General features: G+C 50.8%; 54 protein-coding genes and 1 pseudogene (1 of these 55 running past the window's edge). 44 read left to right on the top strand and 11 right to left on the bottom strand.

Annotated elements, in window-relative coordinates; all coding sequences use genetic code 11:
- Both J2Z70_RS29660 and J2Z70_RS29655 read left to right on the top strand, forming a co-directional pair.
- Positions 1–695: the 3' portion of an extracellular solute-binding protein gene (locus tag J2Z70_RS29660; RefSeq protein WP_209878981.1), read on the top strand. 901 nt of this gene lie to the left of the window's left edge; 695 of the gene's 1596 nt are visible here — the last part of the coding sequence; the start codon falls outside the window, past its left edge; its stop codon occupies positions 693–695.
- A gap of 382 nt (positions 696–1077) precedes the next feature.
- Positions 1078–1320: a hypothetical protein gene (locus J2Z70_RS29655; RefSeq protein WP_209878979.1), complete on the top strand. Its 243-nt coding sequence runs from the start codon at positions 1078–1080 to the stop codon at positions 1318–1320.
- Between the two features lie 13 nt (positions 1321–1333).
- Here J2Z70_RS29655 and J2Z70_RS29650 read toward each other — a convergent pair whose 3' ends face one another.
- From J2Z70_RS29650 to J2Z70_RS29640, 3 genes are all read right to left on the bottom strand, one after another.
- The gene (locus tag J2Z70_RS29650) at positions 1334–1723 is read right to left on the bottom strand and encodes a hypothetical protein (RefSeq protein WP_209878977.1); all 390 of its coding nucleotides are present in this window, start codon (positions 1721–1723) and stop codon (positions 1334–1336) included.
- Between the two features lie 185 nt (positions 1724–1908).
- Positions 1909–4149, bottom strand: coding sequence for a helix-turn-helix domain-containing protein (locus tag J2Z70_RS29645; RefSeq protein ID WP_209878975.1), 2241 nt, complete (start codon positions 4147–4149; stop codon positions 1909–1911).
- A gap of 200 nt (positions 4150–4349) precedes the next feature.
- Complete coding sequence (locus tag J2Z70_RS29640; protein ID WP_076085625.1) at positions 4350–5105, bottom strand: AraC family transcriptional regulator; 756 nt, start codon at positions 5103–5105, stop codon at positions 4350–4352.
- A gap of 350 nt (positions 5106–5455) precedes the next feature.
- On the opposite strand from J2Z70_RS29640, the gene J2Z70_RS29635 reads away from it, so the two are divergent.
- The 18 genes and pseudogenes from J2Z70_RS29635 (at position 5456) to J2Z70_RS29550 (ending at position 27515) form a co-directional block, all read left to right on the top strand.
- Positions 5456–6571, top strand: coding sequence for a BMP family ABC transporter substrate-binding protein (locus J2Z70_RS29635; protein ID WP_245368621.1), 1116 nt, complete (start codon positions 5456–5458; stop codon positions 6569–6571).
- Positions 6572–6611: 40 nt separating this feature from the next.
- Positions 6612–8174, top strand: coding sequence for an ABC transporter ATP-binding protein (locus tag J2Z70_RS29630; protein ID WP_209878972.1), 1563 nt, complete (start codon positions 6612–6614; stop codon positions 8172–8174).
- Complete coding sequence (locus J2Z70_RS29625; protein ID WP_209878970.1) at positions 8167–9213, top strand: ABC transporter permease; 1047 nt, start codon at positions 8167–8169, stop codon at positions 9211–9213. The genes J2Z70_RS29630 and J2Z70_RS29625 overlap by 8 nt, the downstream gene beginning before the upstream one ends.
- Complete coding sequence (locus J2Z70_RS29620) at positions 9210–10148, top strand: ABC transporter permease (protein ID WP_209878968.1); 939 nt, start codon at positions 9210–9212, stop codon at positions 10146–10148. The genes J2Z70_RS29625 and J2Z70_RS29620 overlap by 4 nt, the downstream gene beginning before the upstream one ends.
- Positions 10149–10319: 171 nt before the next feature.
- Positions 10320–11276, top strand: coding sequence for a nucleoside hydrolase (locus J2Z70_RS29615; protein WP_076085637.1), 957 nt, complete (start codon positions 10320–10322; stop codon positions 11274–11276).
- A gap of 3 nt (positions 11277–11279) precedes the next feature.
- Positions 11280–12671, top strand: coding sequence for an ADP-ribosylglycohydrolase family protein (locus tag J2Z70_RS29610; RefSeq protein WP_209878966.1), 1392 nt, complete (start codon positions 11280–11282; stop codon positions 12669–12671).
- A 307-nt stretch (positions 12672–12978) separates the two neighbouring features.
- A pseudogene (locus tag J2Z70_RS29605) lies at positions 12979–13121 on the top strand (transposase); the annotation flags it as partial.
- A gap of 297 nt (positions 13122–13418) precedes the next feature.
- Positions 13419–14591 (top strand): hypothetical protein, encoded by a 1173-nt coding sequence (locus tag J2Z70_RS29600; protein WP_209878964.1) that lies wholly within the window; start codon positions 13419–13421, stop codon positions 14589–14591.
- A gap of 116 nt (positions 14592–14707) precedes the next feature.
- A complete protein-coding gene (locus J2Z70_RS29595) occupies positions 14708–15775 on the top strand; it encodes a hypothetical protein (RefSeq protein ID WP_209878962.1) in 1068 nt (355 codons plus the stop codon).
- Positions 15776–15984: 209 nt separating this feature from the next.
- On the top strand, positions 15985–17532 hold the full coding sequence (locus tag J2Z70_RS29590; protein ID WP_209878960.1) for a response regulator transcription factor: 1548 nt from the start codon (positions 15985–15987) through the stop codon (positions 17530–17532).
- A gap of 163 nt (positions 17533–17695) precedes the next feature.
- Entirely contained in the window at positions 17696–19519 is a 1824-nt protein-coding gene (locus J2Z70_RS29585) for a sensor histidine kinase (RefSeq protein ID WP_036731099.1), read from the top strand.
- A 3-nt stretch (positions 19520–19522) separates the two neighbouring features.
- On the top strand, positions 19523–21070 hold the full coding sequence (locus J2Z70_RS29580; RefSeq protein WP_209878958.1) for a response regulator: 1548 nt from the start codon (positions 19523–19525) through the stop codon (positions 21068–21070).
- A gap of 112 nt (positions 21071–21182) precedes the next feature.
- Positions 21183–22883 carry a type 2 periplasmic-binding domain-containing protein gene (locus tag J2Z70_RS29575; protein ID WP_209878956.1) on the top strand — a complete coding sequence of 567 codons (1701 nt, stop codon included), beginning with the start codon at positions 21183–21185 and terminating at the stop codon, positions 22881–22883.
- Between the two features lie 90 nt (positions 22884–22973).
- A complete protein-coding gene (locus J2Z70_RS29570) occupies positions 22974–23948 on the top strand; it encodes an ABC transporter permease (protein ID WP_209878954.1) in 975 nt (324 codons plus the stop codon).
- Positions 23948–24910: a carbohydrate ABC transporter permease gene (locus J2Z70_RS29565; RefSeq protein WP_209878952.1), complete on the top strand. Its 963-nt coding sequence runs from the start codon at positions 23948–23950 to the stop codon at positions 24908–24910. Before J2Z70_RS29570 ends, J2Z70_RS29565 begins: the two co-directional genes overlap by 1 nt.
- Positions 24911–25215: 305 nt before the next feature.
- Positions 25216–25977 (top strand): methionine ABC transporter ATP-binding protein, encoded by a 762-nt coding sequence (locus J2Z70_RS29560; RefSeq protein WP_209879013.1) that lies wholly within the window; start codon positions 25216–25218, stop codon positions 25975–25977.
- Positions 25970–26632 carry a methionine ABC transporter permease gene (locus J2Z70_RS29555; RefSeq protein ID WP_036731110.1) on the top strand — a complete coding sequence of 221 codons (663 nt, stop codon included), beginning with the start codon at positions 25970–25972 and terminating at the stop codon, positions 26630–26632. The genes J2Z70_RS29560 and J2Z70_RS29555 overlap by 8 nt, the downstream gene beginning before the upstream one ends.
- Positions 26633–26687: 55 nt before the next feature.
- Positions 26688–27515 (top strand): MetQ/NlpA family ABC transporter substrate-binding protein, encoded by an 828-nt coding sequence (locus J2Z70_RS29550; protein WP_425355137.1) that lies wholly within the window; start codon positions 26688–26690, stop codon positions 27513–27515.
- A 124-nt stretch (positions 27516–27639) separates the two neighbouring features.
- Here the strand turns inward: J2Z70_RS29550 and J2Z70_RS29545 are convergent, their stop codons facing one another.
- The 6 genes from J2Z70_RS29545 to J2Z70_RS29520 all read right to left on the bottom strand — a co-directional run bounded on the left by J2Z70_RS29545 (position 27640) and on the right by J2Z70_RS29520 (position 33362).
- Positions 27640–28566 carry a metallophosphoesterase family protein gene (locus tag J2Z70_RS29545; protein ID WP_209878948.1) on the bottom strand — a complete coding sequence of 309 codons (927 nt, stop codon included), beginning with the start codon at positions 28564–28566 and terminating at the stop codon, positions 27640–27642.
- Positions 28567–28606: 40 nt separating this feature from the next.
- Positions 28607–28948 (bottom strand): DMT family transporter, encoded by a 342-nt coding sequence (locus J2Z70_RS29540; protein WP_209878946.1) that lies wholly within the window; start codon positions 28946–28948, stop codon positions 28607–28609.
- Complete coding sequence (locus J2Z70_RS29535) at positions 28945–29751, bottom strand: HAD family hydrolase (RefSeq protein WP_209878944.1); 807 nt, start codon at positions 29749–29751, stop codon at positions 28945–28947. Before J2Z70_RS29535 ends, J2Z70_RS29540 begins: the two co-directional genes overlap by 4 nt.
- A gap of 400 nt (positions 29752–30151) precedes the next feature.
- Positions 30152–31567, bottom strand: a complete 1416-nt coding sequence (locus tag J2Z70_RS29530; RefSeq protein ID WP_209878942.1) for an ABC transporter substrate-binding protein — start codon at positions 31565–31567, stop codon at positions 30152–30154.
- 34 nt (positions 31568–31601) lie between these two features.
- Entirely contained in the window at positions 31602–32444 is an 843-nt protein-coding gene (locus tag J2Z70_RS29525; RefSeq protein ID WP_209878940.1) for a carbohydrate ABC transporter permease, read from the bottom strand.
- Positions 32445–32480: 36 nt separating this feature from the next.
- On the bottom strand, positions 32481–33362 hold the full coding sequence (locus J2Z70_RS29520) for a carbohydrate ABC transporter permease (RefSeq protein ID WP_245368620.1): 882 nt from the start codon (positions 33360–33362) through the stop codon (positions 32481–32483).
- Between the two features lie 223 nt (positions 33363–33585).
- On the opposite strand from J2Z70_RS29520, the gene J2Z70_RS29515 reads away from it, so the two are divergent.
- The 18 genes from J2Z70_RS29515 (at position 33586) to J2Z70_RS29430 (ending at position 51300) form a co-directional block, all read left to right on the top strand.
- The gene (locus J2Z70_RS29515; protein ID WP_209878936.1) at positions 33586–34164 is read left to right on the top strand and encodes a GbsR/MarR family transcriptional regulator; all 579 of its coding nucleotides are present in this window, start codon (positions 33586–33588) and stop codon (positions 34162–34164) included.
- A 3-nt stretch (positions 34165–34167) separates the two neighbouring features.
- Complete coding sequence (locus tag J2Z70_RS29510) at positions 34168–34842, top strand: response regulator transcription factor (protein ID WP_209878934.1); 675 nt, start codon at positions 34168–34170, stop codon at positions 34840–34842.
- A gap of 38 nt (positions 34843–34880) precedes the next feature.
- Complete coding sequence (locus tag J2Z70_RS29505) at positions 34881–36017, top strand: HAMP domain-containing sensor histidine kinase (RefSeq protein WP_209878932.1); 1137 nt, start codon at positions 34881–34883, stop codon at positions 36015–36017.
- Positions 36018–36106: 89 nt separating this feature from the next.
- Positions 36107–36781, top strand: coding sequence for an ABC transporter ATP-binding protein (locus J2Z70_RS29500; protein WP_036731124.1), 675 nt, complete (start codon positions 36107–36109; stop codon positions 36779–36781).
- Positions 36778–39207: an ABC transporter permease gene (locus J2Z70_RS29495; protein ID WP_209878930.1), complete on the top strand. Its 2430-nt coding sequence runs from the start codon at positions 36778–36780 to the stop codon at positions 39205–39207. The genes J2Z70_RS29500 and J2Z70_RS29495 overlap by 4 nt, the downstream gene beginning before the upstream one ends.
- A gap of 48 nt (positions 39208–39255) precedes the next feature.
- A complete protein-coding gene (locus J2Z70_RS29490; protein WP_209878928.1) occupies positions 39256–39711 on the top strand; it encodes a hypothetical protein in 456 nt (151 codons plus the stop codon).
- 129 nt (positions 39712–39840) lie between these two features.
- Positions 39841–40794 (top strand): EamA family transporter, encoded by a 954-nt coding sequence (locus tag J2Z70_RS29485; RefSeq protein ID WP_209878926.1) that lies wholly within the window; start codon positions 39841–39843, stop codon positions 40792–40794.
- Positions 40795–40822: 28 nt separating this feature from the next.
- Complete coding sequence (locus J2Z70_RS29480; RefSeq protein WP_209878924.1) at positions 40823–41608, top strand: helix-turn-helix domain-containing protein; 786 nt, start codon at positions 40823–40825, stop codon at positions 41606–41608.
- A gap of 238 nt (positions 41609–41846) precedes the next feature.
- On the top strand, positions 41847–42149 hold the full coding sequence (locus J2Z70_RS29475) for a LiaF transmembrane domain-containing protein (protein WP_036731138.1): 303 nt from the start codon (positions 41847–41849) through the stop codon (positions 42147–42149).
- 47 nt (positions 42150–42196) lie between these two features.
- On the top strand, positions 42197–42874 hold the full coding sequence (locus J2Z70_RS29470; RefSeq protein WP_036731140.1) for a PspA/IM30 family protein: 678 nt from the start codon (positions 42197–42199) through the stop codon (positions 42872–42874).
- A gap of 4 nt (positions 42875–42878) precedes the next feature.
- Entirely contained in the window at positions 42879–43355 is a 477-nt protein-coding gene (locus tag J2Z70_RS29465) for a PspC domain-containing protein (protein WP_209878922.1), read from the top strand.
- 3 nt (positions 43356–43358) lie between these two features.
- A complete protein-coding gene (locus J2Z70_RS29460) occupies positions 43359–44066 on the top strand; it encodes a PspA/IM30 family protein (protein WP_036731144.1) in 708 nt (235 codons plus the stop codon).
- 197 nt (positions 44067–44263) lie between these two features.
- Entirely contained in the window at positions 44264–44911 is a 648-nt protein-coding gene (gene liaF, locus J2Z70_RS29455) for a cell wall-active antibiotics response protein LiaF (protein WP_209878920.1), read from the top strand.
- A 39-nt stretch (positions 44912–44950) separates the two neighbouring features.
- Positions 44951–45985 carry a sensor histidine kinase gene (locus J2Z70_RS29450; RefSeq protein WP_036731150.1) on the top strand — a complete coding sequence of 345 codons (1035 nt, stop codon included), beginning with the start codon at positions 44951–44953 and terminating at the stop codon, positions 45983–45985.
- 15 nt (positions 45986–46000) lie between these two features.
- Complete coding sequence (locus J2Z70_RS29445) at positions 46001–46660, top strand: response regulator (protein WP_036731152.1); 660 nt, start codon at positions 46001–46003, stop codon at positions 46658–46660.
- Positions 46661–46806: 146 nt separating this feature from the next.
- A complete protein-coding gene (locus tag J2Z70_RS29440; protein WP_209878918.1) occupies positions 46807–47610 on the top strand; it encodes a hypothetical protein in 804 nt (267 codons plus the stop codon).
- Positions 47611–47819: 209 nt separating this feature from the next.
- Entirely contained in the window at positions 47820–49370 is a 1551-nt protein-coding gene (gene zwf, locus J2Z70_RS29435) for a glucose-6-phosphate dehydrogenase (protein WP_209878916.1), read from the top strand.
- A 343-nt stretch (positions 49371–49713) separates the two neighbouring features.
- Positions 49714–51300 carry a peptide chain release factor 3 gene (locus tag J2Z70_RS29430; RefSeq protein ID WP_076082003.1) on the top strand — a complete coding sequence of 529 codons (1587 nt, stop codon included), beginning with the start codon at positions 49714–49716 and terminating at the stop codon, positions 51298–51300.
- Between the two features lie 123 nt (positions 51301–51423).
- Here the strand turns inward: J2Z70_RS29430 and J2Z70_RS29425 are convergent, their stop codons facing one another.
- Positions 51424–51660 (bottom strand): small acid-soluble spore protein SspI, encoded by a 237-nt coding sequence (locus J2Z70_RS29425; RefSeq protein WP_036700271.1) that lies wholly within the window; start codon positions 51658–51660, stop codon positions 51424–51426.
- 194 nt (positions 51661–51854) lie between these two features.
- Here J2Z70_RS29425 and J2Z70_RS29420 point away from each other — a divergent pair, with 194 nt between their 5' ends.
- From J2Z70_RS29420 to J2Z70_RS29410, 3 genes are all read left to right on the top strand, one after another.
- Entirely contained in the window at positions 51855–52514 is a 660-nt protein-coding gene (locus J2Z70_RS29420) for a potassium channel family protein (protein WP_036700269.1), read from the top strand.
- A 31-nt stretch (positions 52515–52545) separates the two neighbouring features.
- On the top strand, positions 52546–53352 hold the full coding sequence (locus J2Z70_RS29415) for a TrmH family RNA methyltransferase (RefSeq protein WP_209878913.1): 807 nt from the start codon (positions 52546–52548) through the stop codon (positions 53350–53352).
- Between the two features lie 105 nt (positions 53353–53457).
- Positions 53458–54186 carry a Type 1 glutamine amidotransferase-like domain-containing protein gene (locus tag J2Z70_RS29410; RefSeq protein ID WP_209878911.1) on the top strand — a complete coding sequence of 243 codons (729 nt, stop codon included), beginning with the start codon at positions 53458–53460 and terminating at the stop codon, positions 54184–54186.
- 50 nt (positions 54187–54236) lie between these two features.
- Here J2Z70_RS29410 and J2Z70_RS29405 read toward each other — a convergent pair whose 3' ends face one another.
- Positions 54237–54788, bottom strand: coding sequence for a helix-turn-helix domain-containing protein (locus J2Z70_RS29405; protein ID WP_209878909.1), 552 nt, complete (start codon positions 54786–54788; stop codon positions 54237–54239).
- A gap of 160 nt (positions 54789–54948) precedes the next feature.
- Here J2Z70_RS29405 and J2Z70_RS29400 point away from each other — a divergent pair, with 160 nt between their 5' ends.
- The 3 genes from J2Z70_RS29400 to J2Z70_RS29390 all read left to right on the top strand — a co-directional run bounded on the left by J2Z70_RS29400 (position 54949) and on the right by J2Z70_RS29390 (position 57426).
- Positions 54949–55608 carry an alpha/beta hydrolase gene (locus tag J2Z70_RS29400; RefSeq protein WP_209878907.1) on the top strand — a complete coding sequence of 220 codons (660 nt, stop codon included), beginning with the start codon at positions 54949–54951 and terminating at the stop codon, positions 55606–55608.
- Between the two features lie 6 nt (positions 55609–55614).
- Complete coding sequence (locus J2Z70_RS29395) at positions 55615–56385, top strand: dioxygenase family protein (RefSeq protein ID WP_209878905.1); 771 nt, start codon at positions 55615–55617, stop codon at positions 56383–56385.
- A 156-nt stretch (positions 56386–56541) separates the two neighbouring features.
- Positions 56542–57426, top strand: a complete 885-nt coding sequence (locus J2Z70_RS29390) for a hypothetical protein (protein ID WP_209878903.1) — start codon at positions 56542–56544, stop codon at positions 57424–57426.
- The last annotated feature ends 245 nt before the right edge of the window (positions 57427–57671 follow it).

The raw sequence follows: 57671 nt of genomic DNA, 5'->3' as shown, positions 1-57671 counted from the left end.
ATACGATGCAGGACCCGGTCACTTCAGGTAAAGCGGCCAGCATGTTCGGGGACAATCCTAACCGGTTCAATGATATGAAGATGAAGATCAGCACAACTCATCCGGATTGGGAGCTGGCGTATTCTCCTTTCGGCTTAACCACCGGCTATGCGACCCCTGTACATCCGATTCACAACGGGTTCGCTATCCCGAAGAGCAGCAAGAACCCGGAGCGGGCGCTTGCCTTCTATCAGAAGATGGTGCTCGACAAACGGTATAATCAGCTGACGCAATACGGCATTGAAGGCAAGAACTACACAGTAGAAGACGGCTATTACAAGCTGGTCGGCACCAGTACCTCCAATGGCTTCACCCGTGAGGGCATGAATGGCTGGGCGTGGAGAAATCCGGAGTTCATGCTGTTTGACAAGGGCTTCGACGGGGTCAAGGCGATCTTTGATGAGCTGGATAAAATCCAGAAGCCGGACCTGTTCCTGGGCTTCGCCGAGGACTACACCTCTTATCAGGCAGAGAAGGCTGCGCTTGAGCAGGTAGAGAAGCAGTACCTGTTCCCGCTGGAGGCCGGACTGGTGGATGATGTGGATAAGGGCCTGGAGACCTTCATGCAGAAGGCTAAGCAGGCGGGCCTGGAGAAGATTCAGGCGGAGTGGACGAAGCAGTGGGAGGCTTATGTGGCTGAGAAAGGTCTAAAATAATGAGGGGAGCCCCGGGAGCCGAATGGCTTTTGGGGCTTTTTGTGCCCGGGGGTGCTGGGGTGGGACTGGAGCCGAAGTTGGTGCTGGAGTGGCGATGGCGCTTGGGTGGACGCTCCGAAAACGGAACGATGTTCCGATCGCTGTTGTGTCCGGATTTTTATTTATTCTACCTTAGCGGTGAAAATCCGGACACAAAGGCGAACGCTCCGCTTCTCCACATTCATTCCGTTTTCTCCGCTGTTTAAGCGCTGGGCACACCTGCGTCAACCCCGGCCCTCTTGCCGCGTCAGCCCCAGGCTTCCGGGGCAGGTGGGGAGAGCAGAAGAGCCCGTCTCCACGAATCTGGAGACGGGCTTGAGGTGAAGCGTACCCTAGCTTCTCCGTGCACACGGAGAAGGGCTTGGTGTTCCACCAAAGCGAACAAAAGAAGGCATGGTGTCCCACCAAAGCGAACAAAAGAAGGCTTGGTGTTCCACCAAAGCGAACAAAAGAAGGCTTGGTGTTCCACCAAAGCGAACAAAAGAAGGCTTGGTGTTCCACCAAAGCGAACAAAAGAAAGTTTGGTGTTCCACCAAAGCGATTAAAAGAAGGCTTGGTGTTCCACCAAAGCGTTACTGTACCATGAATGATAAAGTGTGCTATCTAGTCAATTCTATGAAAAATTGCTGTAAGTCCAGTTCTGATTTTATATTTTCAATTACGTTTTTCAGTCCAGGAACCCACAGCAGAGTGTCCTGCCGAATATAGTTTAATACTATGGCACAACTCCGTTCAAACTTTTCAATATGCGGACTGTGTTCATTGGTCAAAACATTTCTGACCTCTTCTGCTAATTTCATATAATCTGAGTTAATGTGATCCTGTTTACTAATTTCAGCAGGTTTTAATTTGGACCACACATAAGCTCCTCCTTCAACAACTGCTTCTGATCCCTCTAAATATTCCAGGAATGAATCCTCATTAATAAATTCATCGATCCGCTCCTCCAGACCTTTGAAAGCTTGAACAAAATTAATAACGTCTTCCAAAAAAGACACCTCCCGGATAAATAAGAAGATATGATTTTTGCTTGCTGCACAATTTCCTCAGTTAGCAAACCAATCTTATGTGATTTTAGTATATCGTGTTTGTTAACATTTTCAATTGTGAAAATGTTAACAAGTTGAATCTAAACTGAAGCCACGGCCCCAGATCGAAAACTTACAAATACGATTTATATAGTCCGCACGCTCTTCAAACGCCGGTAGTCGGTAGGTGTCGTACCGAAGCTGCGCTTGAACATCCGGTGCAGGTAGGAGCTGCTGGTGAAGCCGCAGCGCTCGGCGATCGCGGTGACGGGCAGGTCGGTATTCTCCAGCAGGGCGCACACTTCGCGCATCCGCACCTCCAGGATGACATCGACGATGCTGTTCATGGTCTGCTGCTTATAGAGGCGGCTGATATAGATGGGTGACATGTCCAGTTCATCGGCGATCTGGTTCAGGCTCAGATGAGGCTTCATGTAATCCTCATTGATCTTGGCGTTGATCTGGCAGATGAGGTCGTGCTGCTTGGTGTTCTTTTTGCCGGCCAGCTGCTCCTGCAGGGTATGGAAGAGGGCGGTGAAGGCCTCCTCGAGCTCCTCTATCGTCTCAATAGCGTCCAGGCTCGGCAGCTCGGCCATTCCATCAATTTGTAAGCGGTTACGCTTCTGGATAGTGTTCACGATTTCTCTGATGGTGACGCTGAGCCTGGACACGGTTAGCTGCGCGGTCTGGTAAGGGAAGGCCCCGGTCTCGCGGATCATCGCGCTGAACTGCTCGGCGGCGTCCGTCAGCTTGCCGCTCAGCAGCGCATCCGCTAGTCTCTTCTCCTTGTCCGCCGGATAATGATAAGTGCTGGACTCCAGCGCACAGATGTCCCGGGCATTCAGGATACTGCCATGCCCATAGAACAGGCGGTGATTCGACGCCTCGCGGACCTGCTGATAGAGCTGATGCAGATGGCTGGCATTACGGTCGATATGGCTGTAGGTCAGGGTAAGACTGATCTTCAGATAGTCGGAGCAGGCCTGCTGAATCTGCCGGAGCAGGGCTTCGATTAGGCCGGTATCCGTATATTCCACGGGATCGATAATGTTCAGCAGCACCAGAATCCCGTCATCGTTCATATCTACGGTCTCCACGCGGTAGGTCTGGCCGCAGATCTCGGAGGCGATGTTCATAATGGCAAACTTGGAGGCCAGCAGATAAGAGGAGCGGGCTTCCCGGAACTCCCGGTAACGGTCAATCCGCAGCAGGATCAGCCGGTAATCATCATTGAAGGTGAAATGAATGCCGAGCTGGCGCAGCTTCTCTACCTGCTGCATGGACTGCAAGGGCTTCAGGCCGAGGATCAGGTCCCGCAGTGTATTTTGCCGGATCATGAACATGCTGTCGCGCTTCTCGGTCTCCAGAATATGCATCTCGCTGACAATCCGGTTCATCGGCAGGTAGAGGCTTCTGGACATGATCCAGGAGAGGCCGATGCCGGCCACCAGCACCAGACCTGCGATCAGCAAGGTGGTGTTGCGGATGTTGTTGGTCTGCTTCGTAATGATCTCATACGGCGTAATTCGTACATACTGCCAGCTTAAATCATCCGGTGCCGTATAAGAGATCAGCGAGTTCACGCCCCCGAAGGGAGCGATGAAATACCCGGCCTCCCGGCCCTTGATCCGCTGCTCGATGAATCCTGCTTCCTCCGGGGTCAGCTCCTGCTGCTTCAGGCTGTTGCTGGAGCGGAAGGCGCCCTGATCATCCAGAATATAGGTCGCGCTGGTGGAATCCGCCGGGCTGGCGATCTCTTTGTTGATCCACGGAGCCGAAATATTCACAATCACCGCCGAATTAATGGCCCGGTCCCAGCCGATCGCATCCAGACACAGGAAGGTGTAGGCACGGACCTGATCGTTCTCCAGTGCGCCGTTGGAATAGACTCTGGGAATGGGAGTGAACGCCTTATAGTTCTGATAGTGGCTCAGGATATCCAGAATGGAGGTATCGACCAGCTCCTTCTCGGTATACACACCGTTCTGACCATGGGAGGAGGCAACATACAGCTGACCGCCCTTGGGATTATATACATAGATGGATTCAATATAAGGCATGGAGCTTAGATAGTTGCCCAGCTCGGACATGGCGGCGGTGACATCGTAGATGTCCGGCTTATCGTAGAACACGATTTTGGAGATGGTGCTGTTGCGGTAGATTTGAAAAGAAAGCGATTGCGCAGCATCCGTCATGTTCACGACCTCGCGGCTGGTCTGTGTGAGGTTGCCGAGGTCGGACTGGAAGGTCTGTTTCTTTTCTACGCCGATATAGTAGTTGTAATAAATGATGGTGGAGACCAGAAAGGTTAAGGAGACGCAAAGCGTAATGCTGACTAGCAGTCTGCTGTACAATGCCCGTTGATTGCCGATCTTGTTCAGTCTCATCCAAAGTAGCCCCCTGACTCACTGTGTATTCTTGCGGGTACCGTCCTTGTCGTAAATGTTCATAGTACGATTATAAGCTCCAGCCTATGAACAGGACAGTAGAACAAGCTTATAACTGTGAACAGGCTGGACCCCTGCGCAGTGAACAAATGCAAGATTCGTGTACAAAAGCTACTTGTGACAGGGGAGGGGACTATTCCCTATATGACTCTGCTCTGAATGCGGAAGGTGCGCGGGGAGAGGCCGATCTCCCGTTTGAACATATTGCAGAACTGGGCGTCGTTGACGAATCCGGCTGCAGCCGAGACCTCGGAAATATGCATTTGGCTGTGCAGGAGGAGCGACTTGGCATAATCCAGGCGTTTTAGTAAAAGATAACGGTGGGGAGAGTGCATGAACCGCTCCTTGAACAAATGCCGGAAGCGGTCGTAGCTGTAGCCGGACATCTCTGCCAGCGAGGCCACCGAGAGCTTGTGGCGGTAATGCTCGTTCATATAATTGAGCACGTACTGCATCTGATCCTCCGCCGGGGAATGGAAATCGGAGGCGCTGAGCAGCCGCTGGAGATAGACGGTAATTTCACTCATCTGCAGATTCAGCAGCTCGCTGAACCCGTCGCGCTTGCGCTTGAACTCAGCGCTCATCCGCTGCAGGGTCTGTAGCACTGTGTGCTCTTTATCATCGTCAAACACACCGGACAGCGAATTGATCACCGGATTGCCGCAGTGGAAGCCGACGAACAGCACCTCCGGGCTGGGCTGATGATTCTCATCATGCTTGAAGCCAGCCGGAATGAGGGCGAAGGTAGAGGGCCGGAAGTGATAGCTGCGCTGGCCGATGCTGCAGGTGCCCTGACCGTGGATGTAATAGACAAGCTCGAAGCACTCATGCTGGTGCGGAGGGATATAGGTACCTGCTTCATGTTCTGCATTTACAATATATAGGACACGATCCATGATGAGCCTCCCTTGATCGTCATTTAGCCGAATCGTACAAAAACATGACCGAAAATATATAAATATTTATGTTTTCATTTGATATGATCTTATCAATAAAACCGAAGATTCTCAACTGGACTGGCCATCTTGTTCGGATATTTTACGGTTTTTTAGCGAAATGTAACATGAAATGTTTGGTTTTCAGAGTAAATTGCTTATTTTCAGAATTTCAACAGTCGCTTATTCATGCTGCCCGATTCGATGGGACCAACAAAACGTGTAATTGGGATTTTATGCTATTCAGCAGGGTGGATCTATTACAAATAGGGGTGTGAACTTAGAACATGAAAAAGAAAATGCTCACTTTAATGTTGCTGGCAGTTATGGTACTGGTCGCTGCGTGCGGAAACAACAAGTCCGGGAACGGGAATGGTGCGACAGCAACTCCGGGAACGAATGAGGAAGGCGGCGCGGCTGCGGGGGACAAGCTCAAGGTGGTGCTGCTGATTCCGGGGACGCTGGGAGATAAGTCGTTTTTTGATGCGGCGAACAATGGTCTGCAGAAGGTGAAAAGCGAGCTTGGCGCAGAAACGAAGGTCGTGGAAATGGGCGCTGACAAGACGAAATGGGAGCCGACTTTTAATGATATCGCTGCTGAGGATTGGGATGTTGTCATCTCCGGCGGCTCGGAAATTACAGAAATGTTCAATGCAACGGCAGAAGCAAATCCCGATAAAAAATTCATCAACTATGACACTGACATCGAGGAAGCACCTGCCAATATGTACAATATGTCTTACTCGACCAATGAGGTCTCCTTCCTGGCCGGAGCGGCTGCGGCGCTTGCAACCCAGTCCGATATGCCTAATGCCAACAAGGACAATGTGATCGGATTCCTGGGCGGAATGGACATTCCCGGCATCAATGCTTTCCTGGTTGGTTACATTCAGGGAGCGCAGTATGTTGATCCGGAAGTGAAGGTAGCCGTATCCTATGCCGGAGATTTCGTGAACCCTGCCAAGGGCAAGGAATTGTCGCTGATCCAGTACAACTCGGGCGTGGATATTATCTTCAACGTGGCGGGCGGTACGGGCCTTGGCATTTTCGATGCAGCGAAGGAAAAGAATAAATATGCCATCGGGGTCGATTCTGACCAGGCGATGCTGCTCAAGGATACCGATAGTGCGAAGGCGAACCTGATTGTTACTTCTGCAATTAAAAAAATTGATTCGGCTATCCTTGGTGCAGTGAAGAGACTGCAGGACGGCACGCTTGAAATGGGTAAACGCGATGTGCTTGGCTTCGTTGAAGACGGCGTGGGCATTGCTGAGAACGAGATCTACAAGGCGGCATTCCCGGCGGAATTGCAGACCAAGATTGAAGAAGTGAAGCAGAAGCTGATCAATAAGGAAATTAAGGTGGATAACGCAATGGGTATGGAGACTTCTGAAGTGGAAGCAATCCGTAATGCCGTTAAACCTTAAGGACATGAATAAAACTTTGGTTGAAAGGCGTTGATGACCCATGGCAAATGCTCTGCTGGAAATGCGGGGAATCACCAAAGTGTATCCGAACGGTGTGGTTGCCAACAAGGACGTTGAGTTCTCCCTGCGCGAAGGCGAGATCCATGCGATTGCGGGTGAGAACGGAGCCGGTAAATCGACTCTGATGAAAATTATGTTCGGAATGGAGAGCCCAAGCGAAGGCGGGCTCTACATCCGGGGAGAACAAGTGAAGCTGCAGTCCCCGCAGGACGCGATTGACCGCGGTATCGGGATGGTGCATCAGCATTTCATGCTGGTGCCTTCTTTTACGGTGGCGGAGAATATGGTGCTCGGTATGGAGCCGAAGAAGGGCGTTGGCTTCAATTATGCAGAGGCCGTACGCCTGACAGAGGCAACTGCACGTAAATATAATCTATCAGTGAATGCCAAGGCGAAGGTGGAGGACCTAAGTGTCGGCATGAAGCAGAAGGTGGAAATTCTGAAGGCGCTGGTGCGCGGGGCCAAGATTCTCATTCTCGATGAGCCAACGGCAGTGCTGACTCCGCAGGAGACGGAGGAGCTGTTCCATGAGCTGCAGCAGCTTAAGGAGCAGGGACACACGATTGTGTTCATCTCGCACAAGCTGAAGGAGGTCAAAGCTATCTGTGACCGGATTACCATCATGCGCGGCGGCCGGAGTGAAGGCGTCTTCGATACTAAGGAAGTAACAGAGCAGGAGATCTCGCGGCTGATGGTTGGACGGGATGTGGTGCTGAAGTATGACAAAAGCGATCTTCCCTACGGCAAGCCGGTGCTTGCGGTGGAAGGGCTGAGCGTCTCAGACGGCCAGGGAAAAGCGCTGCTCTCCGGGATCAGCTTCTCGGTCCGTGAAGGCCAGATTGTCGGCATCGCCGGCGTTGAAGGGAACGGACAGACGCAGCTGATCGAGGCGCTGACCGGCGGCCTGCGCGGGGTTGGAGGCAGCGGGTCGGTACAGGTGAAGGGGAAGGACATCCGTGAGCTGGATATTCTGGACATCCGCAACCTGGGAGTATCCTATATCCCTGAGGACCGGATGCGCCAGGGCTCTGCCGGAGAAGCCAGCATTGCCGACAATCTGATCTCCACGCGCTATCGTCAGAAGGATATGAATAAAGGGCCTTTCCTGCACGGATCAAGAATTGCTGCGCTGGCCTCTGCGCTGGTGGAGGAATTCAAGGTGCGCTGCTCCGGCCCGCAGCAGCCGATCGGCATGCTGTCCGGCGGTAACATGCAGAAGGTAGTCGTAGCCAGGGAATGTTCCACGAATCCGCAGCTGCTGATCGCCGAGCAGCCGACCCGGGGCGTTGATATCGGGGCTGCCCAGTTCATTCACCAGAAGCTGCTGGAGCTGCGCTCGGCGAACTGTGCCACGCTGCTGGTATCAGCGGATTTGAATGAAATTCTGGAGCTGAGCGACAGTCTTCTCGTGATGTATGAGGGCCAGATTGTTGCCTATTTCGATAATCCGTCAGCAGTCGGTGAGGAAGAGCTGGGGCTCTACATGCTGGGAATTAACCGGCAGGACAAAGAGCAGACCGGGAGGGCCGCATATCATGTTTAAAGTCAAATATTTCGAGGCGATCCGCACAGCGGCGGTCATCGTCATTGCACTTATTATCGCGTTCCTGATTATCTCGCTGGTCAGTGATCACCCGGTGAAGACGATCGGAATCTTCCTCTGGGAGCCATTGTCCACGAAGGGTCATATCGGCAATGTCATTGAGATGGCGATTCCGCTGATGTTCACTGGTCTTGCGGTCTCCCTGCTGTTCCGGGCCAATATGTTCAACCTGGGAGCGGAGGGGATCTTCTATTTCTCCGGTGTCGTGACTACTGCGCTGGCGATTCATCTCAGCCTGAACAGCTGGTTCCATCCGGTAGTGGCGATTCTTGCGGGCTCGATCGTAGGGGCACTGCTCTCAGCCATCCCCGGTATTCTTAAAGCGAAGTGGAATGCCAATGAGCTGGTAACCTCGCTGATGTTCAATAACATCCTGTTTGGGGTTGGGCTGTACCTGCTAAACTATTATCTGCGGGATGCCAAGGCCTTTGCCAATGTTTCTTTTAAATTCGAGAAAACGGCCCAGCTCAGCAAGCTGTTTGCAGGGACGCGGATTCACACCGGACTTATTATTGTGCTGGTGCTTATTGTGCTGGCCCACCTGTTCCTGTACCGGACCAAATGGGGCTATGAGCTGCGGATGACCGGGGTTAACCGCGACTTCGCCCGTTATTCAGGCATGAAGACGGCCAAGGTGATCATTCTGGTCCATCTGATCGCCGGGTTCATTGCCGGTATGGGCGGCTCGGTGGAAGTGCTCGGGATGTACAGCCGGTTTCAGTGGACCTCCTTGCCGGGCTACGGTATGGATGGTGCTCTGGTGGCCATGCTGGCCAAGAATAATCCGTTCTCCGTCATTGTCTCGGCGCTCTTCCTGGCCTATATCCGCATTGGCGCCGATATGATGTCGCGCCTCTCCGATGTGCCGTCCGAGATGATCTCGATCATTCAGGCTGTCATTATTCTGCTGATATCCGCTGAGCAGTTCCTTAAGTTCTGGAAGAACCGCATGCTGCTGAAGGAGGCGAAGGAAGCATGAACAGTCTGCTGAATGTCATTCTGACGACGGATTTTGCCTTCTCTGTCCTGCGTGTAACCACGCCGATTCTGTTCGCTGCACTGGGGGCGCTGATCTCGAACCGTGCCGGAATCATCAACATCGGGATGGAAGGGATCATGCTGGTCTCGGCGCTGGCCGGGGTTATTGTGAGCGCCTATACGCAGAGCGCCTGGGTGGGATTGCTTGGGGCGGTGCTGTCGGGAACGCTGATTGCGGGCATTCTGGCTTTTTTCACTTTAAAGTTCAAGACCCACATTATTCTCGGCGGGGTGGCGATCAATATGTTCGCCTCTGGTGGTACGGTATTCATTCTGTATCTGCTGAGCGGTGACAAAGGCTCTTCCACCTCCCTGGCGAGTAAAGTGCTGCCGAGTATTGATATTCCGCTCCTGCAGGATATTCCGGTGCTGGGCCCGATTCTGTCGGGGCACCACATTCTGACGTATTTCTCTATACTGTCGGTACTCGTAGTCTATTATCTGCTCAACCGTACACCGCTGGGGCTGCGTATCCGCTCTGTAGGCGAGAATCCGCATGCGGCCCAGTCGGTGGGTGTCAGTGTAGTCCGTATCCAGTATAGTGCGCTGTTGCTCAGCGGCTTCTTCGCCAGCCTGGGCGGAGCCTATATGTCGATGGGCTACCTGTCGCTGTTCACCCGCGATATGATCGCCGGCCGGGGCTGGATTGCCATCGCTGCTGAATCCATGGGCCGGAGCACCACCGTGGGCACAGCGCTGACCTCGCTGCTCTTCGGCGCAGCTGACGCGTTATCCAATGCCCTGCAGGTGCTGAAGATTCCGGCGGAGCTGATCGCTACGCTGCCTTATGTGGCAACGGTGATCGGTCTGATTATCTATGCGGTCTCGGAGACACGGAAGAAGAATAAGAAGCTGAAGGCTACTATTACGAAATAAACCAGGTAGATAAGACGCACGAAAGAAATTAACGAAAAGCAAAAAGAAGCGGTCTGGTGACAACAGCGGCCGGAAGTCCAAATGTTCACCGCAGTGACGACCAAGCTTGGAGTTCAACTCTTAAGTGCGTCTTATCTAGCCACTCACAACTAATACAAGGGAGTGACAACGATGCCAACACCTATCATTATTGACTGCGATCCGGGGCATGACGACGCGATTGCCATTCTGCTTGCGCTGGCACATCCGGGAGAGCTGGATATCCGGGGGATTACAACCGTTGGCGGAAACCAGATTTTGGATAAAATTACCGATAATGCCCTCAAGATTCTCAGCTTTGTAAATGCAGATATTCCGGTAGCCAAGGGCGCTGCGGCGCCGCTGCTGGGCAAGCTTGTTACCGGAGAGGAAGCCCACGGGGAGTCCGGCATGGATGGCCCGGCGCTGCCGGCGAGCAAGTTCAAGCCCGTAGAGCAGGGGGCAGTAGAATTCATGCTAGAGATTATCCGCGCCTCGGAAGAGAAGATCACTCTGGTGCCTACCGCCCCGCTGACGAATATCGCCCTGCTGATTACGGCGTACCCGGAAGTGAAGGAGCGGATCGAGAAGATCTCCCTGATGGGCGGCGGACTGGCTTACGGCAATGTGACCCGGACAGCGGAGTTCAATATTTATGTAGACCCGGAGGCGGCGCGGATCGTTTTCGAATCCGGCATTCCGATTGTCATGAGCGGATTGGATGTGACAGATAAAGCGGCGATCTTCGAAGAGGAGATTCAGGAGCTTAAGACGCGCGGTCCCGTGTCCGTCATGGTCGGTGAGCTGCTGGATTTCTATTCGATCTACGGGAAGAAAATGGGCTTTGTCGGCAATGCGCTGCATGACCCTTGCGCCATTGCCTGGCTGCTGCACCCGGAGCTGTTCGAATCCGAGCACCTGTATGTAACCGTAGAGACCGAAGGCAAGCTTACCCGCGGCATGACTGTGGCGGACCGCCGCAAGAAGCCGGACCAGCCTGCGAATACGGAGGTACTGCTTGGTGTAGACCGCGAAGCCTTCATCAAGCTGCTGTTCGATTCGTTGGAACGGTTAGACCGGCAGCTGGGGTCTCCGGCAGGAGAATCCTAGCGGATGGCGGGCTGGGAACGTCTGCAGGAGACGGTAAGGTTCGAGCTGCAGCAGCGGATCGAGGAAGGCTGCCAGCCGGGTAATTTGGCGGAGAAGCTGGATGCGGCCGGGAGCGATGAGGACAAGCTGATGGAGGTCTACCATGAGCTGATGGCACTTCCTGTATCCGCTGATTTCCCTTATAAGGAGCCTTCGGATCTGGCGGGGATCAGGCAGCTCCGTCCGGAAGGTCCGCGCAAGCTAGCGGTGGACTGGACGCCGGACCAGTGGCGAGACAGGTTCTACGGGGCCTGGCTCGGGCGGAGTGTAGGCTGCGCGCTGGGCAAGCCGCTGGAATATTGGGATTACTTGTACGGGAAGGATGGCCGGACCGGCTGGGAGAATATCGAGCTGTGGTTCCGCGGTGCGGATGCCTGGCCGATTACAGGTTATACTCCTGAGCATTCCACGGCAAGGGAGGAATATGGCCTCGGCTTAAGCGACTGGTCATTCACCAGCACGCGTGAGAAGATCAGCTACATGGAGAGCGATGATGATATCCGTTATACCGTGCTTGGCCTGATACTGCTGGAGCAAAAAGGGCTGAACTGGGACTCCTGGGATATCGGCAAGCTGTGGCACGGGCACCTGACCTACAGTCAGGTCTGCACGGCGGAAACGCAGAGCTATATGAACTTTGCTCAGGAGACCTCCCATCTGCACGGGGAGAAGCCGGCGGATTGGCCGCTGCGGCAGGAACGGGTACGGATGCATCTGAATCCGTACCGGGAATGGATTGGTGCGGCGATCCGTGCGGATGCCCTGGCTTATGGAGCGGCCGGACATCCCGAGCTGGCTGCGGAGCTGGGCTGGCGGGATGCGTCGTTCTCGCATGTGAAGAACGGAATCTATGGCGAGATGTTCAATGCAGCGATGATCTCAGCGGCGTTCGCAGGTCTCAGCAACCAAGAGATTGTGCAGATCGGCCTTAGTGAGATTCCGCAGACGAGCAGACTGGCTAAGGATGTGCTGCGGGGAGTTGAAATTGCACAGAAGGCAGGCAGTGAGCGTGAGCTGGTCAGCACCCTCTGGAACGAGTTCAGCCATTACGACCCGGTGCATACGAACAACAACGCTGCCATTGTAGCCGCCTCGCTGATCTACGGCGGCGATGATTTCGAGAAAGCGGTGGTTACCTCCGTATCGGCCGGAATGGATACCGACTGCAACGGGGCCACTGTCGGCTCCATTATGGGAGCGAAGCTGGGGGCTGCTAAGCTGCCGGTCCAATGGACCGCACCGCTGAACGATCTGCTGTATGCGGATCTGCCGGGCTTCCACCCGATCGCCATTTCTGAGGTTGCGGAGCGGAGCTATCAGGTGTTCCTGAAGCTGCGGGCGGAGCTTGTGAAATAAACTTCTATTTTATTGAATTCCCATATATGGAAATAAACGTTGTTTCAAATTAGGTGAGGTTTAATATAGGCTGCTTAATCCAACAAAAAACACTTCGCTCTACCACAATATTATTTAAGTTAACCAGCAGGTACAAAAAATTTTAAAAGCGGTGTCATCTAAAAGATGGCCCGCTTTTTTCTTATGGCTTTAGCCAGTTGAGCGCGTGAAACGCGGGAAAAAACACCCGCTATGCGGGTGGAGGGAACGAAGGTTAGACCACTAAGCCATTCCGGTAGAATTGAGATGTGCAGGCTCAAGCGAATGGATGTGCGAATATCATATCGTGTTCACCTCGAAGTATAGACGCGAAGAATTCTATAATCAAGTGAGGAAAGATCTAATCGAAATTTTCAGATATCTATGTAGTATAAGGGAGTCCAAATTCTAGAAGGTCACATAATGCCCGATCAAAAAGAAAATCTTCCCTCTGGAGCAGTCATTCAGACTCCGATCTCCATAGTGGAGGTATCTCTATACGATGAGAATTTATTTTGTAGTTTTTGTAAGTTTTGTGTAGTGGAAAAATGATTTTTTTGTGAAAATAAATCGTTTATTGAAGAAAACTTACATGGTTCATCTTAATGTGATCTTTTCCTTCTAAATTCAACAATTTGTGACATTGATTAAAATGAAGTTACTATATGAAAAAAAATCCATTTATGATATAACATTCTTGCAGTCAAATTTTAGTAAGGAGTGATTCTATTGTTCAAGAAAATTTTGAAGATTTCAGTAACGGCAGCTTTACTAGTATCTGTATCACCTGTTAATGCATTTGCAACTGAAAGAGTTTCAAATGAATTCGATTACTACAGATCAGATGTTATTAATCAAGAATTGTTACAAAAGGGTTATTCTGCTTTAGACTATGCACGGTCTTCACTACCGAAAACAATTGATAACATTACTAGTCAACATATTAAAGAGCTTCAAAATGCAGAAATAGTTATTATGAACTTTGATGAACAAGGAGCATTATCTACTGCAGAAAGTTCTGAAAGTGGTGAGGCAACTAAACGTTTTGTTAAAGAGATACGAGAAAATGTGATCGATGAACAAGAGCTACAGATTGAATCAGAGGGGGCTGCTGGAAATAAGGGAATCGTCGGAGAAACCTCGCTGGCAACCAGCTCTAATATTTCAATTCAATCTGTACTACCCAATTCTCCTTCAGCTCCACCTGGAGCAGACACCGGCGCTTTTCATAGATTAAAAACTCCAGCGAGTAATAGTACATTAAATTACTCTGGTGCAGTAGCTGATGATGTGAGGTTGCCGGGATTTGCTGTAGCTAACACTGACGGTGAGGCTGGATATTTGTATACTGGAATTGACCAAGGCGAAGTAGGAATAGGAGAAGTTGGATTTGGCACGTACAGTGGATCAGGAGGCCAGGGATGGTTCCCGCTTTTTCATGCTAGAGCTACCCATACAGTAACCACTCAACCAGGGTCAGTAGGTAATAATGCAGAGTATTATTATGATTATGCTAAAAATTATGGGACTGGGAATGTAACTATTACTGGCTATAAAGTTTATTATAAAACTACTGATAGCATTTTAACTGTTACTTATCAAATAGGCTATAATACGATTTATGTTGTTAAGTTTAATGGATATAACTCAGCGAATAAATCTGTAAAACGAGTCACTGCCATTGCTATGCCAAGTGGTACCTCGGGAAAGTTTAAAAATGGTTATTCCTCGTATGCTAACTGGGGAAACTATAGATTTTTAACACAAAATGGATCTGATATAGCCTATCCTGGTAATGTAAGCGGTTTGGTAGAACATGTATGGAACCATGGTGGTGTAATAGATTACATTAAAACTATTATAAACAATGATGATAGGGATGAGCAGTATAGAATATATTAATCGCAGATAAATATTTGTAATTACGTTGCAGAAAATATTTACTTTTCTGCAACTTTTTCTTTATTGTAGCGTCATATGAATAAGGATTTAAAATTGTATAACGGGAGGGTTATTTTGTGATAAAAAAAATTATTGTTATTTCTACTATGACTCTTGGGTTAATGGTATCTGCCGATCAGTCTTATGCCAGTTCATCTCAGCAACAGCCAAGTAATGACCAAACAGATGTATTATATGTTAAAGAAGATGTAGTAACACTTGTTGACCATGTTAATAATAAAGCTGATATCGTTAATTTAAAGACAAACACAACTACCACGATTTCGTCCGATGTAAATCCTATCTTGGATGTAAAGGTTTTGAACAATCCTCAAAAAATAGTGCTGCTTAAAAAAGGAAAGGGAACTAAAATTTCAAAGTTGGTATTCTCATTTGATGGGAAAGTTACCAGCAAAACCGAGATAGCTCTTAAAAATGCGGGCGATAAAATTAAATGGGTAGCTCCCACAGGCAAAGTAAACGAACGAATAATGGTTCAGTCTAATAATACCTTTAACCTTTATCAATACCCATGGACTAAACCAAGTGTTAGTTACAACGCCAAGATAAGTGATAAAGGATATGAAAGTGTATCCGTCATGGATTGGGAATTCGATGGATATCCTAATTTAGCTATTAAGTACCGTGCACAGGGAGTCATGAGTGATGAGTATTTTTTAAAAATGGTTAATCTTTACTCGAAGAATGAAACATTACTTAAGGATTTCAATACCGATTTTTCAATTAATTCCAATAGTAATTACGTTACTGCATTCTCTTCTTATACCTATCAGGCTGTACCAGGGAATGTAACACGTCCCTCAGCTAAGGATGTGCAAAAGGTATTCCGGTTAATCGATAAAACAACTAGAAAAGAAACTGCTTCCATAAAACAAACTTTTAAAGAAGAGGGGGACATTTCTGGGTGGATCACCGAATCCATTAACGGTCAAGTCTTCGTAGGAAATTTATTGGAACAGAGTTGGTCATTGTTTTCTCAAGAAGGGTCTATTATATTAAAGCAACAAGATTGGCCTAAAGATGGTGCTGCGAAATTTTTGTACTATAACACAAATTCGCAAACAGCCTACTTTCTAGATTATTCATCTGGTAAGATCTCAGTAATTGCGAATAAAATCAAGTAATGCGACATTCGAAAATACTTTAAAGGACAGGGAAGACCACAGCCATACTAGTATGGCTGTGGTCTTCCCTGTTTGTGCTGAACCAGTAATGCTAGGTATGGGTCAGATAGCCGCTTAACTTAACATTCACAGGATTAAACTTGTATGTTAGCATTACATGTAATTCTATTACTTACCAAATTTAGATTATTGAGAGGGGAGCGGAGCTCATGCTGAAAGTCATGATTGTGGACGATGAACCCTGGGTTCTGGAAGGACTCCGGACGATGGTGAACTGGGAGAAAGCCGGATTCGAGGTATGCGCTGAAGCGCTTAGTGCCGGGGAGGCCCTGCGGCTGATCCGGGAGCACAGGCCGGATCTGCTGCTGACGGATATCAATCTTCCGGTGATGAGCGGCTTGGAGCTGATTGCGGCGGTGAAGGAAACGGTAGACCCGCCGCCCCGGTTCGTGATCCTGAGCGGATATGACGATTTCAACTATGCCCGGACTGCGCTGCGCCACAAGGTAGACGGCTACCTGCTGAAGCCGGTGGATGATGAGGAGATCGAGGAACTGCTCGGGAAGATCCGAGCTATTATCCATTATGAAACCGCTTCCAGACTAGAGGAACGGAAGAAGCATAATATTCTGGTGCATAATCTGATCAGCCGTTGTGTCCAGGGGGATTGGAGTCAGGAGCTGGAACACGCCGCCTACGGTCTGCTGGGGCTTCAGCCTGATACAGAGCTGCAATGCATTCTTGCTGCTGCCATTTCAGGTTCAGGTACGGTGAGCCTGAATGAAGGGGATACCGAAGGCTTCCCGGATCACCTGGGCTATGTGTTCCAGGACCCGGCCGGAAGGGCCGGGCTTCTGATTCGCTCAGCCGGACTATCCACGGAAGCGCTGGAGGCAGCAGCTGCTCAGGTGCAGAAGGTGCAGTCAGCGAAGCTGGGGGTACCGGTGGCTGTAATGATCAGCGGCCGGGGGAACGGTCTGCGCGCCATCCAGGAGCTGTACACCCAGACGCTTGAGGTGTGGGGGCTCAAGTACCGGAAGGAGCGGGGCGGGATTTTCTACTACAACGACCTGCGTACGGCCCGCTTGACTTCCGAATTCACTGACGGGCATTTTACGCGTGTGCTGGATGAGGTGAAGGAAGGCGTGCATGAAAGAATTCGGGCTGCTGCCAGGGAAGCCTTCGCAGCCATGACCGCCAAGAGGGTGAGTATTGACGCTGCACAGGCTGAGGTAGCCCATCTGGAGATGACCTTATGCCGGAGTATTGCTGAGATGCAGGGAGACCCCGACCAGATTATGTGTGCGATGCACAAGGAGTACGGCAACATGGGCGGGCTCAGGGACTATTACAAGCTCAGCCTGTATGTGGACCGGCTCTGCCTGGAGACCGCAGCGTACCTCACCGAGCTGCGGGCCCATAACGAGGGGAACACCATCTATAATGTTATTCAATATGTAGATCTGGAATTCCGCAGCAAGCTGCAGCTCCAGGATCTCGCCAGGCAGTTCCACATGAATTCTGCCTATCTGGGCCAGTTGTTCCGCAAGGAGACAGGGCGCAGCTTCAGCGATTATCTGAATGAGAAGCGGATCGAAGCGGCCAAAAGCCTGCTCAAGCGCACCCAGCTCAAGATATCGGATATCGCGGTGCAGGTGGGCTTTTCCAATACCGATTATTTCATCGACAAGTTCAAGAATAAGGTGGGTTCATCACCTTCGGTGTACAAGAATGCCCACAACAATAAACAGCTCTAAAATAACCCCACAAAGTGGGGCTATGGCTTCGAAGGTTACTCAGGTACTTTGCGGGGACCCCGAAATCTAAAGTAACCCCACAAAGTGAGGCGTTGGCTTCGAAGGTTACTCAGATACTTTGCGGGGACCCCGAAATCTTAAGAAAGCCGGGTGTGTGTGAGGGATGGCGACAAAACGGTTTAAATTCGGCACCATCGTCAATGATATTCCGCTAAGCTACAAGTTCTATCTCATCTACATTGTGGGTGTGCTCCTGCCGATCATGGTGCTGAATCTGGTATTCCTGGAGCGGATTACAGATCTCATCAAATCGAGGGAGCAGCAGAATCTGGAGATTTCCATGGAGCGGGCGCGGAAGGACATTCATGATTTTATTGAAGGGGGAGTCTCTGTCGGCTACACGCTGGCTGCGGATAAGAATCTGTACGAGATGCTGGACCGGACTTATACGGACTCTATCGAATTCTACAGTATGTTCAACGAACAATTGAGAGACCGGATGAACAGCTATATGCCTGTCAATAACCAGCTGGAACGAATCAGTATATTCACGAACAACCAGACGGTTGTATCCGGGGGGAATTATCAGGTAATGAACGATAAAGTATGGTTCAGTGACTGGTACCGGCAGGCCAAGAAGGCCACTACCCAGGTCTATGTTGCTGCTTACCGGATCATGGAGAACAAGAATCTGGCTTCATCCACCCCGACGCTCAGCATTATTGAGACCATGGACAATTACCGAAATCTGAACAACTATGAGAAGGTGCTGCGGATCGATCTGGACCTTAGTGAGATCTATGACATTATCGTCCGGGAACGGGATTACCTGAGCCTCTATCTGATCAATGGGGAGAACAAGATCGTGATGTCAGCGGACAGCGGCTATCAGCATATTACGGATGATCCCTATCCGGTATTCGATCAGTGGGGGGACAGCCAGGACGAGAGCGAGGGGGTTCGGGTAATGGCTGTAGGGACGGCTAATTATCTCAAAGGGTGGCGGATTGTCGGAATTACGCAGGGGGAGCGGATCTCCCAGGCGGTTCTCGATATCCGGCTGTACGCAGCGGGCCTAGCCACCACGCTTACTCTTTTGACCAGCATATTCATATATATCATGCTGCGCTCCTACAACTACCGGGTGAAACGCCTGTCCCGGCATATGCAGAAGGTGACGAACGAGAAGTTCGAGCTGATCGCCATCGATGAGGGCCGGGATGAGATTGGCGGGCTAATCCACAATTTTAACCGGATGACCTCCAGAATCCACTCCCTGATCAACGATGTGTACAAGCTGGAGATCCAGAGCAAGAACCTGGAGATGGAGCGCGTCAGGGCGGAGCTGAATTTCCTGCAGAGCCAGATGAACCCCCACTTCCTGTTCAACACGCTGAATGCGATACTGGTGGTCTGCACCAAGAACAAATATAACGATGTCACCGATATTATAAAAAGCTTGTCGAAGCTGCTGCGCAGACTATTGAGCTGGAAGGAGGATCTGGTGCCGGTGCGCGAGGAGATCGCATTTATCGACATGTATCTGAGGATTGAGAAATTCAGGTTCAGGGATAAATTCGATTATACCTTTGAGATCGATGAGCAGTCCCTGGATTATAAAATACCTAAGCTGAGTATGCAGCCGCTGGTCGAGAATTCCTGCAAGCATGGCCTGCAGACGATTGAGGGGCTGGGCGTAATCAAAGTGGCTGCGGTCGTGCTGGATAACAGGCTGCAGATTACAGTATCCGACAATGGTAAGGGCATGGAGCCGGAGAAGCTGAAGGAGCTGATGTTCGCGGTCCGCAAGGAGGATTACTCGGGCACCCACATCGGGATTCGCAATGTATACCGCAGACTGGAGCTGAATTACGCAGATCAGGTGCGCTTCGAGATATCCAGTACGCCGGATCAGGGAACCGTAGTGACCTTTGGCATTCCCCTGAAGCTGCTTGAGAAGAATTATTCCCTGGAAAGAGAGGTATAGACGATGAAATACAAAGTGCTATTAATCGATGACGAGCCTAGCGCTCTTGAAGGTATGGAGATGTGGATCGACTGGCAGGAGCTGGGCTTCGAGCTCTGCGGAACCTGCGGCAACGGCCGGGAGGGGCTGCAGATGATGAAGCAGCTTCAGCCGGATCTGGTCATTACCGACATCCATATGCCGCTGATGAATGGTCTGGAGATGATCGGGGAGTGGCGGCAGGAGGGGACGGATTCGACGAAGTTCGTCATTCTGAGCGGCTACAGTGAGTTTGAATACGCCCGTAAGGCAATCAGCTACGGAATCAATCATTATCTGCTGAAGCCGGTTTTCCCGGAGGAGGCTACCGAGGAGCTGCGGGAGATCCGCCTGGAGCTGGAGCAGGAGGCGAACCGCAGAAGAATCCATGAGACCGCTTCCGGGGAAGAGGCGGCAACCTTAATCAAGGGGCTGTTATATGGCAAAAAGGGAGAACCCGAGCTTATGGAATGGCTGGAGACTCTGCCCGGCTTCAAGGAAAGCAATTCCTGGAACATCTGCCTGATCCGGACAGTCCCGGAGCTGTATTCAGAGGTGAGGAACCGCACAGTCTCCCTGCTGACCGGATATAAAGCATTGGTAACGATCGATCTGGAGGCGGGATTGCTCGGGATCGTGTACGGGATGACGGAAGGCAGCGGGGACGCTGCCGGAATAGCTGAAGTGCTGGTTACCCTGCTGCGCGAGTACGGGGGAGAGAATATCCACATCGCTCTGGGAACCCCCGAAGACTCCTTAGAGTCCATAGAGGGCAGTTATGGCCGGGCCAAAGAGACTCTTTTACATTTCTTTTACGAGCCGGAGCAGGCAGGGGTGCTGGCTTACAGCGAGGTGCAGGACAAGCCCTTCAGTTATCACTATGACCATATCGGGCTGATGGATGCTCTGCTGGACTGCGTGAATCTCCTGGACACGGATGGCTACCGCGAGGCACTGGAGGCAGCGGCCCGCAGCTTCCGGGAACAGCAGGTGGCGCCGGAGGTGGTGCGCAAATTCGTAATCCACCTCATGTACCGGATATTCGCACTCGCACCCGGGGCAGAAGCCGCAGGCGAGGAGGGCGGAGTGGCCTCGGGTGTTGAGGTATCAGAGGTTCAGCAGGCGATGACCCCGCTGAGCGGGCTGCTCAGCCGCTTATTGTCCTACGGCGGGAAGGCCATAGATCTGCTGGTGCAAGAGCAGAATTATAAGTCGCATGGGATTGTCCGGGAGATCAACCAGTACATCGGGGAGCATTATCAGGAGAGCCTGAGCATTCAGAAGCTGGCCGAGATCTTCTTCCTGCATCCGGTATACCTGGGGCAATTATTGATTAAGAAGAACGGGATGACCTTCAATGAGCAGCTGCATCATCTCCGGATTCAGGCTGCGGCTGAGCTCCTGCGCGGGAGCAGGCTGAAGCTCTCAGAGATTGCCGAACGTGTCGGTTATGCCAATTACGGACAGTTTCTGAAGCGGTTCGAGAAGGAGCTGCACATGGGCCCGAATGAGTACCGGCATGCCAAGTTCTAAAATTTTCGGGGGTACACCTTTAGTTCGGTCGTATTTTAGCGGATAGTTCACCTCTATAATTTACTTGTGTAAGTGCTTACAAATTAAAGACAAACACTATGGAGGTGCTTTAATGGGGGGCAAGTCGAAAATGACGTTTAAGTATTCCCTGGTTGCGCTATTAACCCTTAGCTTCGCACTGTCAGGCTGCGGCGGGGGCAACGACAAGAATGCTGCTACAACTGACAAAGCAAAGGCGACTACAGCGGCGGATTCTGCTTCAGCTAACACGGGAGGAAAGATTGAACCATTCAAGGTTAGCGCATTTATCGGAGTAGCCGGGCAACAGCCGACACCGGACAACAAGATCTACAAGAAGATCAAAGAGGAGACCGGTGCCAGCTTCGATATGGAATTCCTGGCAGGTGACATTAATCAGAAGCTGGGCGTTATGATTGCCGGCCAGGATTATCCGGACCTTATGACCGGGAGCACCAAGCTTACAGCAGCAGGGGCATATATCCCGCTTGAAGACCTGATCGAAGAGCATGCGCCGAATTTGAAAGCGCATTATGCAGAATATTGGAACATGATGAAGGACCCGAATGACGGACATATTTATATTTTGCCTAACTACGGTGTATATAACGGTAAGGTCAACAGCTCATGGTATTCAGGACCGGCCTTCTGGATTCAAAAAGCAGTGCTTAAGGAATTCAACTATCCGAAGGTTAAGACACTGGATCAGTACTTTGACCTGATTGAGCAATATAAAGCAAAGTATCCCAAAATCGACGGAAGCCCGACCATCGGGTTCGAAATTCTGAACTATGACTGGAAAAACTGGGGTCTGTTCAACGCACCTCAGCATCTGATCGGACATCCGAATGATGGCGGCGTAGTCGTGAAGGACGGCGTGGCCGAGGTATTTGCCAATAAGGATTATGCCAAGAAGTACTATCAGAAGCTGAATGAGATGAACGAGAAGGGCATTATCGACAAAGAAACCTTTGTGCAGAACTACGACCAGTATATGGCAAAGCTGTCCAGCGGAACCGTTCTGGGGATGTTCGACCAGCACTGGAACTTCAACGCTGCTGAGGATTCACTGACGACTCAGAATAAAATTGAACGCACTTATGTAGGTCTTCCGCTGGTATACGATGAGTCGACCAAAGACCACTACCGCGATCTTGCGGTGCTCAATCTTAACAATGGCTTCGGCATCAGCATTAATGCCAAAGATCCGGTGAAGATTATCAAGCTGCTCGACACCCTGATGGATGAGAAGTGGCAGAAGCTGTTCTCCTGGGGTGTAGAAGGCGAGGATTATATTGTTGAGAACGGCAGATTCATGAGAACCCAGAAGCAGCGTGATGATGCAGCCGATGCAACCTGGCAGCTGGCCAACAAGGCCAAATCATTGTTCGAATATCTGCCTAAGACCGAAGGAAGCTACAGCGACGGCAACTCCACGGATGCCGCTGCACAGCCGGAAGAGTATAAAGCAGGCCTGAAGCCGTACGATAAGGAAGTTCTGGATGCCTATGGCTTCAATTCCTACGTGGACTTCTTCAGCGATCCGCCGCCAAACCCTGTCTATTATCCTGCCTGGTCCATCGACCTGATTGAAGGCTCGGATGCCAAAATCGCCAGTACCAAGCTAAATGAGCTGCAGACCAAGTTCCTGCCGAAAGCCATTCTTGCCAAGCCGGCTGAATTCGATTCCGTATGGACCGACTATACGGAACAGATCGAGAAAGCCAATGTAAAGGCTTACGAAGACAAGATCAATGAGCAGATTAAGTGGAGAATTGAGAACTGGAGTAAATAACGTAAGGTCTGGTACCGGGTTTTAGAAGGTGGAAGGCCGTCAACCGGCCTTCCGCCTTACATTAATTTGATGGAGTAGGAGACAACGAATATGGATGAGACCTTAGAAATAGATACTGGCGTCCGGCGTCCGAAGAAGAACAAGAAGAAAAAGCAGCCGATTACCTGGCGCGTGATTAAGAATCAACAACAGCTGATCTGGATGTCCGTGCCTTTAATGCTCTACATTATCCTTTTTGCCTACGTTCCTGTGTGGGGCTGGACCATGGCGTTCCAGAACTACAGACCGGCCAAGTCCTTCGGCGAGCAGGAATGGGTGGGACTGAAGCAGTTCAAGTTTTTGTTCACCGATGATAATTTCATTCGTGTCCTGCGCAATACGCTGGCTATGGGGGTTATCAATCTGATCCTCGGCTTCGTCACAGCCATCGTGCTGGCGTTGCTGCTTAACGAGATTAAGAAAGTATTCTGGAAAAGAACCGTGCAGACGATCTCTTATCTGCCCCATTTCCTATCGTGGATTATCGTTACCGGTATTGTGGCGACCTCGCTGTCCATCAATGACGGGATCGTAAATATCGTTCTGATGAAGCTGCATCTGATTAAAGAGCCGATTTTGTGGCTCAGTGAAGGCAAGTATTTCTGGGGAATTGTAGGGGCTTCACATGTGTGGAAGGAAGTGGGCTGGAATACCATTATTTATCTGGCAGCCATCGCTTCCATTGACCCTGCCCTGTATGAGGCTGCAGAGATTGACGGTGCGAACCGTTACAAGAAAATGATGCACGTAACCCTGCCTGGCATCAAGGCAACCATTGTTATTCTGATGATTATGTCCATAGGACATGTGCTGGAAGCAGGCTTTGAAGTGCAGTACCTGCTCGGCAACGGACTGGTTGTAGACTGGGCCGAAACGATAGACATTTTCGTGCTTAAATACGGACTTGCACAAGGGAATTATTCACTCGCAACCGCTGGCGGGATTTTCAAAACGGTGGTCAGCGTGACATTGCTGCTTATGGCTAACGGGATTTCCAAGCGGCTTGGGGAAGAGAGGTTGTTATAATGGCGGATAACCGGCAGATTAGCCCTGGGCATAAAGCAGGCTTTACGGCGAAAAGAAACTTAGGCACCGGCAGACTTGAACCGTTTTTGTTCACTTCCTTCAATACGGTCTTCATGGTCTGTCTGGTGGTTGTGACTTTATATCCATTTATCAATACGATTGCTGTTTCATTTAATGAAGGGAATGATACGATCCGCGGCGGCATTTATTTATGGCCCCGGCATTGGACCGTGCAGAATTACAAGGCGATCTTTGCCACCGGAACGATTTTTGATGCTTTCCTGATTTCTGTGGCACGTACAGTGATTTCTACATTGCTTAATATTTTTCTGACTACCATGCTGGCGTATACCTTAAGCCGCAGGGAGTACGTATTCCGTAAGTTTATTACTGTAGTATTCGTGCTGACGATGTATTTCAGCGCAGGTCTGATCCCGAACTACTTCCTGATTAAGGACCTGGGCCTGCTGAACAGCTTCTGGGTCTATGTTATTCCATCGATGATCAGCGCGTTCAACATGATCGTCATCCGCACTTACATCGGGACTATACCGGAGAGTCTGATGGAATCGGCCAGAATCGACGGCGCCGGAGATTTCAAAATCTTCATGCGGGTCGTCTTCCCGCTCTGTAAGCCGGTACTCGCGACCATTGCGCTGTTCGTGGCGGTCGGAGCCTGGAATGCCTGGTTCGATGCTTTCATCTACACCTCCTCCAAGCAGCATCTGAGTACACTGCAGTATGAGCTGATGAAGCTGCTGTCTTCAACGATGAACTCTAACGGTAACCCTACCGTTACCAACGGGGTGGGGATGGATCAGAATTCAGCACGGGCGATGGTCACGCCGATTTCGATCCGGGCAGCTATCACAGTGGTCGCCTCCGTACCTATACTGCTGGTGTATCCGTTCATGCAGAAGTATTTCGTAGTGGGTCTTAATGTCGGCAGTGTGAAAGAATAAGCGTTCAGAGCGAATAGACTGATGTATGCAAAATAGCAAAACGGGTGCAGTCCTACCAGGGACTGCACCCGTTTTTGTGCTACTATCCTGCTTCCCTTGAATAATCCCATAGAGCGGCGAGCATCCTTATAATGCTCTGCTCTTCCAAGGGCTTAGCAATCATTTTGAAAAAAATGATGACACAGCGGAAGAAATACCTTATTATTTAAAGAGATTTTTAATGAAACAGATTTTAAATAATTATAGTACAATAAGTCCTAAGGTTCAGGGAACATGTCCAGGCAGTCTGTAGGGGAGGGCTTCATATTCTTTCGCTGAGTCAGGTTAGCAAGAGCTTCACTCTGAAGGACGGCCCTTATACGGCTGTCGATCAGGTATCACTTGAAGTACAGGCGGGTGCCATTCACGGTATTATTGGCGCCAGCGGGGCGGGGAAGTCCACGCTCCTGCGGCTGATCAATCTGCTGGAGCGGCCCGATGCAGGAACGGTTACGGTTGACGGGCAGCGGCTTACGGAGCTGCCGGACAAGGAGCTGCGCCGGCAGCGGCAGAGAATCGGTATGATCTTTCAGCATTTTAACCTGATCGGCAATGCCACTGTCAGCCGGAATGTGGCGATCTCCCTGGAGCTTGCCGGAGTGCCGCGTGCAGGGCGGATGAAGCGGGTGGAGGAATGTCTGCAATTCGTAGGCCTTGCAGACAAAGCCGGGCAATATCCGGCCCAGCTCAGCGGCGGACAGCGCCAGCGGGTAGCGATTGCCCGCGCACTGGCGAACAATCCGAAGCTGCTGCTGTGCGATGAACCGACCTCTGCGCTGGATCCGGGCACCACGGCGGACATTCTGGAGGTGCTGCGCCATATTAATGCTTCCCTGGGCGTAACGATTGTAATCGTTACACATGAACTGGATGTCGTGCGGAGCATCTGTTCTGAGGTATCCGTCATGGAGGGCGGACGAATCGTAGATTCCTTCTCCCGTGGCGAGGGCGGCTTCCTCCCGCCGGGAACTCATTCAGGCTCTTTCCGGGAGAGAATCACCGGCAGAACGGGGGCATCCGATGTTTGAGAGTATGCTGAAATACCAGGATCAGATGTGGCAGTCTATCGGCGAGACCTTTGTCATGGTCGGCATTGCCATAGGCGCTGCGCTGCTGGTGGGTCTTCCGCTGGGGACACTGCTGTATTTTTGCCGCAAAGGCCAGTTGTATGAGAATAGAGGGCTGTCTCTGGTGCTGAACAGCATCGTCAATGTCATCCGTTCGTTTCCGTTCCTGCTGCTGGTGGTGGCGCTGATTCCGTTCACGCGGCTGGTCGTAGGTACGTCGATTGGCACACTGGCGGCCACGGTGCCGCTGTCCATCGTTGCCATTGCTTATTACTCACGGCTGGTAGAGCAATCACTGCTGGAGGTTCCGCGGGGAACGATTGAAGCGGCATTGTCGATGGGAGCATCCAAGCTGGGAATCATCTTCAAATTTCTGTATGTAGAGGCCCGTTCAGGGCTGGTGCTGGGACTCACGGCGTCTACGATCAGCTTCATTTCTTTTTCAACCGTAATGGGGGTTGTCGGCGGCGGCGGGGTGGGTGATTTCGCCATCCGTTACGGGTATCAGCGCTTCGAGACTGAGGTGATGATCTACGCCATTCTCGTGATGATTGTGCTGGTGCAGCTCATCCAGTTCACGGGAAGCACGATAGCCAGACTGCTGGACAAACGCTAGAATACTATACAATAATGGGGGCTTGAGAGATATCATGAAGAGAACAGGAAGAAGAATGACCACCACGTTTGCACTGGTACTGCTTGTATTGACGCTTGCACTTGCAGGCTGCGGCAACAGCAAAGAAGCGGAAGAGATACCGGCGGCAACCAGCACCGGACCTGTGAAGATCAAAGTAGCCTCGCTGATTCCGCCAATGACGGATATCCTCGACATCGTGAAGCCGATTCTGAAGGAAGAAGGCGTAGATATGGAGGTTGTCGTGCTGTCTGATAATGTGCAGCCGAACGAAGCACTGGCGAATAAAGAGGTGGATGCGAACTTCTTCCAGCATGTCCCGTACATGGAACAGTTCAATGCCAGCAAAGGGGCAAAGCTGGTGCCGGTTCAGCCTGTATATGATGCCATCTACGGCGGGTACTCCAAACGCTTCAAGAATATTGCTGATCTGCCCGAGGGAGCAACGCTCGTGATGGCGAATGATCCTTCCAATATTGGACGCTCCCTGCAAATGTTCGCAGATGCCGGGTTGATCACGCTGAAGGATGGGGTAGGAATTCAGGCTACCCAAGCTGACATTACTGCCAATCCGAAGAACTATAAGTTCGAGGAGGTCGATCTGCTGATGCTGGCCCGGATGCTGGATGATGCGGATCTGGTAGCGATGACGCCGGCCTATGCCAGCCCGCTGGGCCTGACTCCGAAGAAGGATGCGCTGATCACCGAGCGTGAAGATTCCGCCTTCACCATCACCCTCGTTGCCCGTGAGGACAACAAGGATTCCGAAGCCATCCAGAAGCTGGCGAAGGCGATCAGCGGCCCGGAAGTGAAGAAGTTCCTGGAGGATAATTACGCGGACATCGCGCTGCCTGCTTTTAAATAGAAGATACGCGGGTTACATCCTATACCGAAGTAAACGAAAGACGGCCTTCTCTTGGGAGAGAGGGCCGTCTTTTGTTGCGCAGGAAGCACATTGCTCCTGCTTGATACATCAATGATTCCCTAATTTACCGTAGAGCGTTAACGGGATACGCCACCTCATATTGCGCCGCTTCAATCCAGGTTCCGGTAGTAAAATCCCGTCCCCGTACAAGCACTTTATCAGCATAGACTTCTATATAATAGCCCTGGCTGCCGCTCTTGTGTTCATCTGCATCCGTCCAGAGGTAGGCCACCGAAGCAGCATTGAACATTGTAGCCGTCTGCCCGTTGCCGGGAAACATCGTGTTGCTGACCTCCAGCTCCCAGTGGGTATGTCCGGTGAACAGCAAGGTCTGCGGGTGCCGCGACAGAATAGTACGCAGCTCCTGATCCTGTGTTACCCCGTACCATTCCTGAGATTCCAGTGAACCGGCTACCGTATCCTTCAGCGGCTGGTGCAGGAAGAGGAAGACGGGCTGATCCGGCAGGTGAGTCTGTTCCAGGTCCTTCTGCAGTTGCCCGTTAGACTTGGCTTTGTCCGGTGCGTGTTCACCAAGCTTGCGGTCCAGCCACTGCAGCTGTTCAGCGGATAGACTGCAGAACGTAGGCAGCCCTTCCTCTGTGCCGAGAAAGATGAAATGATACCCGCCGATCCAGTGATCATGATAAGGACCTGGCATCCCCATACGGGAAGTATACATCGCAAGGCGGGATTCCCAATGCCCGAGGCCGACATCATGGTTGCCCAAGGTGTAATGAAGCTGCGGCAAGGACGCCTGATGCAGCTCAAGAATACGCTGGACCTCCTCATACTCCTCCGGGAAGCCATTGTTTGTTATATCTCCAATGTGCATGATTCCGCTGCTGCCTTGAGTATGTCCCGCTATATCCTCAAGCGCCCGTCCGAAGTTCTGATTGTACTCATGCTCGGGATCGGCCGTGACATGGGTGTCTGTAATAATCTGGAACGTCAGCAGCGGTTCAGTAACGCCCGGTGTGGAAGATGAATTCATAGCAAGCGAAGCCTCCTTGAAATATTTTATAATCGTTAGGCTAATGCCCCTTGGTACTAATGTTCAAACCAATAATTCCGGCTACAATCACAGTCACCCATAGGAGAGAGGAGCCCGTCAGCCGCTCTTCGAACAACAATGCCCCTGCCAGAGAAATCAGGAGGATACCCGCCCCGGACCATACGGCATAAGCGACTCCAACCTTAATGGAGGTGAGGGCGACACTCAGTGAGGTGAAGCTGATTCCGTAGAATACGAACATCAGCACAGAGGGCAAGGGCCGGGTGAGGCCATGCGACAGCTTCATGGAGACCGTTCCGGACAGCTCGAAGACAATAGCTAAGGCAAGAAATACCCAGGCCATGGCTCCTTCGGCCTTCATCGTACCATCCTTCGTACGCCAAGCTCCGCATAAGAGGACACGATACAATCTGCATCCGGCAAAAGAGTCCCGTCAGCCCGCGTGTCTGCCGCCAGCCCGGCGGTGATTCCGCCGGCAATCCCAATGGCTACGGCAGTGCCCGCAGCCTTCGCCATCCGCATATCTCCGTTCGTATCGCCGATCACGGCGGCTTCAGCCGGAGATACCCCCAGCCGCCCGCAGGCAAGCAGCGCCATGTCGGGGAAGGGCTTGCCCCGCTCCACCTGATCTGTGCCGATCACGGCGGTGAAATACTGGTGGATGCCCAGCCAGCGCAGATGACTCTCGGCTGCCGCCGTTTCATCGGCAGTCACTACGGCCATAGGTATGCCCTGGGCTGCGCACGCGTCCAGAAAGGGCACCAGCCCGGGAAGAGGACGGACCGGACGGCTCTGCTCCAGCATCGCATCCGCTGCATTCCGGCAGGAGTCCACCAGTTCGACCGCTTCGGCCCAGGATAGGCCGAGAGAATACCCCTGCCAGGACGCAATGGCGTACAGATCGCTCATCGTGCCCATGGCGAGCGGACCGTTGCGGTCGTAATCGGTGATCTTCCCTGCGGCATCATGAACCGTTCCCAGGAGGGAGGCCCGGTGCTGCTCAGGGAAGCTCAGTCCGCGCTGCTCAAGCTTGCGGGCGAACTGGTCCAGGAAGCACTCGCCCCAGCTTCCCCAGAGGGATACGAACTGTAGTAAGGTTCCATCCTTGTCGAACAGGATGGCCGATACGGGATAGTTTCCTTGCGGAGTGTTAAGCTCAATCACGCAGCGTCCCCCTTCATAATTTGAATAGTCAAGATGCTCTCACATTCAGATAGAAACCGCCGCCTTCATCAGACGGCAGTATATTTGTTCTTCTTTAGGAAATTATGATTTTCTTTTGTTGTGGATAAGTGCTCTTTAATTGTGCCAGCAAATGTATGCGGAAAACAGCATACATTGTGCTGGCACGCAGGCAAGTGGCCCGATGTATGCGGAAAACAGCATACATTGTGCTGGCACGCAGGCAAGTGGCCTGAATGTATGCGGAAAACAGCATACATTGTGCTGGCACACAGGCATGTGGCCCGAATGTATGCGGAAAATAGCATACATTTGCTGGCACACAGGTAATCTCATTCATCCGGTAGGATGATTTTGTTTCGCCATGCGTAGTTGAACCGTTCTATTTCAGCTTATCCAGTGCCGCCTGAGCCGTCTGCTGCGCTTCCTTCAGCGCCTCGGCTGCCGGAATATTCTCAATCTGCACCTTATCCGCTGCGATGGTCAGGGCATCATTAATTTTGCCGCCTGTCGGGTCCTGGAACGGAGGGGAAGCGTGAGCCGCCTGCTGCAATGGAATCTTGATCTGCGGATTGCTCTCACTGAAGGCGACGAATGCCGGATCTTCCAGCGCAGACTGGCGGACGCTAATATAGCCGGTGTGGATGGACCAGAAGGCCGTATTCTCGGAGCTTGTGAAGTAGGTCAGCCATTTCATCGCTGCCTGCTTCTCGGCGTCTCCGGCTTTGGCAGGAATACCGGCCATACTCGCCCCGGCGACAGGTTTGCCTTCGCCGGCTCCGGCCCAGCCCGGTTGCTCCATAGCGGAGACGACGCTGAAATCGAGGTCGCCCTGGTCGCCGCTGGAGCCGGTGTATCCGGCCGCCTGGCCTTTCATCACATCGTCAATCGTCTTGTACCAGTACTCCCAGCCTTGCCCGCCCGAATGAATGCGCATCGTCTTGTCCTCATGAATTGCTTTGCGGAAGAACTCCCAGGTGTCGATCCACTCCTGGGAATCAATCGTGACCTTGGTGCCGTCCTCACTAAGAATACTGCCTCCTTTGCTGAGAGCGGCATCAACCATATTGCCGGAGCCCCACATCGGTTCCCAGCCGTAGAAGGTGGTTTTGCCGCCTTCGGAGACGGTCATCTTTTTCGCTGCTGCAGCGAGGTCTTCCCAGGTCTTAATCTGGCTGGCGTCTATGCCGCTTTTCGCAAAAGCATCCTTACGGTAGTACATCACCTGGGTCGATCCATACATCGGGAGGAAATACTGCTTGCCGTCAACCTGGCCCTGGTTCAGGAAGGTCTGGACGAAATCCTCTTTATTGAAGTCCGGCTGCTCGGCAATCAGCTCATCCATCGCGGCGTAATAACCCTTGCGCGCCCAATCGATATTGGAGGAGAGGACCGCCGCCGGGACCTGCCCGGCAGCAATCGCTGCCTGAAGCTTCTGTTCGGTCTCTGTATAATCCCCCTGCACGATTCCCTTGACGATGACCTCCTGCTGGGAGGCGTTGAATTTCTGAATGAGCGATTCCATATTTTCACCCAGCTTGCCGCCGAGCCCATACCAGAATTCAATCGTGACCGGTGCGCCTCCAGCCGGAGCGGCATTGGCAGCAGGGACTGCGGCGGCTGCTCCGTCCGCTGTGACTGCATTGCCGGGAGCGGCATTTCCGCCGCAAGCGGTGAGCACGGAGAGTCCGGCGATCAGGGATACTGCAGACAACCTTTTGAAAATAGAAGAATTTCTCGCTGGAACGGTACTGTCCTTTAAAAGGACGGCGAAGCTGTTTCCACTTGATACGTTCATCATCATTCTCCTCTTGGGTATTGAAGTTTAGGGTTTAGCCTTTACTTGAGCCTGCGGTCATGTTGACACTTTGCATTATCGTTTTCTGCGCCAGCAGGAAGACTAGCAGCAGCGGGGCAATCGTGAAGGCGCTGGCGGCCATGATGAGCGGCCATTTCAGTCCGTAAGCACCTCCTTCCACGAAAAAGCTGCGCAGACCGGCCGAGACCAGCTGCAGGCTGGGGTCCTTCGTAATGAGCATCGGCCAGAAGTAATTGTTGTACTGGTCAATGAAGGTAATCAGCGCCAGTACAGCGAATGAGGATCTTGTGACCGGCACAAGGATCGTCCATAGAATCCGCATATGCGAGGCACCGTCCACTTCACCGGCCTCCACCAGCTCATGCGAGACTTGAAGGAAGGCCTGCCTAATAAGGAAGATCGAGAAGATACTCACACAGTTGGAGAGAATCAGGCCCGCATAGGAGTTCAGCAAGTGTAACTCGGAGAGGACCAGGTATCCGGGCAGGTAGACTGCCGTTGCAGGAACCATATAACCGAACAGAATCACTCCGGCAAAAACGCCCTTCAGGCGGAATTTCATATGCGTCAGCGCATAAGCCATCATCCCGGAATTGATTGTCTGCAGGAGGACAATGGAGACAGCGACGAAGATACTGTTACCCATATATCTGGCGAACGGCGCCTCGTTCCAGGCAGCGGCGAAGTTGCCCCACAGCGGCACCTCAGGCCAGAGTGTGGGCGGGGAGCGCCAGATCTCATCATTGGTCTTGAGGGCACTCGTAACCATCCAATAGAACGGGAAGGCCATCAGAAGAGCAAGCGTGGCGAAAAAAATCTGGCGAACCAGCCCGCTGATACGTGTGAATATAGGCAAGCGGTGAGACCTCCTTAGGAGTGGATGGGATAGCTTCTATTGATAATGAGTGGTCCGCTTGCTGATCCCGAAGGAGAGGACCGACAGCAGCATGCAGATCAAGACCAGAACGACAGCTACGGAAGAAGCCTCTCCGATCTGGAACGATTCGAAGGCGGACTGATAATACAGATAGAGCAGAGTGCGGGTGGAGCCGGACGGGCCGCCCTGGGTTAGGACATTAATCTGGTCATAGGCCTGAAGTGCCGAGACTAACTGCACCACGAATAAGAAAAGAGTAGTCGGCGAGATCAGCGGCCATGTAATCCGCAGAAACTTCTGCACCGGGCTTGCCCCGTCCAGCTCCCCGGCTTCCAGCAGGTCGGAAGGTACATTGCGCAGCGCCACCAGATAGAAGATCATTGCCCAGCCGACCGACTTCCAAATCGTGACCAGCAGGACGCCGGTTAATGCCCATTTGGGGTCCTGCAGCCAGCCGATGGAATCCAGGCCGAAGAAGTTCAGCACCGCATTGGCAAGCCCGGCTTCAGGCTGATAAATCCAGGACCAGACGATAGACACAGCGACGGTCGGCGTCACCCAAGGCGAGAACAGCAGGATCTGGTAGAGGGCTGAGCCCTTCAGCTTTCTGTTCATGAGGAGGGCCAGACCCAGTCCGAGCAGGATCACCGGCAGCACACTGCCGAGGCAGAAGAGAACGGTCACCCTCAGCGCTTTGTAAAAAGCGGGGTTACTGAGCAGATCGGTATAATTCTGCCAGCCGACAAAGGTTTTCTCCGGGCTCATGAAATCCCATTCCGTGAAGCTGAGATACAGCACATACAGCAGCGGCGCGAGCCAGAATACGGCGAAAGGGATCATGGCCGGCAGAGTGAACAGCACGGGCTTCAAGCCGCTGAATAATTTTGAATGTGTCATTTTCGTCCATATTCTCCATTTCATTCATAATGGTTGATGCGGTATAATGCAGAGGACAGCTCCTCTGTTCAAAAAAAATTGTACACTCATGAGGCAGGCTTGTGGTCAAGCGGGGGTAAAGCCCGGTCGGATTTTGTGTAAAATTTGTAGGATGATTGCGGTAAAGCTGCGGTATTGTGTAAGGTAGAGAGAACGATTCTATGTGAAAATGAGGTGCCACCTGATGAAGCAGGCCGCATTCGGCGAGGAACATCCGCACCGTTCGCCCCGGGAGCAGCTGCTTGGCCCGGTGATCGATGCCATAGCCCAGACCATGGATTTATATGGAGCGAATTATTCCTTCGGGCAGCTGTATGGGGTGATGTTCTTCGAGGACAAGCCGATGACGCTTGAGGAAATGAAGCAGGTCATGAATATGAGTAAAAGCAATATGAGCTACGGAGTCCGCTCTCTGATCGCCTCCCGGATGGTCACGAAGCTTCCGGAGAAGCGTGAGCGGAAGGAGCTGTACGCAGCGGAGACGGACTTCTTCGAGGCCTTCCGGAACTTCTTCACCCTGAAGCTTCAGCGGGAGATCGATGTCATGCAGGAAGCGATGGGAGCTGCGGTCCCCGACCTCCAGGCACTGGCCTATGCAGCAGACACACCCGAAGAGGAGCGGCAGGCCTGCCTCAGAGACTTGGAGAAGCTGGAGCACGCGGCCGAGTACTATGCCTGGCTGCAGCGGTTCGTGTCGGGGCTTGCGGAAGGAGCGATATTCGGCGGGGAACGGGGAAGTACCGGCGAGGAAGGCGGATTATGAGCTATGAATAATCAAATTCTTATTGTTGATGATGAGGCGGATATAGTTAATCTGCTGAAAGATTATTTTGAGATAAATGGTTATAAGGTCTTAACTGCGCGGAGCGGCGGGGAGGCATTACGCAAAGTAGCGTATAATCCAGGCATTATTATACTGGATATTAATATGCCGGAGATTGATGGTCTTGAGGTGTGCACTCGTATACGGGATTTCGTATCCTGCCCTATTATATTCCTGACTGCGCAAGTGGAAGAGTCAGATAAAATTAATGGCTTTCGAGTGGGCGGGGATGATTATATTGTCAAGCCGTTCAGCATTGATGAGCTTGGAGCTAGGGTAGAGGCACATCTGCGCCGTGAACGAAGACATTCTGTTAAGACACAAACCAGATTTTCAGATGATTTAGTGATCGACTACTCCGCCAGAGGGGTGTATTACAAAGGACGCGCACTTTCTTTTGCCAAGAAAGAATTTGGTATTATTGAGTTGTTGTCCATGAACAGCGGTCAAGTCTTTGATAAAGAACATATCTATGAAAAAGTCTGGGGTCTGGATCATGAAGGGGATAGCATCGTTGTTGCAGAGCATATCAGAAGAATTCGGTCTAAATTTAATGAGGTTAGTGATCACATATACATTTCAACAGTATGGGGTGTGGGCTATAAATGGGTAGGGTAATAAAAGGTTGGCGTAACTTATCCATTAGGGTGACATTTATGATCTATATGCTTGTATTTGTCCTTATTGCCGGACTCCTTAGTGTGATTACTATTACTGGGGCAGGCCAGATACGTAATAATATGTTTCTGAAGTATAACGACTCTTACACCTCAGCGGACATTGAGAATCCAGCCATTATCTATAACATGAAGGACTTTAATACAGATTATTCTTATACAGATGAACAGATTATTAAGTTATGCAGTTTTCTGGACTCCTGGTCCATTTTGATATTTTTTGGGCTAGCTACCCTGGCGGCTTCTTTGTTGTTTTACCACAATAAGCTCAAACAACCGATTGAGATTTTGCGCGAAGCTTCTGCTAAAATATCCAATAATGACTTGGATTTTCATATTCCGCAATATAACGAAGATGAAATGGGGCAGCTGTGCAGGTCTTTTGAGAGCATGAGAGCTGCTTTGGAGGATAACAACCGTCAGATGTGGCGTTCTATAGAGGACAGAAAACAGTTGAATGCAGCTTTTTCACATGATCTCCGGACACCGCTGACAGTATTAAGAGGTTACGCGGATTTTTTAAATAGATATCTGCCAGAAGATAAAATAAGCAAGGAGAAGCTACTGGATACCATAACAACCATGAGTATACATATATTACGGCTGGAGAATTATGTGCAAATTATGGGCGAGGCCCAAAAACTCGAAGATATCTCGGTAGCATGGACCCAAGTAGAGGTTTCCGTTTTTTTGAAACAACTAAGCAGTTTGGCTGAATTTCTGGCACGGGAACATTCATTGGAATTATCATTTGAAAATCAAATCGCTGAACAATCGTTGAACATTGATACAGGAATGGTTACCAGGATATACGAAAATATGATTGCCAATTCGCTTCGTTATGCAAGTCAGACGATTTCTGTACGTTTTGAATTTGTTAAAGGATTTTTTTCGATTACAGTTAATGATGATGGCAAAGGGTTCTCAAGCCAGGATCTGAAGCTTGCTACCACGCCATTTTATACAAGCAAGGCGGAAGCTGAGGAGAGCCATTATGGCATGGGGTTGAATATTTGCAAGGTACTGGCTGAGAAGCAAGGGGGCAGTATTCAGCTAACGAACAATAAGTCAGGTGGCGCCTGTGTGAAAGTTTCGATTTTGCTGCACCAAAGTTGATAAATAATAGATAACTATTGGATATCCTTTCCTAGAGAACCACTTAGGGGAGGATATTTTTGTATCCACGTATAAAGGGAGGCGCCGATATGATTCTGGAAGGAAAGAAGTTATGTAAATATTATGGCAGTGGAGAAGGTCAAGTGAAGGCAATCCACAATGTTGATTTCTCAGTGGCGAAAGGTGAGTTTATTTCTATTGTTGGGCAGTCTGGTGCAGGAAAAAGCACATTAATGCACATCATTGGGGGGTTGGATGCGCCTACAAGCGGTGAGGTCATCATAAATGGGACTTCCATTTATACATTGCCAATGAGTCAACTAGCCGTGTTTCGCCGTCGCCAGATTGGATTTGTGTTTCAGGCTTTTAATTTGGTGCCCTCACTTAATGTGTGGGAGAACATCATTTTACCCATTGGGCTGGATGGGAAGAAAGCAGATGTTAGCTATATTGAAGATATTTTAAATACTTTGGGGATCTATGAAAAGCGGGCCAGTCTGCCCACAGTATTGTCTGGCGGCCAGCAGCAAAGGGTGGCAATTGCCCGTGCATTGGCAGCTAGACCAGCTATTGTGCTCGCAGATGAACCCACAGGAAATCTCGATAGCCGTTCTAGCAACAACGTTTTGGATTTGCTGCGTTTATCCGTAGAGAAATATAACCAGACTTTGATTGTTGTAACGCATAATGACGAAGTGGCTAAGCTTGCAGGTCGGACTGTTCGAGTGGTGGACGGTTCCATTGCAGTAGAGGTAGAAGGATGAAAAATACAATTACTGTTCACAGTGTATCCCTGAAAAATCTACGTCATCACAAAAGCCGGACATTATTGACTGTAGGTACAGTCGCTTTAGCCGTAGCCTTAATTTTTGTGGTGCTGACTTATTTTTACTCTGACGACCAGAGGAGCAAGCGAGAAGCGATTAATGAGTTAGGTGCCTATCATGTGCAGTATGAGCATTTGTTGCCGGAGCAGCAACAAGCTATTGAGAATAATCCGAAGATAAAAAAGCACTATGTCTCCTATATCAGTAAAAATGTTAAGTCGGACACGTTTGAAAAATTGAATATTAATATGGCTATAAGTTATATAGAGGGAATTAATGAAGGACTGATTCAATTAATGCAAGGGAGGGCTCCGGTCGCTGACGACGAAATTGTATTGGATAAATGGGTAATTGAGGAACTTGGCTTTTCTCCTAACATAGGAGTAGTAATTCCATTGAATTTGCAAGTTATGAATGCAGGGGAAACAGAACATATAACAAAAAAATTTAAGCTAGTTGGCATTATTGATGATATCGCCGTACGTAAAACGGTTAGAGCTGGTCTAATGTTTATTTCTCAAAACCTTTCCAGGCAATATAGTCCTAACCCGGATGTTGTTTTATTTGCTCTTTTGAATTCAGACTTTAATGCTTCATCTACGGCTCACAAAATTGGTGAGGGCTCTCAGCTAAAAGATGATCAAATACAAATAAATGAACGTTACAATGGCGCATATGAGCAGAATCCGTTATCTATTCTGAAAGTAACCATTGTTGTGTTTGTAATTATAATTAGTGCAGCCATGGTTATTTATAACATATTCAATATATATATATCAGAACAGATCCGTTTATTTGGGATGATGAAAGCAATAGGAATGACTCCTAATCAACTGCGAAAGATGATTCTTACGGAAGGACTTATGATTTCGCTGGTTGGGAGTTTTATGGGGCTTTTGCTGGGGGTAGGGGGAAGTGCAGCATTTATTCCCTTCTTAGGAAATACGGCTAGTGGTAGCTCCGAATTATATGTTCAACTGTCTCCTAACATTGCTTGTATTGCTTTAATTACAGGTCTGATTCTCGTTGTATTTTCTGTTTATATTCCTGCTAAAAAAGTAGGAGGAATTACGGAGATTGCAGCTATTCGTTACAATCCCGCTGAAGATTTAGGAAAGAAAAGGCATAAGACCAAAAAAAAATTCAAAAATTCATTTAGCGGGTTCACCTTGGTATTGGCACAATTGATCCGATACCGTAAACGCACTTGGGTTACCATAACATCGATTACCCTGACAGGACTTATTTTCGTGGTCACTGGGAGTATTCTTAGTAGTATTAATATTAATAATATGGCTGGAAGTATGGTGCCTGGGGATTATAAATTAAGTACTGCTGCTTACCGTGGAACTGATGTAAACCTAGATCTGTTAAATAACAAAGTTATAAACCAAGTAGATGCTATTACTGGTGTCAAGACAGTATTAACAGAAATGTATGATGTCTTGATCTATAACAAACAAGATGCAAACCTTCATCTCAAGGACATGGCGAGTATGAAAAACCCGGAAATTCGAACGGATATTTATGCTTACGATGATGCCTTAATGAAAAATACACTCAAGATGCTCGGGAAAGATGATTCTATGCTTACAGAACTGAGAAATGGTGATAATCTCATTGCGGTCGCGGAAGATGGAAGGTACAAAGTGGGTGATAAAATTCGGATGGCTCAGTACGGAGAAGGAAAGAAAGAACGTGAATTCACTATTGTCGGTGTTTTGCCTAACTATGTTACTTATAAAGGTGATTCTTCAGAAGGGGGAGTTCTTATTGCTCATCAGGATTTGTTCAAACGATTGGGTTTAGATCAACGTATTAAGCAGATTAGTGTTTTAGTCGATCAAGGCCAACAAGGGAAGGTAGAGCAAACTCTCAAAGGGATTGCAAATGCCGATCGAAGAATAACATTCACTTCTTTTCAAGAAATATATCAAGAGTTCAATGGAATGAAGAAAGTGCTTCAATTGGCGGCTAATGGTCTTATTTCAGCATTAATGATTATTAGCATATTTAATTTAATAAATTCCAATTTAACGAGTATGAATTCTAGAAAGCGGGAAATTAGCTTAATTGAAGCTATTGGACTGTCGCGGAGTCAGCTGATTTTACAATTAGGCAGTGAAGGCTTAATGGTGATCCTAATCAGTCTGTTGTTCACTTTTTCACTGGGTATACCAGTAGGATATTATAGTGTTGAAATTTTCAAGCAATCCGCCGCCTATGTCCAATATCAACTGCCAATGACAGCCATGCTAACCCTATTATTCGCCTATTTCACAGTTCAAATAGGGACTACCTTCTACATGCAGTGGCGCTTAAGCAAGGAGAGCTTGATGGAACGAATCCGGTTTAGTGAATGAGCGAGGGACAGCAAATAGTTTAATATAATCTTGGAGGGGGAAATAATAGTGTTTCAACCTAAAGTGAATTCTACAAAAACCGTTTACAGTATATTAGTTGTGGTAATGGTTATTGCATTATCGTTAACAGCATGCGGAAGTAAAAAGGGGGATGGGATTTCTCCTGAGTATCATGGCGTAAAATACACAGGTCAAGGAGATGTGGAAACAAAAGTTAATGTAGTCATTTATAATGAAGATGATATTTTGTTTCTTCAAACCGTTAAGATTATTGATGATAACCCCACAGTCTGGAAAGCACTTCAGGCCATTTCAGACAATGCTGAACAGGGGATGCTAATCGAAAAAGATCAGAAAGGACAAATAATTAAGGTAGGTGATATTAAAAATGATAAAGAGAAGCACTGGAAACTTTTTATTAATAATACTATTGAAGAGGGAGATGTTGAGAAAGTAGGGCTTGACGAGAACCAGCCGCTAACATTGAGATACTCTAACGATTAGTCAATGTACGGGGAGAGATCATGCTATAATGTTGCCCAGGGGATGTTCTTATAAATGATAGAACGGGAGACCCCTCATAAACCTGTTTTTAGGGAAAAGGGATGACGCGGCTTGAAGCATAAGGGGAAAATGAATCAGTTATATGTGGTGGGAATAGCACTCTTATTTGTTTATTTATTTTGGGGAGGCACCTATGTAGGCATGAAGATTGCCATCGAGACGATGCCGCCCTTTCTGATGGCAGGGGTCCGCTTTTTCACGGCAGGTGTGGTCCTGTACCTCATTGCCAGAGTAAGCGGAGCGAAGCGTCCGGCCGGGCGTGAATGGCGATCCTCCGCGATTGTAGGTGCCTTGCTGCTGCTTGGGGGCAACGGGGTAGTAGCCTGGTCAGAGCAAAGAGTCTCTTCCTCCATCGCTTCGCTCATCGTAGCGGCGGTGCCTGTCTGGATGATGCTGATGGGCTGGCTTGGACGCGGCGGCAAACGGCCGAATACCGGAGTCATCGCAGGAATTGTTCTTGGACTGCTCGGCATCGCCGTGCTGGTCTTCCAGCCGGGGAAGGGAGAGGGCGGTACCGCTACCGATATGATTGGCATTATTACCTTGCTGGCAGCTTCCATAAGCTGGGCGGCAGGGTCTATGTACTCCCGAAGCGCAACCATGCCAGGTTCACCCTTGATGTCGACAGCTGCGCAGATGCTAACGGGAGGCGCGCTGCTGGTGATATTCTCTTATTTTACCGGCGACTGGTCCAGGATTGAACTCTCCGGCATTTCTATGCGCTCGTACCTGGCTCTGGCCTACCTGATCACCTTCGGCTCCATTGTCGGCTACACAGCCTATATCTGGCTGCTTAAGAATGCTGACGCTACCCTCGTCTCCACGTATGCCTTCGTTAATCCGGTAGTCGCTGTGCTGCTTGGCTGGCTGCTGGTAGGCGAACAGCTTACCTTGAACACCCTGATCGCTGCCGTGATCATTATCGGGGCTGTGGTTTTGGTGACTCTTTTCCGAAGTAAGCCACAGCCGGCGGCTACTCAAGCAGCGCTTGATATACAACCGCAGCAGCAGTCGGTACACTGAGAGCATCTTAGCCGAAGGAGTGGTAAGTATGTTTGATATGTTAAAGGTAGGCCGGAATATCGTTAGATTGAGAGGTCTAGCCAGTTTGACTCAAATGGGGCTCGCGGACAAGCTGGGCATCAGTTATCAGGCGGTGAGTAATTGGGAGAGAGGCAACAGTATGCCGGATATCTCCAAGCTTCCGCAGCTGGCAGAAATCTTTGATGTGGGAATCGACGAGATCCTCGGAGAAGGACAAGGACAGGGCTCCTGCATGATCGAGAGCGTACTGGGGCATGGCGGCACAGATTATTTTCAACGGGGGGAAGGAACGGCTCGAGAGCTTTCGGACCTTGCGCCATTACTGCAAAATGAACAGATCGGCGAAGCATTTGAGCATGTGAAGGAGGAGGCGGCAGTAGACGATCTGTTGGCACTGGCTCCATTCTTAAGCGAAGAGACCCTGGATAAGTGCGCCAAGCAGGTATTTGAAAGGGAAGGGGTGGAGCCCCTGCTGAAGCTGGCCCCTTTTGTCAGTGATGAAGCATTGGACAAACTGGGCAAGCTCGTATATGCCGCAGAAGGTCTGAAGGCACTGGTGGAGCTTGCCCCATTTGTCAGCGACGAAGCAATGGACGAGCTGGCTAAGCTGGTATATGCCACGGATGGTCTGCATGCACTGGTGGAGCTCGCTCCATATATAAGCGACGAACAACTAGACCAACTAGCTGTAGCTATTTCTACAAAAGAAGGCGTTAAAGCGCTCCTGCCCCTCGCCCCGTTCCTCAGTGAGGAGATTCTGGATAGCCTTGCTGCGCAAGCCTTCAACAAATAATGACCTTATCCTATACTCATCAACAGCCGGTACTCTGACAGAGCATCCGGCTTTTTGGTCTTTATCCCATGTGCATGCAGCCTTTCCACGGACGGGCATCACCCAGCCGCCCCCAGTCCTGCAACCATCCCCGACTAAGGTCCAGTACATAAAACCGTCCACAGTCTGTTTTGAAAGATGCGGGATTGCCCTAGAATAAGGGTATAAGAAAGAGAGCAGCGAAAGGCGGTGATAACAAATGCAAAGAAACAAAGGTAACGGACTTGCGATTGCGCTGATTGTAATCGGAGCGGTAATGCTGCTTGGCATTCTGCCTCACTTGATTTCAGGAATCTTCGGTATCCTGTTCCCGGCAGTGCTGGTTGTGCTCGGATACTATGGAATTAAGAGCGGCCGCAAGATTATCGGCTGGGTGGTGCTGTTCATCGGTGTCATGTCCCTGATCTCCAAGCTTTCCTGGATTATCGGTCCGCTGCTGGGTATTGCTCTGGTAGTGTGGGGCATCTCGGTACTCAGGGGCAAACAAAGCAGAACATACTAATACACACTGTCCATACTTATTAAGAAGCAGGGAGGGAGCAGGAAATCATGAGTGTTTTTCGCAGAATGAGGGACATCACCGTAGCCAACTTGAATGAACGACTGGAGCAGAGCCAAGATCCGGTGAAGCTGATTGATCAATTTCTACATTCAACCCGTGAAGAGATCGGGGAGGCCGAACGGCTGTACCAGCAGTACGCTTCTCATACGAAGCAATTGCAGCAGCAGGTGAATCAGGCCACCGCCATGAGGAACAAACGTGAAGAGCAGGCGCTCCTCGCACTCAAGGCAGGCGAAGATCATCTGGCCAAGCTGGCATTGCAGGAGAAAATTATCCACGAGGAAAAGCTGGAGCAATACAGCGGGCTGCTGGAGACGAGCCAGCAATCACTTTTCGAACTGGAATCCCAGCTGAACGAGCTCAAAATGGAGTATCAGACGGTATACAGCAAACGCCAGTTCTATGCAGCACGGATGGAGTCGCTGCGGCTGCAGCAGCGCATGAATCAAAGAGCCGGTGCTTATGGCGGCGGAGATGTTCCCAAAATGTTCGGCCGTCTGGAAGACAAGATGAACGACTGGGAGCTAGAAGCCAAAAGCCTGAGCGACTTGCGCCGGATGGGACAGGAATATGCGGTGCAGGCCGGAGAGACCGTGGCAACCGTACTCGAAAGAGAAATGGCCCGTCTAAAGGAGAAGCTGAACAATGATGGCAGAAAGGAGTAGTAGTATGACCCGATTGTATCGTTCAACAAGAGACAAAGTAATGACTGGGCTGGCAGGCGGATTGTCCGAGACTCTCGGCATTGACTCTACCCTGTTCCGGATTCTGCTGGTGATCAGTATTCCATTTAGCGGTGGAGCTACAATCCTCGTATACTTTATCGCAGCAATGGTGATTGCCAAGGAGCCTAACCAGTACAATCCCTTCGGTCCCGGACCTGGCCCGGGCGGCCCGTACGGCGGACCCTACTCCGGCGGACCTGAATATGGCCGCGGACCACAGGCTCCTCACCAAGAACCTCAGGGATATGGCCCCTATGGCGGACAGCCGGGCTACAATCCCGGTTATGAGAAGGCAGGCGCTCATGCGGCTCCTGATTCCGGCCTGGATGCCATGATGAAGGATATCGAGAAGAAGGCACTGCAAAAAGAAGTGGAAGAGCTCAAACAAAAACTTGCTAAATACGAGAAGGGAGAAGTGTAAATTATGGGAGTATTCAAACGGATTAAAGATATGACTAAGGCGTCGGTAAATGATATGTTGGATAAGGTAGAGGACCCGATTGTGATGCTGAATCAGTATCTGCGTGATATGGAGGCTGAGATTCATGAGGCTGAAGTAACGGTAGCGAAGCAGATGGCTAATGAACGCCGTATGAAACAGCGTGTGGACGAAGCTGCCAAGGTTGCCGGACAACGTGCTGCACAGGCTGAGCTTGCGCTGAAGAACGGGCAAGAGGAAGTTACCCGCAAGCTGCTGGAAGAGAAAATCTACTTCGACCAGAAGTTTACCGAGTATGGCGAGCTTCACGCACAGGCTGAAGTACAGGCCAAGGAACTGGTGCAGCAGCTTCATGATATGAAGGATGAGTTCTACAAAATGCGCAACAAACGCAATGAACTGGTATCCCGCGCTCAGATGGCTAAGGCCAAGAAGCAAATGTCCCAGATCAGCAGCGTACATTCCATCGAAAGCGGAAGTGCCTCCCTTGGCTTCCACCGCATGGAAGAAAAGATCATGCAGCTCGAAGCGGAAGCAGATGTGATGCGCGCTCCGTATAGCCCTTCGGCAACCGCATATGCTAAGCCGGTAGATCCTGAGAAGGAACTGAAAGTGGAGGAGCAGCTTGCCGCACTCAAGAACAAGCTGAACTCAACTCCTGCAGCCCCTCCTTTGAATAAAAAAGAACAATAATCCCTGTTCCTAAAGAGCAGCCGGATATGATATGCTGATCAAGGTAAAGCCATACGGTATGGATTCTCCATACCGGTATGGCTTTTGTAGCGGATGCAGTATGTTGAAGATGTAGCTTCGCGATACTTCAGCTAATGCTTACGAGGTCAGTTTTGCTTCAAATATAAGAATTGATATGCTGTGCAGGAGGTGCGGAAATGGATAAACGGAACCGTTTGATTGCCATCGGATTGATTGGTGTAGGCTGCTTGATGATATTTGGCAAATGGATCGGCTTCTTCTCCATTGTCGCACTCCTGTTCCTGCTGCTGGGAATCTACCAGACGACGTCGGGCAAGGTCAAGCAAGGTTATAAGCTAATGGGAGTCGGAGCAGTCCTGCTGTTGCTGGATCATTTGCTGCTGGTGCTTGGCATCTGCCTGCTTTCGCTGGGGATGTTCTTTGTCAAATCGAAAAGAATGCAGCGCAAGGCGGGGTTTGTGCAGAAGCAAAGCTTTTCTTCCAGATTCGACTGGGATCTCTCGCCGTGGGTGATGCGCAGTCTGAGCGCCTGGCATGTGCTGGGCGAGGTGGATGTGGATCTTTCACTGGCCATGGCGGAAGAGCAGGAGACGATTATGCTGTATCAGGGGATTTTTGGCGATGTGGACATTCTGCTGTCTGAGGATTACGGAGTGGAGATTGAGGCATTCGTACTGTTCGGCTCGATTGAGTCCGGCAGTAACCGCGATACGGGGATGCTGAACCGGCTGAACTGGAAGTCACCTAACTATGACAGCTGCGAGCATAAAGTGAAGTTTAACATTTCTTATCTGATGGGGGATCTGGACATACGCTTCCCCTAAGAGTATGTTAGGGCCAAGAGAGAAGGGAGAGCTCCCGGCATGGACAAAAAAAGCAGTAATATGGTAACGCGCAGTATGGGTGAGGGAGCTCTGTTCTCTTTGTTCATGCTGCTCGTTATTACATATATTATGTATACATATGGGCTACTACGGCCGTTCGAGGATTGGCGGATTGGCATAAGGACAGGATTGACGCTGATTCTGCTGCCGATGGCTTTCGGAATCGGGTACGGCTTCTATCAGGGCTTCCGCAGCAAGCGCAAGCTGGAATTACTGCGGGCTACCTTGGTCGCCTGGGAGAAAGGCAATCTGACCCCGGCTATGCCGGACCTGGGCAACGATGAGCTGGGGCGGCTCGGGGAACAGCTAGGGCGGATCAGTGGCAAGTGGGAGAATCAGGTGAATACGCTGCAACGGCTCTCCACCAATAACGCGAAGCTTGCCGAGCAGGCCCGGGTCACGGCAATCATCGAGGAACGGCAGCGGCTGGCACGGGAGCTGCATGATGCGGTATCGCAGCAGCTGTTCGCCATCTCGATGACGGCAACGGCAGTAGGTCGGACGCTGGAGAAGGACTTCGACAAGGCACAGCGGCAAATCGCGCTGATCGAGGAGATGTCTGCAGTAGCCCAGTCCGAGATGAGGGCGCTGCTGCTGCACCTGAGACCGGTGTACCTGGAAGGTAAGGGGCTGGAAGAAGGTCTGCAGGAGCTGATTAAGGAACTGAAGATCAAGGTGCCGATTGATATTCTGTTCGAGATGGATCAGGGAGTAGAGCTGCTGAAGGGCGTGGAGAATCATTTGTTCCGTATTGTGCAGGAGGCTATCTCCAATACGCTCCGCCATGCCAAAGCGGAGAAGATGGAGATCCGCCTGCACCGCCGGGGTGATACCGTCCGGCTCACGCTGCGCGATGATGGAATCGGGTTCGAGATGGATGACAGCAAGCAGACCTCTTACGGTCTGTCGAATATGCAGGAGCGGATTACAGAGATCGGGGGCTCGATCCAGTTCATCACTGCTCCCGGCAAAGGCATGCGGATTGATATTACCGTACCGGTAGTCAATGAATAGGGGGCAGGTGTAACGATGGAGATAGAAGAAGATAATGCAATCAAGGTCCTGCTTGTAGACGATCATGAGATGGTCCGGATCGGACTTGCTGCGGTGCTTGGCACCGAGGATGGCATTGAAGTCGTCGGCGAAGCGGGAAGCGGCGAGGAGGGCATCCGTCTGGCCCAGGAGTATACGCCGGATGTGGTGCTGATGGATCTGGTGATGGACGGCATGGACGGAATCGAGACGACTAGACAGCTGCTGAAGCTGTACCCGGATTGCAAGGTGATTGTGTTGACCAGTTATTTGGATGATGAGAAGATGTATCCGGTGATTGAAGCGGGAGCCTTCAGTTACCTGCTCAAGACCTCACGGGCCAGCGAAGTTGCAGATGCGATCCGGGCAGCCGCAAGAGGCCAGTCCGTGCTGGAGTCGCAGGTGGCGTCCAAGATGATGAACCGGTTCCGTTCCAATGCAAGAGGAGAGGCACCGGCTTACAAAGAGCTTACCGAACGCGAGATGGAAGTACTGAAGCTGTTAGCTCAGGGTAAATCCAACCAGGATATTGCTGATCAATTAATTATTGGAATCAAGACGGTGAAATTCCATGTCACGAATGTTCTTGCCAAGCTGGGGGTTGAAGACCGGACTCAGGCGGCTATTTATGCATATAAGAATGGACTGGCGGAGTAAGCACGGTCTATGGAAGCCATGGAGCACTTTCAAGCGAGTCCGCCCGGACGATCTTGGAAGTGTTTTTGCATGCGTTCGTATATCTTTCTCTGAAATTGGATAACCTGTCTAGTAGATTACTAGATCGGTTGAGAGGGAGATGCGAAGTGGGGAATAAAGGGCAGAGTAAGGGGATACTGGTGTTGGTGCTGGCAGGGATATGTGCGCTGATGCTCCTGAGCGGATTCCGAAGCGCGGAACCCGCAGGAAGAAGCGGTGTACAGAGTGCTGATGCTTCTACAGCTGCCGGAGAGCTTCAGGAATCCCTTGCCCTGCTGACCACCCTGGGCGGACAGGCCTCCGCTCCCGGCGCGCCGCTCCGGCTCGTATTGAAATGGCAGGGGGAATACAGCGGCGAAGAGACTGATGAGGTTGCCGTACAGCACCTTGCCACTAGGCTTGGACTGGATGGAATTAGCAGCGCAGATGATGATGGGCACCGGGTCTGGCGTTCTGCCGCGCAGCTCAGTGGCGGTACACAGCTGTCCCTGTTCTGGAGTGAGCTTGGCGGCGGCCGCAGCTACTGTATTGTTACGCTGGAGACGGCTGATCTTCTGGGCTCCCCGGAGCTGCCGGCCGCAGCGGCGGACGCCGGAGAGGCGATGCTGCAGGCGGGAATTGCTGCGGAGTGGAATGCTTCGCTGCAGGCACCAGCGAAGGAGCAGGGCGGAACGCAGGCAGCACTCCTTGCTACGGAGCAGTTAATGGCTGCGGAGCTTCCCGGTATTCAGGCAGAGGAGAGCTACACCGATATCTCTACATCCAGTCATTCGTATAGTGTGCCGGGTCTTCAGCGCACAGTCAGCAGCGGTAGCCACAGCCTGGCCCTCCAGCTGGCAGTTCACAAGAACGTCAATGCAGACGTGAACCGGATAACCCTTGGAATGCCATTAATTACAATCGAATACTGAGGTTAAATGACTTAATATAAGCGTAATCCAGTGGAGGCATAAGAAAGAGTAATGGAAAAGTGCGAAATCCCGAGAAAAACTGTCAGGAATGTGATGGCATCCTCCGTGCAATTATGATAAAATGACATCACGCCTATAGTCGTATGTTGTTTCATACCAGGCGATGAGAATGAATGTCAACTATATTACATACAGAGAGATGAGGAGCCATGGCTGAAAATCAAACCCTTGATGCACTGCATACACCCGGTGCTGTATTCTTTATCTTCGGTGCCACCGGAGATCTGGCCCGGCGTAAGCTTTTTCCGGCGATTTACAGTTTGTACCGTGAAGGCAAGCTGACCCAAGATTTTGCGGTCATTGGCGTGGCTCGGCGTCCCCGCACCCAGGATGAATTCCGGGAAGATGTGAAAGAATCCATCCGCGAGTTCTGCCGTTATCAGGCAGGAGATGCTGCGGAATGGAACGAGTTCGTACAGCATTTTGAATACAAGTCACTCGACATCAATAATATTGACGGCTTCCGTGAGCTGAATGAGCAGACGGAGCGGCTGGAAGAGAAGTTCCAAATTCCGGGCAACCGTATGTTCTATCTGGCGCTTGCGCCTGAGCTGTTCGGCAGCGTATCCTTCAACCTGAAGGCTGGCGGGATGCTGCAGGCCAGAGGCTGGAACCGTCTGGTCATCGAGAAGCCGTTCGGCTATAATCTCGAATCCGCTGAGGAACTGAACGAACAAATCCGCCAAGTCTTCAAGGAAGAGGAGATCTACCGGATTGACCACTACCTGGGTAAGGAAATGGTTCAGAATATTGAAGTGATCCGGTTCGCCAATGCCTTCTTTGAGCCATTGTGGAACAACAAGCATATCGCCAACATTCAGATTACACTCGGCGAGACGGTGGGCGTGGAAGAACGCGGCGGGTATTACGATCATGCGGGGGCGCTGCGCGATATGGGCCAGAACCATATTTTGCAGCTGCTGACGATGATCGCTATGGAACCGCCTAGCCGTCTGCTGGCTGAAGATATCCGTGATGAGAAGGTGAAGGTTCTACGTTCGCTGCGTCCTTACGCGACCGCTGATGAAGTTCGCGAGAACGTAGTCCGCGGCCAATACACTCAAGGTCTCTACAAGGGCAAGACGCTTCCGGCTTACCGCCAGGAAGACAAAGTGGACCCGGAATCGAATACAGAGACGTATTTCGCAGCCCGTGTGTTCGTGGATAACTTCCGCTGGGCTGGAGTTCCTTTCTATATCCGTACCGGCAAACGCCTGCCTGTGAAGACCACCGAAGTGGTTGTAGAATTCAAAGGAATGCCGACCAACGTCTACTTGGGCCAGAAGCACAAGCTCGAGCCGAACCTGCTCGTCATCCGCGTCAATCCGATGGAAGGCATCTACGTGAAGATCAATGCGAAGAAGCCGGGCTCGGAATCCGAGATTCAGCCGCTGGCTATGGATTTCTGCCAGAGCTGCATGATCGGCATCAACTCGCCGGAGGCGTATGAGCGTCTGTTGCATGATGCTGCACGCGGCGATTCCACCTACTTCACCCGCTGGGATGAAGTGTCCTCGGCCTGGTCCTTCGTGGACCGGATTGCCAAGGCGTGGAAGGAAGAGAGCAACGACTTGGCTTCCTATCCTGCGGGCTCCTGGGGTCCGGTTGAAGCCGACCAATTGCTTGCCGGAGAAGGCTTCCACTGGTGGCCGGTCAACGGCCAGGATGAAGACAATGTGGTCTGGCAGGTTAACCGCTAGTCCCTGAAGAAGAACTGTTACAGATCCTCCTGCATCTCGCCTGCGGGGGGATCTTTTTGCTGAATCGTGAATTTATATTACAAGATATTTCACTACAGGCGCTTTTTTGTAGATAATCTCTGCCGGATTTTGCTATACTGAGAAGGATGCTTTCAACATAAAGATTTCTAAGCCTAGCGCTATAGATGATCCTATACATGGTAAACGTTACGTTCAAGAAATAGACGTTGATTCTCTGTTGATTCTCTAAGGAAAGGATCTGAATCCATGAATAGTCCGATTTGATTGATCCGGTAATAGAGGCAGAAGTACGCATGAATTTATAGATGAAGGGATATGTGCAATGAATAAAGCAACGGACCATAAGCTTCAGAGTGAAGTCGACAAACGCAGAACCTTTGCGATTATTTCCCACCCGGATGCGGGTAAAACTACACTGACCGAGAAACTGCTGCTCTTCGGAGGTGCCATCCGTCTGGCAGGTACAGTCAAAGCCCGTAAGGCAAGCAAGCACGCCACCAGTGACTGGATGGAAATTGAGAAGCAGCGCGGAATCTCGGTTACGTCCTCTGTGATGCAATTTGATTACCTGGACCACCGGGTGAATATTCTGGATACTCCGGGTCACCAGGATTTCAGTGAAGACACCTATCGTACGCTCACTGCGGCTGATAGCGCGGTCATGCTGATCGACGTAGCCAAGGGTGTGGAGACACAGACCATCAAGCTGTTCCAGGTCTGCGCGAAGCGCGGCATTCCGATCTTCACCTTCATTAATAAGCTGGACCGCGAAGGCCGCAGCCCGTTTGATCTGATGGAGGAGCTGGAGAATGTGCTGGGCATCCGCTCGGTGCCGATGAACTGGCCGATTGGGATGGGGCGTGAGCTGTGCGGCGTCTATGACCGGATGAAGAATCAGGTTGAGCTGTTCCAGGGCGATGACCATTCCGTAATTAAAGTTCAGAAGGTGGAGAGCTACCGCGACCCGATTATCCGTGAGATGGCGGGGGAGTACCTGCATGATCAGCTATGCGCGGATCTGGAGCTGCTGGATGTAGCGGGCGATCCTTTTGACTATGAGAAGGTGCTGCGCGGGGAGATTACTCCGGTATTCTTCGGCAGTGCTATCAACAACTTCGGTGTGCAGACGTTCCTGGATAATTTCCTGGAGCTTGCGCCGAAGCCTGAACCACGCCGCAGTACAGCAGGTGCTGTAGAACCGACGAATGAGAAATTCACCGGCTATGTATTCAAAATTCAGGCGAACATGAATCCCGCACACCGTGACCGTATCGCTTTCCTGCGTATCGTGTCCGGCAAGTTCGAGCGCGGGATGAGTGTGAAGCATGTACGTGCCGGCAAAGACATCAAGCTGTCCCAGCCGCAGCAGTTCCTTGCCCAGGACCGGGACATTGTTGAAGAGGCGTATCCGGGGGATATTATCGGTCTGTTCGACCCGGGCATCTTCCGGATTGGCGACACGCTCAGTCAGGCCGGAGATATCGAATTCGATGAGCTGCCGACCTTTTCGCCGGAGATTTTCTCCAAAGTCACCATCAAGAATGCACTGAAGTCGAAGCAATTCCAGAAGGGGATCGACCAGCTGACCGAAGAGGGTATGATCCAGGTGTTCCGTACCGTCAACTTCGACGATATTCTGCTGGGTGTAGTCGGACAACTGCAGTTCGAGGTGTTCGAATACCGCATGAAGGGTGAGTATGGCGTGGATGTGCAGCTTCAGCGCATGAGCTACCAGTTCGCACGCTGGATCGTGGATGAGAACAAGCCGGATGCCAGCAAGTTCCGGATCAACTCCACTCTGGTTACAGACAAAAAGGGTAATTACGTAGTGCTGTTCGAGAACGAATACGCTATGCGGACCGCGATGGAGAAGAATCCGACCGCGAAGTTCCTGGAGACTGCACCTTGATGGGTGTAATAGAAGTAAGATGAACAGTTAAGCATATGTACGATTAGGCTATAAAAAAACCTCCGGCTCCACCTGTGCAGCAGCACGGTAGGGTGCGGAGGTTTTTGACGGGATGGGCCTCCTCTAGGAGGTGATGGACCCTGGGGTAAGCTTGTCCAGATGTCTGTGCAGCATAGAGAGAACCCGGTCCTGCTTCGCAGGGTCGAGGTCCTTCCAGATCATCTCAAAGACGACACCCAGTCCGGGAAGCGCGGCTTCCGGCCCGTCCACGGAATTCTCAATAACCTCCCGCAGACCTTCTTCGGACTGGCCGTGCACCTTGTGAATGATGGCCTGGCGCAAATCAAGGGTGACTGGCATAATCGGCCTCCTTAAAGTTTTGTGAGCATCTGCTTTCTGAATCAGCATCGCAAAACTGACTTCGAAAGCAGGGGCTTAGTCAGGTAAGCAGCCTTCTTATAAGGTGCCCTACGGGAGCGCTGAACATTCAAGTTTATAACGGCTTATGCTATACTGTGTGAGATGTATTATATGGGCGGGAGGGACAAGGCTTAATGGCAAAAAAACAGTATGCGATCATCGGCATGGGCCGCTTCGGCTCAAGTGTGGCCAAGGCGCTCAGCGGGATGGGCTATGAGGTGCTGGCCATTGATGCGGATGAACAGCGCACCCAGGAAATCTCCAATATTGTGACCCATGCCGTATCTGCAGACTCCACGGATGAAGAGGCGCTGCGTGCGCTTGGCATCCGTAACTTCGATGTGGTGGTAGTCGCCATCGGGGAGGATATTCAGGCCAGCATTCTGACAACGCTGATCTTGAAGGATCTGGGCGTACCTGCCATTATCGCCAAAGCCAAAAGTGAGCTGCACGGCAAGGTGCTGGGTAAAATCGGAGCAGATAAGGTGATCTACCCGGAGCGGGACATGGGGATGCGGGTGGCGCATCATCTCGCTTCTCCGAACATCCTCGATTACATCGAGCTGTCACCGGAGTACAGCATTCTCGACATGAAGGTCTCAGGACCGATGCTGGGCAAGAACCTGCAGGAGCTTGACATACGCGCCAAATATGGGTGCAATGTTATGGCGATCCGTCAGGGCGAGGAAATGAATATATCCCCCAGAGCGGAGGACCGCCTGACCGATGGAGATGTCCTTGTCATTGTCGGACGGAAGGATAATCTGACGAAGCTGGAAATGGCTTATCAATAGGAATCTGTAAGCATCAGAAAGGTAGGACCCTATGGAAATTATGTCGCCGCAGAACACGCGGGTGAAGGAATGGGCCGGACTGCAGGAGAAGAAGCACCGCGACAAGTCCGGTAAATATATCGTAGAAGGCATTCATCTCGTGCAGGAGGCGCTGCAGGCGGAAGCGGATGTGGAATGCCTGGCCTTTGACCTCGATAAAGGAATGCCGTCTGAATTGAAGCCGCTGCTTCAGGCGGTGCAGGGTATGGAGGTCATCGGCGTGTCGGCAGCGGTGGTTGCCAAGTGCAGCAGCACAGGCACACCGCAGCCGGTGTTCGCCATTGTGCGGAAGGAGCAGAAGGGGATAGAGGCCATTCTGGCGAAGCCGGACAGCCTGGTTGTGGTGCTGGACGGGGTCCAGGACCCCGGCAATGTGGGCACCATCATCCGCAGCGCGGATGCGGCCGGTGCGGACGGCGTGATTCTCGGCCAAGGCTGCGCCGACCTCTTCAATCCGAAGACCATCCGGTCTACGATGGGCTCAATGTTCCATCTCCCGGTAGTGGAGGGAGAGCTCGGCACGATTCTGCCGCAGGCGCGGGAGCGTGGTGCGCTGCTGGTCAGCACCTCTCTGACGGCGGAGGATTCCTGCTACACCCATGATTTTCACGGCAGCCAGTGGTTGCTGATTGGCAGCGAAGGCCAAGGCATCTCGCCCGGGACAGCCCGTCTAGTCGACAAAAGCATCCTGATCCCCATGGCTGGCCGTGCCGAATCGCTGAACGCCGCGATGGCCGCGACGATCCTGCTGTTTGAGGGGATGCGGCAGCGGGGGAATTATCTTAACCAACCTATATAACTTTCACAACAAAGTCAGTCCCGGTATGTCTGAATAAGACGTAATGCATCCGGGACTTTTTTGTATTCTTTTTTTGCTTCAATATTATAAATAGGAGTGATGAAGATGGGGATTATTGTGGCGATTGGCGGAGGAGAGATTAGCGAATTGGAGACTTTGGCAATCGATCAAACGATTGTAGATCTAACGAACAAAAAGAATCCCAAAGCGTTGTTCATTCCTACAGCCAGCATGGATGCCGAAGGGTATTGTGACTCTTTTCAATTAGTATATGGTGACCGGTTGGGGTGTGAGATTAAGCATTTGCTGCTGGCGAAAAATACATATGCACCAGAAGAAATAGAAGATATGATCTTATCCGCCGATTTAATCTATGTGGGTGGCGGTAATACGAGGAAGATGCTGGACATTTGGCGGGAGCATGGTGTGGATATTTTGCTGAAGCAAGCGTACGACTCGGGGGTTGTGTTGTCAGGGATGAGTGCGGGTTCGATCTGCTGGTACGAATACGGTCATAGTGACTCAGAGGCGTTCGATAATGAAGGGAAATGGATCTATATCAAATTGAAGGCGATGGGGATCTTACCAGGGATTCACTGTCCTCATTATAATGAAGACAACCGCGAGACAGATTTTTTGGAGATGGTTAAGGGAATGAATACAACAGGCATAGCCATTGAGAATCACTGTGCCATTATTTATAAAGATGATGGGTATAAAGTGATCTCTTCCAGAGAACAGGCCAAGGCCTATAAGATTCAAGAGATTAATCAGCAGATGATCGTGACGGAGATTGAGAAGCATGCTGAATATAATGAGATAGCGAATATGTGAATAAAAGCCCGCACTCCGCCTATCCGGCCAGAGTACGGGCTTTTGATTGTTCAGAGGACATCCTGTCCGTTTTCGCTTTCAGTGTAGATGGAGATTAGCACAATCGCGGTGTCCTCTCCCGTATTTTTGACGGAATGGGGGGTGCAGGCATTCCAGCTAAAGGAATCACCCTCAGTAAATTCAGCTCCATCTTCCCCTTGCTGCGCATAGATGGTTCCTTTAATGACAACATGGACCTCCTGTCCTTCATGTGCATGGGGGGCATCTCCAATCATGGCACCGGGAGGGAACTCGACGATTGACATCCGGACGTTCTGAGTGGAGCTGAGGTGTTCGACCTTTAGCTCGGCTGCGCCGCTGGTGGTGATTCTCCGTTCATCCTTGCGGACAATCTGCATGCGTTCTTCTTTTTTGAGCAGCAAATAAGCAAGAGGAACCTTCAGAGCCTGGGCGATATTCTCCAGTGTAGCGATGGAAGGGGAGGTCTTATTGGTTTCGACCTGGCTCATGAAGCCTTGGGAGAGGCCGGTAGTGTCGCAGATTTGCGCGATGGTGATATTTTTCCGCTTGCGGATTGCCCGTATTGTAGCGCCGATATCCATAGGATCACACCTCTATAATATTTGTAATACTAAACTTATTTTCATATTAACAATTTTATTGTTGACAAGTCAATGTGCATTGCGATAAATTACTCATATAGAAAATATATTATTATAACTAATATTCAAGTGATAATCTTCAGTTATGGAGGAAAATAAGATGAATCCTAAGTATTCATATGATGTTCACCTACCGGATGGGCTGGAGCAGGGCAGGAAATACCCGGTGATCTTTACTTTTCACGGCAAAGGCTCTGATGAGCGCAATATGTTCGGTCTGGTGGCCCCGCTGGCTAAGGAGTTCATTATTATCGGGGTTCGCGGGAATCTGCCACTGGGTATGGGGTATCAATATTATGATTTGAAAAGCCTGGGCAACCCTATCCGCGAGATGTTTGACCAAGCTGTCAGCGATCTTGAGACCTTCATTCACTATGCAACGCAGCAGTATCCGATCGATCCGGACAAACGTTATTTGCTCGGCTTCAGCCAAGGGGCCATTCTGTCTATGACGCTTGCGCTTACGATGGGAGATCAGCTGAAGGGGATTGTCGCACTGAATGGATATATTCCTGAATTTGTGAAAATGGAGTATAAGCTCCGTAGCCTTAAGAACGTGTCTGTCTTCGCTTCGCATGGTGAATACGATTCGGTGTTCCCGGTGAGCATTGGACATGAGACTGCCGCCTATCTGAAGGGGCAAACCGAACGGTTGACCTTCAGACTCTATCCGTCCGACCATGGCGTAACTGAAGAGAACCAGCGTGATTTCTTGCAATGGCTCAAGCAGGATGCCGGATTAACCATTAATAAGGAGTGATTGACTATGATGCCTTCCTATTTTTTTGCACACGGAGCTCCATCTATCGTTCTTGAAGATAATGCCTACACCAAGCTGTTAAAAGAGTTCAAGGACCATATGCCCAAACCGAAAGCCATCGTTCTCTTCTCAGCGCATTGGGAGGAACCCGTGCAGTCCGTGGGCGCGGCGGCAACGTATGATACCATTTATGACTTTGGCGGATTCCAGGACGAGCTGTACCAGATGACGTATCCCGCACATGGTGATCCGGCTCTCGTGGAGCAGATTCAGAAGCTTTTGACCGCGGGTGGTGTGAAGAATGTCAGGGATGAACAAAGAGGGCTCGACCACGGCGCATGGGCAGTGCTGAAGCTGCTCTATCCGGAGGCGGATATTCCGGTCGTGGCGATGTCTGTGAATCGTGATCTGCCTAATGCGCAGCAGTATGAGATCGGCAAGGCACTGGCGGCGCTGCGTGAACAGGATGTGCTTATCATCGCCAGCGGCGGAACCGTTCATAATCTGCGGAGGTTGAACTGGAATTCGGAGGAGGTCAACGGGTGGGCCGAGCAGTTCGATCACTGGATTCAGGAGAAGGTGGGAGCATGGGATACAGAAGCGCTGTTCCAATACGAGGAGCTTGCTCCTTATGCGGAGATGGCGGTCCCGACGAGTGAGCACTTTATTCCGCTGTTCATCGCTATGGGAGCGGGAGACCCGGGGCGTAATGCGCAGCTGCTTCACCGGAGTTATCAGTATGGCAATCTAAGCTTGAGCTGCTGGCAGTTTAATTAAAATGTGGTGAACTCCGCATGCTCCGCTTCGGCAATCTCCTTGGCATAATTCCGAAATCAGGCATGTCAAGCTGTCGGGGAGGAAGGAATTTCCGGTCCACTTTTCAATACATTCTTGGTAAGGTAGGGGGACTGCTATTCTGAAGAGGTGATAATTATGCAAAAGAAACATTGTGCATTCTGCGATCAGATTGTCCGCATTACAGCAGACGGTGAGTACGATCAGTATATCGACTGCTCCTGCTCTCCTGGCGGAAGCTACGGCCTGCTTAGAGACAGCTATGAATCAATTCTTGCGCTCCCGTTCCAACAGAAGCGGGACATGCTGCATCTGATCTCAGGTTATATCCGCGAAAAGACGGATTGTGGCGAGAAGGTGATCCTTGCGTTCGGCGATCTGGAGGATATTGTGAATGCCCCGGGTATTCCGGTAACGGCTGAGAATAAAGGTGAACGGCTGTTGCAGTATCTATATAGGCATTGTAGTGGCCCCGGGGAGCCCGTAGTGATTCATCCCCTGTCCCGCAGCTACAATCTGACATACTCTCCCAATCTGCAGGAGCTGGTCTATATTATTGACAGGCTGCAAGGTGAGAATCTGTTAGTCCGGGAAGGTATGAATTTCACATTGACCTCCCTGGGGTGGGAGGAAGCAGTGGCTGCCTCAGGAGGCCGGACCTTACAGCAATGCACCGTTCTTCTGCCGGATGATGAGAAGCTGCAGGCGGAGTGGCAGGACAAGCTGTGGGCCAAAATCGAGCAGTTGGGCTATTTCCCCCGTTTGCTTGCCAGCAAGAACGAAGCTGCGAATTCGCTGGAGCCTGTGGCGGACAGTAAGCTGGTTATTGCGGACCTCACAGGCCAGTCATCTGAGGTGTATCTGGCAGCGGGCTATGCGCTTGGGCTGAACATTCCGGTAATCTGGACAGTCAGAAGCGATGAGGCAGATACATTAAGGATCCATCTTCAGGAGATACGTCCTCTGGTTTGGGATACTGCGGAAGAGCTGATGGTATTGCTTCAGCAAGAACTTTTGAAATAATAGTTGCATAGTTGTCTGATCCATGTTATATTATAAAAGTTGCTGGTGACGAGCTAATCGACATTGACAACGAGCTTGATCTTTGAAAACTGAACAACGAGTGAGTATCGGAGATCGCTTCGGCGAGATCCAAAATTAGAGAATGTAACCATTCTCGTCAGATGTTTCAAAATGAGCAATCGCTCTTTCTAAATACCAATTTGGAGAGTTTGATCCTGGCTCAGGACGAACGCTGGCGGCATGCC

Source organism: Paenibacillus silagei (assembly GCF_017874735.1).
Taxonomy (GTDB): Bacteria; Bacillota; Bacilli; order Paenibacillales; family Paenibacillaceae; genus Paenibacillus_AQ; species Paenibacillus_AQ silagei.
Note: the sequence above shows the minus strand (reverse complement) of the source record. Positions and strands in the feature narration are given on the sequence as shown.

Bases quoted from the DNA above. Each gene is read 5' to 3' on its own strand.
- J2Z70_RS29645 (WP_209878975.1), bottom strand. From the start codon at position 4,149: ATGAGACTGAACAAGATCGGCAATCAACGGGCATTGTACAGCAGACTG.
- J2Z70_RS29640 (WP_076085625.1), bottom strand. From the start codon at position 5,105: ATGGATCGTGTCCTATATATTGTAAATGCAGAACATGAAGCAGGTACC.
- J2Z70_RS29635 (WP_245368621.1), top strand. From the start codon at position 5,456: ATGTTGCTGGCAGTTATGGTACTGGTCGCTGCGTGCGGAAACAACAAG.
- J2Z70_RS29630 (WP_209878972.1), top strand. From the start codon at position 6,612: ATGGCAAATGCTCTGCTGGAAATGCGGGGAATCACCAAAGTGTATCCG.
- J2Z70_RS29625 (WP_209878970.1), top strand. From the start codon at position 8,167: ATGTTTAAAGTCAAATATTTCGAGGCGATCCGCACAGCGGCGGTCATC.
- J2Z70_RS29620 (WP_209878968.1), top strand. From the start codon at position 9,210: ATGAACAGTCTGCTGAATGTCATTCTGACGACGGATTTTGCCTTCTCT.
- J2Z70_RS29615 (WP_076085637.1), top strand. From the start codon at position 10,320: ATGCCAACACCTATCATTATTGACTGCGATCCGGGGCATGACGACGCG.
- J2Z70_RS29610 (WP_209878966.1), top strand. From the start codon at position 11,280: ATGGCGGGCTGGGAACGTCTGCAGGAGACGGTAAGGTTCGAGCTGCAG.
- J2Z70_RS29590 (WP_209878960.1), top strand. From the start codon at position 15,985: ATGCTGAAAGTCATGATTGTGGACGATGAACCCTGGGTTCTGGAAGGA.
- J2Z70_RS29585 (WP_036731099.1), top strand. From the start codon at position 17,696: ATGGCGACAAAACGGTTTAAATTCGGCACCATCGTCAATGATATTCCG.
- J2Z70_RS29580 (WP_209878958.1), top strand. From the start codon at position 19,523: ATGAAATACAAAGTGCTATTAATCGATGACGAGCCTAGCGCTCTTGAA.
- J2Z70_RS29575 (WP_209878956.1), top strand. From the start codon at position 21,183: ATGGGGGGCAAGTCGAAAATGACGTTTAAGTATTCCCTGGTTGCGCTA.
- J2Z70_RS29570 (WP_209878954.1), top strand. From the start codon at position 22,974: ATGGATGAGACCTTAGAAATAGATACTGGCGTCCGGCGTCCGAAGAAG.
- J2Z70_RS29565 (WP_209878952.1), top strand. From the start codon at position 23,948: ATGGCGGATAACCGGCAGATTAGCCCTGGGCATAAAGCAGGCTTTACG.
- J2Z70_RS29555 (WP_036731110.1), top strand. From the start codon at position 25,970: ATGTTTGAGAGTATGCTGAAATACCAGGATCAGATGTGGCAGTCTATC.
- J2Z70_RS29550 (WP_425355137.1), top strand. From the start codon at position 26,688: ATGACCACCACGTTTGCACTGGTACTGCTTGTATTGACGCTTGCACTT.
- J2Z70_RS29545 (WP_209878948.1), bottom strand. From the start codon at position 28,566: ATGAATTCATCTTCCACACCGGGCGTTACTGAACCGCTGCTGACGTTC.
- J2Z70_RS29540 (WP_209878946.1), bottom strand. From the start codon at position 28,948: ATGAAGGCCGAAGGAGCCATGGCCTGGGTATTTCTTGCCTTAGCTATT.
- J2Z70_RS29530 (WP_209878942.1), bottom strand. From the start codon at position 31,567: ATGAACGTATCAAGTGGAAACAGCTTCGCCGTCCTTTTAAAGGACAGT.
- J2Z70_RS29520 (WP_245368620.1), bottom strand. From the start codon at position 33,362: ATGACACATTCAAAATTATTCAGCGGCTTGAAGCCCGTGCTGTTCACT.
- J2Z70_RS29515 (WP_209878936.1), top strand. From the start codon at position 33,586: ATGAAGCAGGCCGCATTCGGCGAGGAACATCCGCACCGTTCGCCCCGG.
- J2Z70_RS29510 (WP_209878934.1), top strand. From the start codon at position 34,168: ATGAATAATCAAATTCTTATTGTTGATGATGAGGCGGATATAGTTAAT.
- J2Z70_RS29505 (WP_209878932.1), top strand. From the start codon at position 34,881: ATGATCTATATGCTTGTATTTGTCCTTATTGCCGGACTCCTTAGTGTG.
- J2Z70_RS29500 (WP_036731124.1), top strand. From the start codon at position 36,107: ATGATTCTGGAAGGAAAGAAGTTATGTAAATATTATGGCAGTGGAGAA.
- J2Z70_RS29495 (WP_209878930.1), top strand. From the start codon at position 36,778: ATGAAAAATACAATTACTGTTCACAGTGTATCCCTGAAAAATCTACGT.
- J2Z70_RS29485 (WP_209878926.1), top strand. From the start codon at position 39,841: ATGAATCAGTTATATGTGGTGGGAATAGCACTCTTATTTGTTTATTTA.
- J2Z70_RS29480 (WP_209878924.1), top strand. From the start codon at position 40,823: ATGTTTGATATGTTAAAGGTAGGCCGGAATATCGTTAGATTGAGAGGT.
- J2Z70_RS29475 (WP_036731138.1), top strand. From the start codon at position 41,847: ATGCAAAGAAACAAAGGTAACGGACTTGCGATTGCGCTGATTGTAATC.
- J2Z70_RS29470 (WP_036731140.1), top strand. From the start codon at position 42,197: ATGAGTGTTTTTCGCAGAATGAGGGACATCACCGTAGCCAACTTGAAT.
- J2Z70_RS29465 (WP_209878922.1), top strand. From the start codon at position 42,879: ATGACCCGATTGTATCGTTCAACAAGAGACAAAGTAATGACTGGGCTG.
- J2Z70_RS29460 (WP_036731144.1), top strand. From the start codon at position 43,359: ATGGGAGTATTCAAACGGATTAAAGATATGACTAAGGCGTCGGTAAAT.
- liaF (WP_209878920.1), top strand. From the start codon at position 44,264: ATGGATAAACGGAACCGTTTGATTGCCATCGGATTGATTGGTGTAGGC.
- J2Z70_RS29450 (WP_036731150.1), top strand. From the start codon at position 44,951: ATGGACAAAAAAAGCAGTAATATGGTAACGCGCAGTATGGGTGAGGGA.
- J2Z70_RS29445 (WP_036731152.1), top strand. From the start codon at position 46,001: ATGGAGATAGAAGAAGATAATGCAATCAAGGTCCTGCTTGTAGACGAT.
- zwf (WP_209878916.1), top strand. From the start codon at position 47,820: ATGGCTGAAAATCAAACCCTTGATGCACTGCATACACCCGGTGCTGTA.
- J2Z70_RS29430 (WP_076082003.1), top strand. From the start codon at position 49,714: ATGAATAAAGCAACGGACCATAAGCTTCAGAGTGAAGTCGACAAACGC.
- J2Z70_RS29425 (WP_036700271.1), bottom strand. From the start codon at position 51,660: ATGCCAGTCACCCTTGATTTGCGCCAGGCCATCATTCACAAGGTGCAC.
- J2Z70_RS29420 (WP_036700269.1), top strand. From the start codon at position 51,855: ATGGCAAAAAAACAGTATGCGATCATCGGCATGGGCCGCTTCGGCTCA.
- J2Z70_RS29415 (WP_209878913.1), top strand. From the start codon at position 52,546: ATGGAAATTATGTCGCCGCAGAACACGCGGGTGAAGGAATGGGCCGGA.
- J2Z70_RS29410 (WP_209878911.1), top strand. From the start codon at position 53,458: ATGGGGATTATTGTGGCGATTGGCGGAGGAGAGATTAGCGAATTGGAG.
- J2Z70_RS29405 (WP_209878909.1), bottom strand. From the start codon at position 54,788: ATGGATATCGGCGCTACAATACGGGCAATCCGCAAGCGGAAAAATATC.
- J2Z70_RS29400 (WP_209878907.1), top strand. From the start codon at position 54,949: ATGAATCCTAAGTATTCATATGATGTTCACCTACCGGATGGGCTGGAG.
- J2Z70_RS29395 (WP_209878905.1), top strand. From the start codon at position 55,615: ATGATGCCTTCCTATTTTTTTGCACACGGAGCTCCATCTATCGTTCTT.
- J2Z70_RS29390 (WP_209878903.1), top strand. From the start codon at position 56,542: ATGCAAAAGAAACATTGTGCATTCTGCGATCAGATTGTCCGCATTACA.